50 protein-coding genes (2 of these 50 cut by a window edge) are annotated in these 55902 nt (G+C 68.3%); 21 read left to right on the top strand and 29 right to left on the bottom strand.

Annotated features, from left to right (window positions below):
• The 6 genes in view from ACNA0R_RS19605 to ACNA0R_RS19580 are tightly spaced (each overlapping or abutting the next) and all read right to left on the bottom strand, a layout consistent with a single transcriptional unit that may run on beyond the window.
• On the bottom strand, positions 1–213 hold the start of the coding sequence (locus ACNA0R_RS19605; RefSeq protein WP_415827726.1) for an ABC transporter permease. Its footprint begins 666 nt before the window's first position; the window shows 213 of its 879 coding nt (coding positions 1–213); the start codon lies at positions 211–213; its stop codon lies off the left edge, out of view.
• Positions 210–1151, bottom strand: a complete 942-nt coding sequence (locus tag ACNA0R_RS19600) for an ABC transporter permease (protein ID WP_415827725.1) — start codon at positions 1149–1151, stop codon at positions 210–212. Before ACNA0R_RS19600 ends, ACNA0R_RS19605 begins: the two co-directional genes overlap by 4 nt.
• On the bottom strand, positions 1148–2398 hold the full coding sequence (locus tag ACNA0R_RS19595) for an NAD(P)/FAD-dependent oxidoreductase (RefSeq protein WP_415827724.1): 1251 nt from the start codon (positions 2396–2398) through the stop codon (positions 1148–1150). Before ACNA0R_RS19595 ends, ACNA0R_RS19600 begins: the two co-directional genes overlap by 4 nt.
• Positions 2395–3795, bottom strand: coding sequence for an FAD-dependent oxidoreductase (locus ACNA0R_RS19590; protein ID WP_415827723.1), 1401 nt, complete (start codon positions 3793–3795; stop codon positions 2395–2397). The genes ACNA0R_RS19595 and ACNA0R_RS19590 overlap by 4 nt, the downstream gene beginning before the upstream one ends.
• Complete coding sequence (locus tag ACNA0R_RS19585) at positions 3792–4088, bottom strand: (2Fe-2S)-binding protein (protein ID WP_415827782.1); 297 nt, start codon at positions 4086–4088, stop codon at positions 3792–3794. Before ACNA0R_RS19585 ends, ACNA0R_RS19590 begins: the two co-directional genes overlap by 4 nt.
• Complete coding sequence (locus ACNA0R_RS19580) at positions 4069–5217, bottom strand: NAD(P)/FAD-dependent oxidoreductase (RefSeq protein ID WP_415827722.1); 1149 nt, start codon at positions 5215–5217, stop codon at positions 4069–4071. The genes ACNA0R_RS19585 and ACNA0R_RS19580 overlap by 20 nt, the downstream gene beginning before the upstream one ends.
• A 173-nt stretch (positions 5218–5390) precedes the next feature.
• Here ACNA0R_RS19580 and ACNA0R_RS19575 point away from each other — a divergent pair, with 173 nt between their 5' ends.
• Entirely contained in the window at positions 5391–6344 is a 954-nt protein-coding gene (locus ACNA0R_RS19575) for a LysR substrate-binding domain-containing protein (protein ID WP_415827721.1), read from the top strand.
• Between the two features lie 65 nt (positions 6345–6409).
• On the opposite strand, the gene ACNA0R_RS19570 is transcribed toward ACNA0R_RS19575, so the two are convergent.
• The 3 genes from ACNA0R_RS19570 to ACNA0R_RS19560 form a co-directional block, all read right to left on the bottom strand.
• Entirely contained in the window at positions 6410–7969 is a 1560-nt protein-coding gene (locus ACNA0R_RS19570) for an ABC transporter substrate-binding protein (protein ID WP_415827720.1), read from the bottom strand.
• 242 nt (positions 7970–8211) lie between these two features.
• On the bottom strand, positions 8212–9309 hold the full coding sequence (locus ACNA0R_RS19565) for a mandelate racemase/muconate lactonizing enzyme family protein (RefSeq protein ID WP_415827719.1): 1098 nt from the start codon (positions 9307–9309) through the stop codon (positions 8212–8214).
• Positions 9310–9311: 2 nt separating this feature from the next.
• The gene (locus tag ACNA0R_RS19560) at positions 9312–10283 is read right to left on the bottom strand and encodes a Bug family tripartite tricarboxylate transporter substrate binding protein (RefSeq protein ID WP_415827718.1); all 972 of its coding nucleotides are present in this window, start codon (positions 10281–10283) and stop codon (positions 9312–9314) included.
• A 182-nt stretch (positions 10284–10465) separates the two neighbouring features.
• Here ACNA0R_RS19560 and ACNA0R_RS19555 point away from each other — a divergent pair, with 182 nt between their 5' ends.
• Both ACNA0R_RS19555 and ACNA0R_RS19550 read left to right on the top strand, forming a co-directional pair.
• Positions 10466–11467: a LysR family transcriptional regulator gene (locus tag ACNA0R_RS19555; RefSeq protein ID WP_415827717.1), complete on the top strand. Its 1002-nt coding sequence runs from the start codon at positions 10466–10468 to the stop codon at positions 11465–11467.
• A 101-nt stretch (positions 11468–11568) separates the two neighbouring features.
• Positions 11569–12201, top strand: a complete 633-nt coding sequence (locus tag ACNA0R_RS19550; RefSeq protein WP_415827716.1) for a cysteine dioxygenase family protein — start codon at positions 11569–11571, stop codon at positions 12199–12201.
• A gap of 11 nt (positions 12202–12212) precedes the next feature.
• Here ACNA0R_RS19550 and ACNA0R_RS19545 read toward each other — a convergent pair whose 3' ends face one another.
• Positions 12213–13358: a mandelate racemase/muconate lactonizing enzyme family protein gene (locus ACNA0R_RS19545; protein WP_415827715.1), complete on the bottom strand. Its 1146-nt coding sequence runs from the start codon at positions 13356–13358 to the stop codon at positions 12213–12215.
• A 12-nt stretch (positions 13359–13370) separates the two neighbouring features.
• The gene (locus ACNA0R_RS19540) at positions 13371–14390 is read right to left on the bottom strand and encodes a Bug family tripartite tricarboxylate transporter substrate binding protein (protein ID WP_415827714.1); all 1020 of its coding nucleotides are present in this window, start codon (positions 14388–14390) and stop codon (positions 13371–13373) included.
• A 219-nt stretch (positions 14391–14609) separates the two neighbouring features.
• Between ACNA0R_RS19540 and ACNA0R_RS19535 the strand changes: the two genes are divergently transcribed.
• The gene (locus ACNA0R_RS19535) at positions 14610–15017 is read left to right on the top strand and encodes a GFA family protein (protein WP_415827713.1); all 408 of its coding nucleotides are present in this window, start codon (positions 14610–14612) and stop codon (positions 15015–15017) included.
• Here ACNA0R_RS19535 and ACNA0R_RS19530 read toward each other — a convergent pair.
• On the bottom strand, positions 15014–16822 hold the full coding sequence (locus tag ACNA0R_RS19530) for a uracil-xanthine permease family protein (RefSeq protein WP_415827712.1): 1809 nt from the start codon (positions 16820–16822) through the stop codon (positions 15014–15016). The genes ACNA0R_RS19535 and ACNA0R_RS19530 overlap by 4 nt on opposite strands.
• A gap of 213 nt (positions 16823–17035) precedes the next feature.
• Between ACNA0R_RS19530 and ACNA0R_RS19525 the strand changes: the two genes are divergently transcribed.
• On the top strand, positions 17036–18523 hold the full coding sequence (locus ACNA0R_RS19525; protein ID WP_415827711.1) for a glutamate-cysteine ligase family protein: 1488 nt from the start codon (positions 17036–17038) through the stop codon (positions 18521–18523).
• Between the two features lie 63 nt (positions 18524–18586).
• On the opposite strand, the gene ACNA0R_RS19520 is transcribed toward ACNA0R_RS19525, so the two are convergent.
• Together ACNA0R_RS19520 and ACNA0R_RS19515 are read right to left on the bottom strand one after the other, a co-directional pair.
• Positions 18587–19774: an ABC transporter substrate-binding protein gene (locus ACNA0R_RS19520; RefSeq protein WP_415827781.1), complete on the bottom strand. Its 1188-nt coding sequence runs from the start codon at positions 19772–19774 to the stop codon at positions 18587–18589.
• On the bottom strand, positions 19774–21777 hold the full coding sequence (locus ACNA0R_RS19515; RefSeq protein ID WP_415827710.1) for a SpoIIE family protein phosphatase: 2004 nt from the start codon (positions 21775–21777) through the stop codon (positions 19774–19776). Before ACNA0R_RS19515 ends, ACNA0R_RS19520 begins: the two co-directional genes overlap by 1 nt.
• Positions 21778–21899: 122 nt before the next feature.
• On the opposite strand from ACNA0R_RS19515, the gene ACNA0R_RS19510 reads away from it, so the two are divergent.
• Entirely contained in the window at positions 21900–24416 is a 2517-nt protein-coding gene (locus ACNA0R_RS19510) for an MFS transporter (protein WP_415827709.1), read from the top strand.
• Here ACNA0R_RS19510 and alr read toward each other — a convergent pair.
• Together alr and ACNA0R_RS19500 are read right to left on the bottom strand one after the other, a co-directional pair.
• On the bottom strand, positions 24331–25515 hold the full coding sequence (gene alr / locus ACNA0R_RS19505; RefSeq protein ID WP_415827708.1) for an alanine racemase: 1185 nt from the start codon (positions 25513–25515) through the stop codon (positions 24331–24333). The genes ACNA0R_RS19510 and alr overlap by 86 nt on opposite strands.
• 4 nt (positions 25516–25519) lie before the next feature.
• Positions 25520–25999, bottom strand: a complete 480-nt coding sequence (locus ACNA0R_RS19500; protein ID WP_415827707.1) for an ATP-binding protein — start codon at positions 25997–25999, stop codon at positions 25520–25522.
• 225 nt (positions 26000–26224) lie between these two features.
• Between ACNA0R_RS19500 and ACNA0R_RS19495 the strand changes: the two genes are divergently transcribed.
• The 14 genes from ACNA0R_RS19495 to ACNA0R_RS19430 all read left to right on the top strand — a co-directional run bounded on the left by ACNA0R_RS19495 (position 26225) and on the right by ACNA0R_RS19430 (position 40198).
• On the top strand, positions 26225–26560 hold the full coding sequence (locus tag ACNA0R_RS19495) for an STAS domain-containing protein (RefSeq protein WP_415827706.1): 336 nt from the start codon (positions 26225–26227) through the stop codon (positions 26558–26560).
• An 81-nt stretch (positions 26561–26641) separates the two neighbouring features.
• The gene (locus tag ACNA0R_RS19490) at positions 26642–27838 is read left to right on the top strand and encodes a fumarylacetoacetate hydrolase family protein (protein WP_415827704.1); all 1197 of its coding nucleotides are present in this window, start codon (positions 26642–26644) and stop codon (positions 27836–27838) included.
• A gap of 166 nt (positions 27839–28004) precedes the next feature.
• Positions 28005–28655, top strand: coding sequence for a cytochrome c3 family protein (locus ACNA0R_RS19485; protein ID WP_415827703.1), 651 nt, complete (start codon positions 28005–28007; stop codon positions 28653–28655).
• A 2-nt stretch (positions 28656–28657) separates the two neighbouring features.
• A complete protein-coding gene (locus ACNA0R_RS19480; RefSeq protein ID WP_415827702.1) occupies positions 28658–31642 on the top strand; it encodes a 4Fe-4S dicluster domain-containing protein in 2985 nt (994 codons plus the stop codon).
• Entirely contained in the window at positions 31635–33008 is a 1374-nt protein-coding gene (nrfD, locus tag ACNA0R_RS19475) for an NrfD/PsrC family molybdoenzyme membrane anchor subunit (protein WP_415827701.1), read from the top strand. Before ACNA0R_RS19480 ends, nrfD begins: the two co-directional genes overlap by 8 nt.
• On the top strand, positions 33005–33553 hold the full coding sequence (locus ACNA0R_RS19470; RefSeq protein ID WP_415827700.1) for a DUF3341 domain-containing protein: 549 nt from the start codon (positions 33005–33007) through the stop codon (positions 33551–33553). The genes nrfD and ACNA0R_RS19470 overlap by 4 nt, the downstream gene beginning before the upstream one ends.
• The gene (locus tag ACNA0R_RS19465; RefSeq protein WP_415827699.1) at positions 33550–34305 is read left to right on the top strand and encodes a c-type cytochrome; all 756 of its coding nucleotides are present in this window, start codon (positions 33550–33552) and stop codon (positions 34303–34305) included. The genes ACNA0R_RS19470 and ACNA0R_RS19465 overlap by 4 nt, the downstream gene beginning before the upstream one ends.
• The gene (locus ACNA0R_RS19460) at positions 34302–35462 is read left to right on the top strand and encodes a hypothetical protein (RefSeq protein ID WP_415827698.1); all 1161 of its coding nucleotides are present in this window, start codon (positions 34302–34304) and stop codon (positions 35460–35462) included. Before ACNA0R_RS19465 ends, ACNA0R_RS19460 begins: the two co-directional genes overlap by 4 nt.
• Positions 35455–35772: a hypothetical protein gene (locus tag ACNA0R_RS19455; protein ID WP_415827697.1), complete on the top strand. Its 318-nt coding sequence runs from the start codon at positions 35455–35457 to the stop codon at positions 35770–35772. The genes ACNA0R_RS19460 and ACNA0R_RS19455 overlap by 8 nt, the downstream gene beginning before the upstream one ends.
• Complete coding sequence (locus tag ACNA0R_RS19450; protein ID WP_415827696.1) at positions 35769–36620, top strand: SCO family protein; 852 nt, start codon at positions 35769–35771, stop codon at positions 36618–36620. The genes ACNA0R_RS19455 and ACNA0R_RS19450 overlap by 4 nt, the downstream gene beginning before the upstream one ends.
• The gene (coxB, locus tag ACNA0R_RS19445) at positions 36617–37588 is read left to right on the top strand and encodes a cytochrome c oxidase subunit II (RefSeq protein ID WP_415827695.1); all 972 of its coding nucleotides are present in this window, start codon (positions 36617–36619) and stop codon (positions 37586–37588) included. The genes ACNA0R_RS19450 and coxB overlap by 4 nt, the downstream gene beginning before the upstream one ends.
• Positions 37585–39243 (top strand): cytochrome c oxidase subunit I, encoded by a 1659-nt coding sequence (ctaD, locus tag ACNA0R_RS19440; RefSeq protein WP_415827694.1) that lies wholly within the window; start codon positions 37585–37587, stop codon positions 39241–39243. Before coxB ends, ctaD begins: the two co-directional genes overlap by 4 nt.
• On the top strand, positions 39240–39872 hold the full coding sequence (locus tag ACNA0R_RS19435; protein WP_415827693.1) for a cytochrome c oxidase subunit 3: 633 nt from the start codon (positions 39240–39242) through the stop codon (positions 39870–39872). Before ctaD ends, ACNA0R_RS19435 begins: the two co-directional genes overlap by 4 nt.
• Positions 39869–40198 (top strand): cytochrome C oxidase subunit IV family protein, encoded by a 330-nt coding sequence (locus ACNA0R_RS19430; protein ID WP_415827692.1) that lies wholly within the window; start codon positions 39869–39871, stop codon positions 40196–40198. Before ACNA0R_RS19435 ends, ACNA0R_RS19430 begins: the two co-directional genes overlap by 4 nt.
• Here ACNA0R_RS19430 and ACNA0R_RS19425 read toward each other — a convergent pair.
• The 6 genes from ACNA0R_RS19425 to ACNA0R_RS19400 form a co-directional block, all read right to left on the bottom strand.
• On the bottom strand, positions 40193–42523 hold the full coding sequence (locus ACNA0R_RS19425; RefSeq protein WP_415827691.1) for a molybdopterin guanine dinucleotide-containing S/N-oxide reductase: 2331 nt from the start codon (positions 42521–42523) through the stop codon (positions 40193–40195). The two genes, ACNA0R_RS19430 and ACNA0R_RS19425, sit on opposite strands and share 6 nt — an antisense overlap.
• Positions 42524–42529: 6 nt before the next feature.
• Positions 42530–43396: a sulfurtransferase gene (locus ACNA0R_RS19420; RefSeq protein ID WP_415827690.1), complete on the bottom strand. Its 867-nt coding sequence runs from the start codon at positions 43394–43396 to the stop codon at positions 42530–42532.
• A 7-nt stretch (positions 43397–43403) separates the two neighbouring features.
• Complete coding sequence (locus tag ACNA0R_RS19415; protein WP_415827689.1) at positions 43404–43757, bottom strand: carboxymuconolactone decarboxylase family protein; 354 nt, start codon at positions 43755–43757, stop codon at positions 43404–43406.
• A 26-nt stretch (positions 43758–43783) separates the two neighbouring features.
• The gene (locus ACNA0R_RS19410) at positions 43784–44806 is read right to left on the bottom strand and encodes a Bug family tripartite tricarboxylate transporter substrate binding protein (protein WP_415827688.1); all 1023 of its coding nucleotides are present in this window, start codon (positions 44804–44806) and stop codon (positions 43784–43786) included.
• A gap of 63 nt (positions 44807–44869) precedes the next feature.
• Positions 44870–46237: an adenylosuccinate lyase gene (purB, locus tag ACNA0R_RS19405; RefSeq protein ID WP_415827687.1), complete on the bottom strand. Its 1368-nt coding sequence runs from the start codon at positions 46235–46237 to the stop codon at positions 44870–44872.
• A gap of 95 nt (positions 46238–46332) precedes the next feature.
• Positions 46333–47772, bottom strand: coding sequence for an FAD-binding oxidoreductase (locus tag ACNA0R_RS19400; protein WP_415827686.1), 1440 nt, complete (start codon positions 47770–47772; stop codon positions 46333–46335).
• A 155-nt stretch (positions 47773–47927) separates the two neighbouring features.
• Here ACNA0R_RS19400 and ACNA0R_RS19395 point away from each other — a divergent pair, with 155 nt between their 5' ends.
• Positions 47928–48638 (top strand): IclR family transcriptional regulator, encoded by a 711-nt coding sequence (locus ACNA0R_RS19395; protein WP_415827685.1) that lies wholly within the window; start codon positions 47928–47930, stop codon positions 48636–48638.
• A gap of 42 nt (positions 48639–48680) precedes the next feature.
• Here ACNA0R_RS19395 and ACNA0R_RS19390 read toward each other — a convergent pair whose 3' ends face one another.
• From ACNA0R_RS19390 to ACNA0R_RS19360, 7 genes are all read right to left on the bottom strand, one after another.
• Positions 48681–50051, bottom strand: a complete 1371-nt coding sequence (locus ACNA0R_RS19390) for an MmgE/PrpD family protein (protein WP_415827684.1) — start codon at positions 50049–50051, stop codon at positions 48681–48683.
• Between the two features lie 102 nt (positions 50052–50153).
• Positions 50154–50480, bottom strand: coding sequence for a DUF4387 domain-containing protein (locus ACNA0R_RS19385; RefSeq protein WP_415827683.1), 327 nt, complete (start codon positions 50478–50480; stop codon positions 50154–50156).
• A gap of 4 nt (positions 50481–50484) precedes the next feature.
• Positions 50485–51846: an acyclic terpene utilization AtuA family protein gene (locus ACNA0R_RS19380; protein ID WP_415827682.1), complete on the bottom strand. Its 1362-nt coding sequence runs from the start codon at positions 51844–51846 to the stop codon at positions 50485–50487.
• Positions 51847–51999: 153 nt separating this feature from the next.
• Positions 52000–52977 carry a Bug family tripartite tricarboxylate transporter substrate binding protein gene (locus ACNA0R_RS19375; protein WP_415827681.1) on the bottom strand — a complete coding sequence of 326 codons (978 nt, stop codon included), beginning with the start codon at positions 52975–52977 and terminating at the stop codon, positions 52000–52002.
• A 219-nt stretch (positions 52978–53196) separates the two neighbouring features.
• Positions 53197–54096 carry a LysR substrate-binding domain-containing protein gene (locus tag ACNA0R_RS19370; RefSeq protein ID WP_415827680.1) on the bottom strand — a complete coding sequence of 300 codons (900 nt, stop codon included), beginning with the start codon at positions 54094–54096 and terminating at the stop codon, positions 53197–53199.
• Positions 54097–54180: 84 nt separating this feature from the next.
• The gene (locus ACNA0R_RS19365; RefSeq protein WP_415827679.1) at positions 54181–55323 is read right to left on the bottom strand and encodes a mandelate racemase/muconate lactonizing enzyme family protein; all 1143 of its coding nucleotides are present in this window, start codon (positions 55321–55323) and stop codon (positions 54181–54183) included.
• A 125-nt stretch (positions 55324–55448) separates the two neighbouring features.
• Positions 55449–55902, bottom strand: the final stretch of a protein-coding gene (locus ACNA0R_RS19360) for an NAD(P)-dependent oxidoreductase (protein ID WP_415827678.1). 503 nt of this gene lie beyond the right edge of the window; 454 of the gene's 957 nt are visible here — the last part of the coding sequence; its start codon lies beyond the right edge, outside the window; it ends in the stop codon at positions 55449–55451.

Below are 55902 nucleotides of genomic sequence, written 5' to 3'. Positions count from 1 at the left end.
GCCCAGCCAGAATTCGGCGGACGGCGGTTCCAGGCGATAGGCAATGTTCTGCTGCAAGGGATCGTGCGGCGCGAGCCACGGCGCGAATATCGCCACCAGCGCGATCAATAGCAGCAGGCCTATGCCTATCCACGACAGGCGATTGCGGCGCAGCGCCAGCCACAGCGCGTTGGGCCGGGAGGCTGCGGGGGCGGGGGCGGTGACGGCGCTCATTTGTATTTCACCCGGGGATCGACCATCCCGTACACCAGGTCGGTCAGCAGATTGACGAGAATCACGCAGGCCGCGAATACCACCATCAGGCCTTGCAGCAGCGTGTAGTCGCGCGTGTTCAGCGCGCCCAGTATCAGCTTGCCCAGGCCGGGCCGGTTGAAGACGATTTCCGTCAGCACCGAATTGCCGATCAGGGTGCCGAAGTAAAGGCCCACGACGGTGACGATGGGGATCAGCGCGTTGCGCAGGCCGTGGCGCAGCACCAGGCGCAGGGGACGCACGCCCTTGGCGCGCGCGGTGCGCACATAGTCTTCGCCCATCACGCCCAGCATGGAGGAGCGCGTGACGCGCATGACGTAGGCGGTCATGATCAAGCCCAGGTTGAAGGCCGGCAGCACCAGCGCGCGCAGTTGCGTGGTCCAGTCGCCGGCGACCGTGCTGCCGATCACGGGAAACCATTGCAGCTGGATGGCGAAGGCCAGCAGCATCAGGATCGCCGAGACGAAGGCGGGAAACGACAGTCCCGTCAGCGACAGCACGCGGCCCAGGTAATCGGGCCAGGCATTGCGGCGCAGCGCCGCCCAGATGCCCAGCGGCAGGCCGAAGACGATGCCGATCAGAATGGATGCCGCGGTGAGCTGCAGCGTCCACGGCAGCACCAGCGCCACTTCCTGCAGCACGGTGCGGCCGCTGGCCATCGATACGCCGAAATTGCCGGACAGCATGTCGCGCAGGAAATGGAAGTACTGCACCTGCACCGGCAGGTTCAGCCCCAGCCGTTCGCGCAGCGCAGCCAGCGCGGCGGCGCTGGCCTGGTCGCCCAGCATCACCGCCGCCGGATCGCCCGGCACGAGGCGCACCAGGACGAATACCGCCGTCAGCATGGCCAGCAGGGTGGGGATCGCCAGCAACAGGCGTTTGACGGCGTAGCGCATCATGATGGGGCTCCCTGTACCGTGCTTTGCGCCGCGCCTTGCGTGGCGGGCGGCACCGTTTCCGGCGCGGGTTCCGGTGCGCCGGTGACCCAGGGCGTGCCGCTATCCCTGGGCGCGCCGGGCATCAGGCGGCGCGCGTCCAGGTTCTGGATCGCGCGCGCCGTTTTGCCCGTCAGCACCAGGTCGGCCAGCGCCGCGCCCACCACCGGCACCAGTTCGAAGCCATGGCCGGAATAACCGAAGGCATGGAACACGCCGGGCGCGCCGGGCGAAGGACAGACGACGGGCAGCAGGTCTTCCGTCTTCGCTTCCAGGCCGGCCCATACGCGCACGATGCGTATGTCGCGCACCGCCGGAAACAGGTCGGTGGAGGCTTTCGCGCCCTTGGCCAGCACGCGCATGCGCGCGGTCGAGGTTTCCTTGTCCAGGTCGGGTATGCCCTGCAGGCCGCCGCCGATCACCAGCGTGCCCTGGTCGGATTGCTTGAAGGACAGCGACCGGCCCATGATGGAGACGACCGGCTTGATGAAGGGCCGCAACCGTTCGCTGACCATCATCATGGACGACTTCGTCGCCAGCGGGATGTCGTCGCCGACCAGGGCGGCGATGCGCGCGCCCCAGGCGCCGGCCGCGTTGACGATGGCGGGGGCCGTCCATTGCCGCGCTACGCCATCCGGGCCGGCGTCGCCGGTAACGCGCCAGTCCGCGCCTTGCCGCTCGATCGCGACGACGCCGCAATGTTCCACCAGCTCGGCGCCGGCCTGCAGCGCGCTGCGGCGGAAAGCGCGCAGCGCGCGGTGCGGATCGGCCGCGCCGTCGCGCCGCGCGATGGAGGCGCCCACGCAATGGGGGCTCAGTTCGGGCAGGATGCGGCGCAGCTCCTCGGGACCTATGATCTCTTCATGGGTATAGCCGGCCGCGCGCAGGCCGTCGACGCGGGTCCGCAGGCGCGCCAGGGCCTCGGGGTGCTCGGCCACGCAGACCTGGCCGTTGGCATGGAAGCCGCAGTCGTCGCCGACCAGCGCGGCCATGTCGTGCCACATGTCCATGGCTTCCAGCGACAGATCCAGTTCGCGCAGGTCGCGGTTCAGCGTGCGCACGCCGGCCGCGGTGGCGCCGGAGGCGTGGCGGCCGACCCAGTGCTTTTCCACCACCACCACGCGCGCGCCGCGGCGCGACAGGTGCATGGCGGCCGACAGGCCATGCAGGCCGCCGCCGATGATGATGGCATCGTAGACGCGATTGCTCATTTGGCCTCGTCTCCGGTATCCAGGCTGGCCAGTTCGCCCAGCGTCAGCGGCTTGAGCGGCGGACGGATGCGGTAGAAGCCCACTTCGGCCACCGGGCGCTGCTGTTTCTCCGCCAGGATGTGCGCGATGGTGTAGCCGCACTGGCGTCCCTGGCAAGGGCCCATGCCGGCGCGCGTGAATGACTTGATCTGGTTGGGACCGGGCTGGCCCAGTTCGGCGGCCTTGCGGATATCGCCGGCGGTCAGCTCCTCGCAGCGGCAGACGATGGTGTCGTCCGATGGCGAGAATACGCCGGGCCGTGGCGGGTACATGGCGTCGAGCATGGGGCGCAGCCGCAGCATGTCGGCCAGCGCCCGGCGCAGCGGTGCGGCGGCCGATTCGGCCTGCGGCTGGCTCAGCCTGCCGGCGCCCAGCAGCATGCCCAGGGCGGTCAGCTCGCCCCGTACGGTCGCCGCCGTGGCGCCGCCTATGCCGGCGCCATCGCCGGCCACGTAGACGCCTTGGCGGGTGGTCTGGCCCCAGGCATCCAGGACCGGCGCCAGGCAGGCCTGCTGCTCGTTCCAGGCCAGCTTGCATTCCAGCGCGCGCGCCATGTGGATGGACGGCACGACGCCTTCATGCGCCAGCAGCACCTGTGCGTCCTCGCGCACGGTGCGGCCGTGCTTGGTGATGTATTCGATCTGCTGCAGCCGGCCGTCGCCCAGCGCGCGGAAGCCGCGCACGCCGCGCAGGCGCCGCACGCCGGCCTGGCGCAGTTCGCGCAGCCAGCGCAAGCCCTTGCCGACTTCGCCGGCGCGGCGCAGCGCATCGGCGACATAGGGCAGGGCGCGGCGGAAGCCGTCGGGCGGCGAGGTATCCAGCCAGCCGGCGACGCGGCCGCCGGCGCGCAGCAGCTGCGCCATGTACAGCAGCACCAATGGGCCGCTGCCCGCTATCCAGACGGGCTGGGCCGGCACCTCGCGCGCGGTCTTCAGCAGGATCTGCGCGGCGCCCACCGTCAGCACGCCCGGCAGCGTCCAGCCGGGGAAGGGATTGGGGCGCTCCTGTGCTCCCGTGGCCAGCAGTACCTGGCGGGCGCGCACGACTTCGGCCTGGCCGGCGCGCGTCATGTAGACGTGCCAGTCCGGTTCGATTTGCCAGACCTGGGTGCCCGGTTCGTAGACGGCGCCGCAGCGGCGGAACGATTCGGCGATCGCCGAGCCGGCGCGATATTCGTCGCCCAGCAATTCGCCCATGGGCGTGGCGGCAACGGTTTCGACGGCGCGCCAGATCTGGCCGCCGGGCGCGGGCTGCTCGTCCACCACCAGCACGTTCATGCCGTGCGCGCGCAGGCGGATGGCCGCGCTCATGCCGGCCGGGCCGGCGCCGATGATGACGGCATCGAATTCACGGATCATGGCAGCACGCTCCGCTTGCCGAACTGGCGCTGCACGCGCATGCCTTCCCGCACCGTGACCAGACAGGTCTGCGTGGACGCCACGCCATCGACGATGGCCAGGCAGTCGAAGCACACGCCCATCATGCAATAGGGCGCGCGCGGGCTTTCCTGCACGGGCGTGGTGCGCGTGGCGGCGGTGTCCTGCCGCAGCAGCACCGCCGCCACGGATTCGCCGGGCTCGGCGGATACCGCCACGCCGTCTATATAGACCGTCAGCGCCTGCGCGCCGGGTTCATGCAGCTTGCGAAACATCGAAGCGCTCATGGTGAAAAGCATCCAGAGTGGCCGGCAGCGCGCCGCCATCCAGCGCGCGGGCCAGGGGCCCGGCATGGAAGGACGCCAGCGTGACGCCGGAATGACAAAGCGCGGTCCACGCGCCGGAATACTGGGCCGACCCGGCATATACCGGGCGGCCGTCGGGAGTCATGACGCGCAGGCAGGACCAGTGGCGCACCAGGCGCGCGGCCGCCAGGTCGGGCAGCACGCGCAGCGCCTTGCGGCTCATGCGCGCCGCCGCTTCGGTGGTGGTGTTCAGGTCGTAGCCCACCTCTTCCTGGGTGACGCCTATCATCACCGTGCCTTCGCCGGTCTGGCGCACACCGCTGGCCGGCAGCGGCAGCAGGGGCGCCAGGCGCTCGGTGACCATGACCTGTCCGCGCTGCGGCCGCAAGGGGACGTCCAGGCCCACCATGCCGCCCAGCGCGGCGGACCCGAGGCCGGCGGCGATGACGACGTTGGCGGCGCCATAGCGTTCGGAAGCTGCGCCATTGCGTTCAGCCGCGGTACGCACGACGAAGCCGCCGCCCGCCTGGGGCTCTATCGCCTGCACCGGGCGGCGGTTGTACAGCGTGCCGCCGCGCCGCAGATACGCCGCCTGCAGCGCCGCCAGCAGGCGCAGCGGATTGACGTGGGCGTCGCGGTCGCAGAAGCTGGCGCCGGATACCTCGCGGCCCAGGCGCAAGGCGGGAAAGCGGCGCATCAGCTCGCCCGCGTCGAGCATCTCGATACAGGCCGGCAGTTCGGGGGTATTGGCGTCCCATTGCCGCATGCGGGCGGCGCGGTCCTCGAATTCGTTCTCGCCCAGGCAGAAATGCAGGCCGCCACGGTTCTCGTACTGCAAGGGCATGCCGGTCTCGCGTTCCAGGTCGCGGGCGAAGTCCGGCCACAGGCGGGCGGCCTCGTGGGACAGCCGCTGGTAGGGGATGTTGCCGTAGCCCTTGCCTTGCACCCACACCAGGCCGAAGTTGGCCTTGGCCGCGCGATAGTCGGTGTCCGCGCCGTCCAGCATCAGCACGCGCCGGCCCATGCCGGCCAGGCCCATCGCGATGGCCGAGCCGACCATGCCGGCGCCGGCGACGATGAAGTCGTAGTCGCGATTCATGCGCGATCTCCGTGGGCGTAGCGCGCTTGTGGCGGCGGTGGCGTGTATCGGTGCGGCAGGCCTGGAGACGTCCCAGCCGTCGCCCATGGCTGGAGCGGCGGCACGCCGGTTAAGCTATAACCTGCAACTAGAAATCCCAGCGTGGATTTCTTACAGGTTATGGGAGAGCGGAAATGGCGCAGACGCTGAATTTGCGGCAGATCGAGGCGTTCAAGGCGGTCATCGAGCACGGCACCGTGAGCCAGGCGGCGATCGTACTGGGCGTGTCGCAGCCGGCGGTAAGCAAACTGCTGGCGCATCTGGAAGCCGAGACGGGGCTGCACCTGTTCGACCGCGTGCGCGGCAAGCTGGCGGCGACCCTGCACGGCATGCGGCTGTACGAAGAGATCGACCGCATCTTCACCGGCTTGCGGCAGGTCGAACAGGCGGTGGACTCCATCCGCCGCGATGAGCAGCGCACGCTGTTCGTCGGTGTGCTGCCGGCGCTGTCGGGCTCCTCGATCCGGCGCGTGACCATGAACTTCCTGCGCCGTCATCCGGACGTGCGCGTCAACATCCAGACACGCGGCTCGCAGTTCCTGGCGGATTGGCTGGCGACCCGGCAGATCGATGTGGCCCTGGTCGGCAGCCGCGTCGACAATCCCTATATCGATCGCGAGCCCTTGTTCCAGCATCCGCTGATGTGCGCCTTGCCGGTGAACCATGAACTGACGCGCAAACGCGTGATCCGGCCGCGCGATCTGGACGGCCTGCCTTTTATCGCTTTCGGCGCGGACAGCCAGACCCATCAACTGGTGCGCAGCGCGTTCGATAAGGCGGGCGCGCGCGTGAACGTCGTGCTCGACGCGAATACCGCGCCGACGGCCTGCGAGTTCGTGGCGGCTGGCCTGGGTGTGTCCTTGTTTCATCCGCTGTTTGCCGATGGGTTTCAAAATCGTCTGGTGTTAAGGCGTTTCGAACCGGAAGTGATGTTCCACTACCAGCTCTGTACGATGCAGGCATCACGCAACGCGCGACTGGTCGACGCTTTCGTCGAGGCAGCCCGCGAGGTCGCGGCCGAGATTCCGCGCGATCTGCGCAGAATCTCGGTCGCGCTTAGCCAGGCGCGCCCGACCGGTCGTGCCTGACCGGCCGTGCCTAACCGGCCGTGCCTAACCGGCCGTGCCTGACCGGCCGTGCCTGACCGACCGGCTTAGCGCTTGACCGTCGTGGCCTCGGTGACCGGGGGCTGCAGGTTCAGCGCTCCCTTCAGGGCGTAGCCGTAACCCACGCCATTGCCGTGGGCCCAGACCTGCTTCAGCCCGAACAGCGGAATCGCGCAGACGTCGTCATGGATCTTGACCTGCGCGTCCTTCCACAGCGCCAGCTGCTTCCTGGCGTCGGGCTCCTGGCGCGCGGCGCGAATATCGGCGTCGGCCACGGAACAGTGGGAGAAGTTCGACTGCGCGGCGGGCGCGCCGATGGCGGCCGAAGAATCGTAGAACTCGCTCAGATAGGCGTCCGCGTTGGGAAAGCGCGCCGCGCCGTAGAACACCAGCGCGCTCTGGTCCTTGCGGCTCTTGGCCTGGTAGGTGGCATGGTCCACCACCTCCATGTCCAGCTTGATGCCGGCCTTGGCCAGCTGGGCCTGGACGATCTCCATGATGGGCTGCTGCGCCGAAATGTTCGACACCACGGACTTGATCTCGATGCCGTTGGGAAAGCCGGCCTCGGCCAGCAGCTGCTTGGCCTTGGCGACGTCATAGGTGTAGGCGCCGGCGCTGCAATCCTCGCCCAGATAGCCGTTAGGCACCACCGAACAGCCCTTGTCCGCGACGTCCTTGCCGGCGTAGCGCACGATCTCGTCGACGTTCACCGCGGCGGCGATCGCTTGCCGCACTTTCAGGTTGTCCAGCGGCTTGATGGTGCGGTTGATGTGCAGCGTGCGGAATTCGGCGGGATCGAAGATGTCGACCTTCATGCCGCGCTTTTGCGAACGCTCCACCCAGCGCTGTTCGCGCTTGCCCTGCATGATGTCGATCTCGCCGGACGTGAACGCCAGTTCGCGGGCGCTGTCCGAAGGAATCATGCGGTAGATGATGGCGCCGATCTTGGGTTTGCCGCGGAAATAGGCGTCGTTGGCGACCAGCTTCACGTACTGCTGGGTGACGTGCTCCGCGAAGGCATAGGGCCCGGTGCCGATGGGGCCGGCGCCGAACTTGTCGCCCAGTTTTTCGGCGGCTTTTTTGCTGACGATATTGCCGCCGTGATAGTTCGACACGCGGCCCAGGAAGGCGGCATCCGGGTATTTCAGCGTGATGCGCACGGTGTAGTCGTCCACCGCTTCCACTTTGTCGAGCACGTCGAAGGTGGACGCGAAGCTGGAGCGCTTGGGATCGGCGGCGCGTTGCAGCGAGTACACCACGTCCTCGGCTTTCAGTTCGCCGTAGCCGCCGTGGAACTGCACGCCCTTGCGCAGATGGAACGTCCAGGTCTTGCTGTCGGGCGACGATTCCCAACTGGTGGCCAGGTCGGGCTCCAGCGCCTTGGGATCGGCGCTGCCGGCCGGGAACTGCACCAGCGCGTCGAACATCTCCGACGCCACGCCCTTGTCCACCGTGGAGGTCGCGCGGTGCGGGTCCAGGGTAGCGTTGTCGGCGGCGCCCGAGCTGATGCGCAGTTCGGGCCTATCGTCGGCGCGCGCCGGGCTGTTGGCGGTGGCGCCCAGGGCGAGCAGGGCGATGGCCAGGACGGACAGTGCAGGACGTTTCATGATTCCCCTTGGAAGCCGCTAGCGGTCACTAGACGGTACGCAAGGTAGTCCCGGCAACCCATAGCGTCAAAGTCCTTCAGGGACTGAAGCTATTCCACAGGGTTATAGGCTGCGGCCGGCTGCCGGTCCCCCCACTGGGAAGACCGGGCGGCATTCATCCCGATGTAATGGTTAGTACGGACAGGCCGCGGTTACAAAATAACCGGCGAGCGGCCGTCCATTGTTACGTCGGCTCCGTGAACTCACGCCGGGTTTCCCGCGGCAAACCGCGCCACCGCCCGTGGATCGAAGGCGTACCCCCAGCCTGGCGCGGTGGGCACCTTGACATTGCCGTCCGCATCCAGCTCGATGGCCGCGTCATACAAGGGCGCGAACCATGGCATGTGCTCGACGATCAGCGCATTGGGCAAGGCGGCGGCCAGCGACAGGCTCATTTCGGTGAAGAGGTGGGGGGAAATCGGCGTATTGAAGACTTCCGCCACATGCGCGACCTTCAGGAATTCGGTGGGGCCGCCCATGCGTTGCAGGTCGGGCATCAGGATATCGGCCGATTTGCGTTGCAGCATGTCCAGCATGCCGAAGCGCGCGTATTCGCTTTCGCCGCTGGCGATGGGGGTGTCCAGCGCCGCGGCGACGGCTGCTTCGCCGGCATGGTCGTGATAAGGAACGGGCTCCTCGATCCAGCCCAGTTCGAATTCTTCCAGGCGGCGCCCGAGACGGATCGCGCGGTCGGCCGTGAACTGCTGATTGCAGTCCGCCATCAGGCGTATGTCGGGGCCGATGGCCTGGCGCACCGCGCGTACGCGATCGACGTCCTCCGGCATGCGCGGCTTGCCCAGCGACATCTTCATGGCGCGGTAGCCCGCCTTGACGAAGCCGGCGGCCTCGGCCTGCAGCTGGTCGATGGACGACGACAGGCGCAGGCCGCCGCTGCGATAGATGGGCAAGGTGTCGCGGCAGGCGCCGATCAGGCGGCTGACGTTCAGGCCGGCCTGCTTGCCGCGCAAGTCCCATAGCGCCATGTCGATGCCCGACATGCCGACCACGGTGGCGCCGCGATGGCCCAGGAAGGCGATATCCGCCCACGCGCGCTGCCAGAAGGCGGCGCTCATGGCCGGATCCAGGCCGATGACCAGCGGTTCCAGGCTGCGCAGGGTTTCATGCAGTACGGACAGGCGATGTCCGTTCAGCGTGAACACCATGCCTTCGCCGGTGGCGCCTTCGTCGGTGCGCAGCGTGACCAGCACGCAATCCGCCGTCTTGATGACGATGCGGGCGCTGGGGATAGGCGCGGGCAGCGGGACGCTGACGACTTTCAACTCGAGTGCGGTGATTTTCATGATTACTCCGGAACCACGCCGGCATCGCGCAGTATCGGTCCCCAGTAGGCGATATCCGCTTGTACGACCTTGCCGAATTCTTCGTTGCGGCGTCCGTCGGCGATCACGCCCAGCGCTTCCAGCCGCTTCCGCACGTCGGGCATGCGGACGATGGCCGAGAGCTCGCGGCCGAGCTTGTCGGCGATGGGCGCCGGCGTCCCGGCGGGCGCGAAAATGCCTTTCCAGGCCACCATTTCGAAGCCCGGCAAGCCGAGATCGGCGACCGGCCGCACGCCGGGCAGGGCGGCCATTTCCGTTTTGCTGGTCACGGCCAGCGCCTTCAGCCGGCCGGCCTTGATCAGCGGTTCGGCCACGGGGATGACCTCGAAGGCCATGTCCAGGCGCTTGCCCATCAGGTCCGTCATGACATTCGGGCTGCCTTTGTAGGCAATCTGCCGCATGTGCGTATGCGTCATGCTCATGAACAGCGCGGCCGACATGTGGTGGAAGCTGCCGTTGCCGCTGGTGCCGTAGTTCAGCGTATCGGGCGGCTGCGACTTCAGCTCCTTGATGATGTCCTGCACCGAGTTGAACTTGCTGTCGGGCGGCACCACCAGCACGCAGGGCCCGCGGTCGACCATGACGATGGGCGTGAAGTCCTTGCGCGGGTCGTAGGGCAGTTGCTTGTAGACGAACAGGTTGGACACATTGGTGGTGGTGTTGCCCGCCAGCAGCGTATAGCCGTCGGGCTTGGCGCGGGCCACCATCTGCGAGCCCACCATGCCGGATACCCCGGCGCGGTTCTCGATCAGCACGGGCTGGCCCAGGCGTTGGGACAGCAGCGGCGCCAGTATCCGCGTGACGGTGTCCACGCCGCCGCCCGCCGTATAGGGGACGACGATGGTGATGGGGTGATCGGGGTAGGTATCGGCGCCGGCGGCGGACGCGGCGGAAACCGCGCACAGCGCCGACAGCGCGGCCAATAGCAAACGCATGGGTGGGCTCCTCTCGTTGTGCCCGTACCTGCGGCCGGGCTCTTTTCGCCGGGGATTATGTCGCCGGCTTCACCGGGCCGGGCAGGCCGTCCATCGATATCAGCTATGCTTGATCGCGATAACGGTCCCCATGGCGGATTGCGCCGAAGTCACCGCGCGGACCATCTCCAAGGACGTGCCCCATGGATCTGCGGCAGCTGGGCTATTTCGTCGCCGTGGCCGACGCCAAAAGCTTTACGCGCGCGGCCATTGCCCTGAATCTCGTGCAATCCACGCTGAGCCACCAGATCGCGCTGCTGGAAGCAGACCTGGGACAGCGCTTGCTGGTGCGTACCGGCCGGGGCGCAACCCCGACGGAGGCCGGCGCGGCGCTGCTCACTCATGCACGCGCGATGCTGTCTTCCGCGCGCAAGGCGCGTGACGAATTGCGCGATCTGCATGGCAATCCGTCGGGCCGGCTCGCCGTGGGGCTGCCCTCCCAGGTGGCGCTGTCGATGGCCGCGCCCATGGTGGCGAAGATGCGGCAGCGCCTGCCGCGCGCCATCGTGTCGATTTCGGAGGGGCTGAGCCTGCATTTGCGCGAGCTGTTGATCCAGGGCCGGCTGGATGTCGCGCTGCTGTACGATCCGCCGCCGTCGCCGCAACTGTCCTACCGGACCCTGACGCGCGAGAGCTTCCTGCTGGTCGGGCCGGCCAGCGCGCCGGCGCTGCCCAAACGCGTTTCGCTGGCCGCGTTGGCCTCTTATCCCATGGTGCTGCCGGGCCGGTCCAATGCGATGCGTTCGCAGGTCGATTCCGCGCTGGCCGCGCGGGGTATCGAATTGAATATCGTCGCCGAGGCCGGGGTCGTCCTGACACTGCTGAAACTCGTCAGCGAAGGCCTGGGCTATACGGCGGCACCGGCCAGCATGCTGCTGCATGGCGGTAACCGCCTGCGTCTGCAGACCGCGCAGATCGGGCCGCCCGCCATCCGCAACCGGCTGGTGCTGGCCACGCCCAAGGCACGTCCGGACACGCGGCTCCTGCGCGAATTCCTGGCGATCGTGCAGGAACTGTATCCGGTGGAAAGCGGCCGCGAAGGCGGCGCCGCGGCTGCTACCATGCGTGGCGCGACCCGGTCTGGAGGGACCCGGCCTGGCGCGACCCGGTCTGGCGCGACCCGGTCTGGCGCGACCCGGTCCTGAGGGACCTTTTCGCGCGGCTGAACGCTTTTGGCGGCGCGGCATCGTGGCCGGCGCCGCGCCGCCGTCGGCGGGATCAACATGATGATGACTAGGAGGCAGGCATGACTATGGGTATCGACAGATTGCGGGCGTTCATCGCGACGGCGACGCGACTGGCGGACGCGCGCGGCGCCGACGGCATGCCGGGAGACGAGCTGCTGGCGGCGTTTCGCGATCTGGTCAGCCACGATGACTGGCTGCCCGCCGACTGTGCGGTCCCGCATCCCGAGCATTACCAGCAGTATCTGCTGCATTGCGATCCGCTGGAGCGTTTCTGTATCGTGAGTTTCGTCTGGGGCCCCGGCCAGGCGACACCCGTGCATGACCACACGGTATGGGGCTACGTCGGCATGCTGCGCGGCGAAGAGATCAGCCAGCGCTATGAAAAGGCGCGTGCCGGCGCGGGATACGCGGCGGTCGCGGAGCCGGTGCGTCTCACCCCCGGCACGGTCGAAGCCCTGTCGCCCGTCGAGGGCGATATCCACCAGGTGCGCAATGCGCATGCCGATCGGGTGTCGATCAGCGTCCACATGTATGGCGGCAACATAGGGGCGGTGCGCCGCAGCGTGTTCGACCCGGTATCCGGCGCCGTCAAGCCCTTCGTCTCGGGGTACTCGTCCGCCCATGTGCCGAATATCTGGGATAGGTCGGCGCAAGTGAGGGCGGGCATAGGCGCGGCAATGCAGCCCGTCTGATCGGCTACGCTTCAGTACGCGACGCGATACCGGTCGAGCGCGGCCAGGTCGGGATCGATGCCGATTCCGGGCGCGTCCGGCAAGGTGATCCAGCCGTCCTTGTTCGCGGCTTGCGATAAGGTCCATACGGCTTCGCGCAGCGGGTTGGGATTGGCGTCGACTTCCACCATGCCCTCGGGGCCCAATGCGGCGCGCAAATGCATGGAGGCGGCCAGGCCGATGCCGCCGCCCAGCCAGTGCGGGCAGAAGGTCAAGCCGGCAATCCGCGCATAACGCGCCACCGCCATGCAGCCTGTAATCCCGCCCCACTTACCCACGTCAGGCTGGATGAAGCGCAAGTGGCCGTTATCGATGGCCGCCTCGAAGTCCGCCTGGCCGCGGATGTTTTCGCCCGCGGCCAAGGCCAGCGGGGTGCCGCGCGCCAGGCGGCGCCAGTCGGCCAGGGACTCGTCGGCGGCCATGGGCTCCTCTACCCAGTACGGCCCGAAGGATTCGAGCGCCGCGACGCGATCCGCGGCGACATCGGGAGCCCAGGCCTGATTGGCGTCCACCATGATGCGCGCGGCGGGACCCAGGGCGTCGCGGATCTCGCGGAAGTTCGCCAGGTCGCGGGCCGCTTCGAACCCCACCTTGAACTTGAACGCCGTATAGCCTTCGGCCTGCTTGGCGAGCGCGGTGCCGGCGACTTTGTCCGGCCCGATGCCGCTGGCGTAGGGCAGCACCCGCCCGTCGGCGGCGTCGCCGGCCGCGCCCGCCACGGCAGCCAGCGTGCGCCACAGCGCCTGGCCGGCGCGACGCGCGCGCATGTCCCACAAGGCCTGGTCCACGGCGCCGGCGATCTGCGCGAACGGGCCCGGTTCGCCCGCCTGGATCGCGACGCGGCGCAGCCGGTCGCTCAGGTTCCGCCAGACTCCGGCGGGATCGTCGCTGGGCATTCCGATCAGCATGGGCGCGACCATGTCACGGGTCAGCCGCGCGCGATGCTCCGCGCCGACCGGCGGAAAATTGCAGAAGACCTCGCCCCAGCCCCAGGCGCCGTCGCTGGCGCTGACGCGCAGGAACACCGCCGGCCGGTTGCTGAAGCTGCCCACCGCGGCGCGTACCGGCGCGGCGATGGGCGCGCGAAATACGTGGCAGTCGATGTTTTCTATCGTCATCCCGCGTTCCCTTCAATCCGCCTTGATGCCCAGGTCGCTGGCGACCTTGCCCCATTTCCGCAGTTCGGCGGCGATGTAGCGACGAAACTCCTCGGGTGTGCCGGCGTCGGGCACCAGGCCGGCTTCCAGCAGTCTGGCGCGGACGTCCTTGTCCGCCTGTACCTTGTTGATGGCGCGGTTCAGGCGGTCGATGACGTCGGCCGGCAATTTGGCGGGACCGGCCAGGCCTTGCCACGCGACGACTTCGAAGCCGGGCAGATTGGCGGCTTCGGCGAGGGTGGGGATGTCGGGATACTCGGGCACCCGGCGCAGGCCGCCCACGCCCAGCACCGCCAGTTTGCCGGCCTTTACCTGCTGCATCATCGTGCCCTGGTCGGCGAAGATCATGTCGACGTGGCCGGCCACCAGGTCGCCGAGCAGGGCGCCCGTGCCCTTGTAGGGGACGTGCAGCATCTTGGTCTGCGTGCGCGCCTCGAACAGCGCGGCGGCCATCTGCTGCATGCTGCCGGTGCCCGACGAACCATAACTCAAGCTGCCCGGGTGGGCCTTGGCATAACTGATCAGATCGGCGGCGGTGCGGGCCGGCACCTTGGCGGGATTGACCACCAGCACGTAATTGACGACTACGGTCTTGGTGATGGGGGCGAGCTGCTTCAGCGGATCGAACGGGTTGTTCTTGTAGATCACCGGGTTGATCGCGAAGGTTGCGATATTTCCCACCAGCAGGGTATAGCCATCGGCTGGGGCGCGTGCCACCGCTTCCGTGCCTATGATTCCGCTGGCGCCGGGGCGGTTGTCCACGACGATGCTCTGGCCGAGCTCCTTGCCCAGCGCGGGCGCGATGATGCGTGCGTACACATCGACCGCGCCGCCCGGCGAAAAAGGCACGATCAGGCGTATGGGTTGGCTGGGATAGCTGTCGGCGGCGGAGGCGGGCGGCGGTACCGCGGCGAGCGCGGCCGCGATGGCCAGGACGAACACGCCCGAACCCTGCCGGGAGCGGCGCGCCGCGCGGCGCAATAGCTTGATCATCGGTGTCTCCTGTTCGTTCTTGAATCCGCGGCCATCATGTCCGCCAGTCGGGCGGCCGGGCTGCCTGGCCGATTATCGGTGGCGAACGGGCAAGGATCAAATGGGCCTGCCGGACCCGCCGCGCAGGGGCGCCGGTGTACCCGCCGACGGCGGGCGTCTATGATGTTCCAGGCGCCGATGGACAGGCGCATGGAAACCAGGCGAACAGGAGACCAGTCAATGAAAGTCCAGGGCCAGTGCCATTGCGGCGCCATCAGGTATGAAGCGGAAGTCGATCCGGCCGCCGTCGCGATCTGTCATTGCAACGACTGCCAGCGTTTGAGCGGCGGGATCTTTCGCGTGAATATTCCGGCGCCCGCCGAGCACTTCCGCATCGTCCAGGGCGAGCCGCGCCGCTATATCAAGACGGCGGACAGCGGCGCCCGGCGCGTGCATGCCTTTTGCGAAAACTGCGGATCGCCGGTCTATTCGAGCGCCGTCGAGAACCCCACCAGCTATTCCCTGCGCCTGGGCGCCCTGGACCAGCGCAATGAACTGGGCCGCCCCAGGCGGCAGATCTGGGCCAAGCGCCGCATCGACTGGATGCCGCCGCTGGAGGACATACCCGCGGTGGACGGCCAGCCCTAGTGGTCGAAATGCAGGCGCAGGAACGCCCGGCCATCGCGTTTGCCGGTGGTCAGGCGGTCCGCCAGGCGCCGCAGCAGCACGGTGGATACACCGCGCAGCGTGCGCTCCAGTTCGGCCTGGAATTCTTCGTCGCTGGTCTCCAGCAGGGAAGGCGACACCGGCGCGGCGGCTCCCAACTGCAGGGGGTCACCGGTGTAGATAAGCTCCACATCGAGGTTGTATTCGTCGAAACTGCCGCGGATCGCGGTCACCGTGCGGTTGCCGCCGGCCGCCATGACGGCCTCCGCGGCCTCCAGCGCGGCTTCCGCGGCGCGCTGCACCGCGTCGCGCCGCGCGCCCCAGCGCGCGCCGGATGCCTCGACGAAGTCGACGATGGCCGTGCCCAGGTCCAATGGGGCGCCGCTGGCGTCTTCAGGCAAGGGCGATAGTTTCTTTTCGGCGCGCTGCGACACGCCGAGGCGGAACAGCAGGTTCAGCAGTATGGCGACCACGCCGGCGACCACCACGCCGCTTTCGGCCAGGATGCGCAGCGAAGCCGGCGCCTGTTCCGCCACATCGGGCAGCAGGATGGTGCCCACGCCGGCGACCATGGACAGGCCGACCATGAAGGTGCCGCGCGCATCCATGGCGCGCGAGGCGATCAGCTCGATGCCGGAAACGATCAGGTAGGCGGCCGCATAGGTTTCCACCGCGCCCACCACCGGCGTGGGAATCAGCGTCAAGGCCACGGTCGACTTGGGCAGGAAGGCCACCAGCGCCAGCAGTCCGCCCGCGACCAATCCCGCGTAGCGCGTGGTGGACCGGCTGATATGGCACAGCGCGATATTGGCCGACGAAGTGCCGCTGGGCAGGCCGCCCATGAATCCCGCCAGGATGTTGGAGATCGAGCCCGCGCGTATGCCGCCGCTGACGCGTCGCATATCGGGACGGCGCCAGTCGGCATCGTCCATCTTGCTCATTAGCACCACCGTACCCAGGGTATCGAGCTGCACCATGATGGCCAGCAGGACCACGGCTACCAGCACGGCCGGTTCCAGGTGCAGGTCCGGGGCCGGCACGTTGGGCAGGCCGAAGAAAGGGGCCTCGGCCAGCAGCTCGCCGCCGGTCAGGCGGCCCAGCACGCCGGTCAGCACGATGCCCGCGATCAGCCCCGCCAGCAGGGCGAACAGCTTGGTGCGTCGCGATCCCCATACCGACAAGGCCACGATGACCACCAGCGTGGTGCCGCTGATCAGGATATCCAGGCCGTCTATCATCAGGCGCGAGCCGCTGATCGCATTCGCCGGGGCGAATCCGGTCGCATGCCGGAAGGCCGGCTCGATCAGCGAAATCCCGGTGACGCAGACCACCACCCCGGCGATCGTGGGCGGAAAGAAGGCCCGCAGCCGGGGAATCGCCTGGCCCACCAGCAGACCCGCGACGCCGTTGGCGAGGCCGATCGCCGCCAGCACGCCGCCGCCCTGTACCGCGATCACGGACGCCGCGGCGATCATGACGATGGGGTCGGGCAGGTGGATGATCAGCGCTCCCGCGCCCAGCTTGCCGCCGTAGGCTTGCAGGATGGTGGCGATGGCCATGCCCAGCACGGTGGCGGTGACCAGGCTTTGCGTGGCTTGCTGCGACAGGTTGGCGATGTGCGCGGTGGCCAGTACATAGGCCACGAAGGCCAGGGCGGTGGCGGTATGCTGCGCCGCCAGGCCCAGCAGCGTGCCCACCGGAGGCCGGTCGTTGACGGCATACATCAGGTCGGGCGGCCGGCGGTTGGTATGGACGTGGGGCAGGCGCAGGAGCGATCGCAGGGACATGGCGGATGGCCGACCTTCGGGCTTGTCGCCCGTATTTATTCAGGTTATGGACAGGCTGCTCAGCCCGTATTATCAGTAAAAGGCCGCCTGTTGGCGAGGCGCTCCTTCCGATCGGTGGAACGCCGCCCAATGGCGAGCGGCCTCCGCGTCACCCGGAAGCGGGCCCGCCGGCAAGGGCGGTTCTTCGATCGAATGCGGCGGGGAGTGGAGCATATGCGGGAATCGGAGGGCGCCAGGCTGGGCCTGGAAATGGAAATGGTGGTGGTCCGCCGCGGCAGCGGCGCCAGCCACGCGGCCGAACGCTACCCCGAAACCCTGGCCCGGCTCAAGCGGGCGCGCGGCGAGGACATCCACCTGACCCTGCACGGCGGCCGCGCCATCGGCGTCACCGGCCCGCTGGGGGAAAGCGGCTTCGACAACGGCTACAACCTGCTGGAGACGGCCTTCGCGCCAGTGGCGGGCGGCCCCGGCGGCCTCGACCGGCTGGCCGCGGCGGTGCGCACCGAGCTGGCCGACGTACGCGACGCGCTGGCCGAAGAAGATGCCGCGGTGCTGAATGCCGCCGAACACCCGGCCGCTACGCTGGATATGCACGACTATCTGCGCATCCGCGTGCCGCGCGCCATCTACGCCGAACTGGTCGGGCATAGAGGCTGGCTGCATCGCGCGGGCATCGATGCCAAGGCGCAGAACGGTCCTTGCACCGCGGTCCCGATAGAAGAGGCGGCGCGTGCATTGAACGTGATGCTGGCCCTGGCGCCGGCCTTTATCGCGCTGTTCGCCAACAGCCCGCTGCAGGATGGGCGCGTGACGGGCCTGAAGGAAAACCGGCTGATGCTATGGGACCGGATGTTCCGCCACGCGCGGTTCGCCGGCGATCACCGCCTGCAGCAGCTGCCGGAACGGCCTTTCGCCGATCTGGGGGAGTATTTCCGCTGGATGTTCGCGCCCGATACGGTCAGCCGCGGCCTGCCGCTGGCCGAGGACGGCGAATACAAGTCGGTGGTCAGCGTCTATCTGGACGGCCATCCATCGCTGGGTCGTTTCCTGCAAGCGCCATCGTGGACCGGACGCCGCGCCGACAATGGCCGTCCCGTGACGCTGCGGCCGCATAGCGGCCATTTCGAGTACTCGCAGTTCGCGCATTTCCTGGATGCGCGCTTCCGCTATCGGCTGGCCGGCCGGCCGCCGCTGGAAGAACTGCTGGCGGCCTGGCGCAAGCCTGGCGGTATCGAAGACCTGTACACCCGCGTCGGCGTGGCCGGCTACATCGAAGGACGCGCGCCCGGCGCGGTGTTCCCCGATCGCCAATTGGTGGAAGAAGCCGGCGCGGACGTCGCCGCGCGCGCGCCGATGGCGGCCTCCGCGCTGCAGCTGGGCATATTGCGCAATCTGGAGGCGGCCGAGGTCCTGGTCGGGGACTGGGGCTGGCCGGCCTTGCGCGGCATGCGCGCGATGGCGATACGCGCGGCGCTGGCGGACGACCGCGTGCGCGCGCTGGCCGCCGACGTGCTGGCGGTCGCCGCCCAAGGCCTGCCGGACGCGGACCGGCACTGGACGATGTACGCGGATTACGTGCTGGCCAGCGGACGGACCGGCGCGGACCGTCTGTTGGCGCTGTGGACAGGCACGCCGGGCGGCGTGGCGGAGAAACTGCGCGCGGTCTACGCGCGGCGGGCGCTGTGGCTGGGCGACGAATGACGGGCGCGCCGCGCGGTTCGCCTGGGGTCCCGAACCGGCCCGCCGGCGAGCGATGGCGCCGGGTCAGCGCCGTTCGTAGACCTCATCGGCGGCCAGCAGGATATCCACGGGCGGGTCGAAGCCGATAAGGCGCGCGGTCTCCAGATTCAAGGCGATCTTCGCCGGGTCTATCCATATCTGGTTCAGTTGCCGCGGCTTCGCGCCATTGAAGATGCGCGCGATGGTTTCGGCATAGAACAGGCCGACATACGAATAGTCCGCCTGAGCCAGGCTCATCAGTATGCCTTTCTTGACTTCCTCCGACCCCAGCATCGAAAAGCTGGGCACCTTGGCCTGCCGCAGAATCTGCGCCACGTCCGCCACGCTGTCCGGCGTGATGCCGCGATGCACGGTGACGTAGACCGCGTCGACCTGCGATGCCACTTCCCGGTAGCAGGCCAGGGCATTGCGGGTGGCTTCCTCCTGCGGAATGCCATTGGCGCGGGCGTTGCAGCCGCGCACCGTGAAGTGCAGTTCGCGCGCCACCTGTTCGACGGCGTCGACCGCGGCGTAGGTGCGGCCTTCCGGGCTGTCGTCGTACACCAGCCCCAGTGTTTTGAAGGGCACGATGTCGCGGAACAGGCGTACCTGGCGCTGGTAGCGCTCCGGCTGCACGCGCGCGTGCAGATTGTCCAGGCCGCTGTCCTGCGCGCTTTTGACGATGTGCGCGCCGACGGCATCGCTGGTCGATGCCACCACGGTCGGCACGGGCGCGCCCAGCGCGGCCATGTCCTGGCCCGCCAGCGTGCCCATGGCGATGATCAGGTCGATATCGCCGCGCTGGCGTATGCGATCCTGGATTGCCTGCCGGACGGCCGGGCGCTTGCTGGCGTCGAAATTGCCGGGTTGCCACCAGGCGTCGGCAACGAATTCCAGCACGTCGCTATGCGCGTTATCCGCCAGGAATTGCCATATCTGATGGCCGCTCAGTCCTTCCGGGATGGCCGGCACCGTCATCCAGCCCAATTGCTGGAGCCCCGCGACGATCACGCGCAGGGTGCGCGGATATTCGCTGTAGTCGCCGCTTTCGAAGTAGCCCAGGCGCCATTTGCGGCCGTCCGGACGCGGTTTCAGCGTAGTCGGGAATAGTTGCATCGAAGGCGCGGCCGCTGGCGGCGCGGCGGGCGCGGCAGGGGCCGCGGGCGGGGCGGCCTGGGCGCCGGCGCTCCGGGCCAGTACGCACAGCATCAGCAGGCAGAGCAGGCGTTTCATCATGGACGGCGTATCACGATCAGTGTGATGTCATCGGTCTGCTCGACGTCCTTGGCAAAGGCCTGGATATCATCGAGCAGGCGTTCGGTCAGGCGGGTGGCGTCGGCGCCCGGACGGGCCAGCGTGTTGATCATGCGCTCCACGCCATACCGGCCGCCCAGCGCATTGGTTGCATCGGTGACGCCGTCGGTATAGCCGACCAGGGTCTCACCGTAGTCCAGGCGCGCGGTCAGGGTGCGGTAGGGCAGGTCTTCCTGCACGCCGCAGGCCGGGCCGCTGCGGCCTTCCAGCGTGCGGACGGCGCCATCGCCGCCGACCAGGACGGGCGGCGGATGGCCCGCGTTCGCCCACTGCAGCTCGCCGGTATCCAGGTCGAGCACGCCCAGCAGCAGCGTCACGAACATCAGGTTGGGATTGTTCTCCGCCAGGCGGTTGTTGACGCGTGCCATGATGGCGGCGGGATCGGTTTCATCTTCCGCCGTCGCGCGGATGAGGGTGCGGGTCACGGCCATGAACAGCGCCGCGGGCACGCCTTTATCCGAGACGTCGCCGATGGCCAGGCAAAGCTTGCCGTTGGGCAGCAGGAAATAATCGTAAAGATCGCCGCCGACTTCCTTGGCCGGCCGCATGACGGCATACAGGTCGGCACGCTCCAGTATCTCGGTTTGCAGCGGGACGGGCAGCAGGCCCAGCTGGATTGCCCGCGCGATGTTCAGTTCGCTCTCGAAGCGTTCGCGCGCGGTGATTTCCTGCATCAGGCGCGCGACGTTCTCGCGCAGCCGCTTGTCCATGAACAGGAAGGACGAGGCCAGGCGGCCCACTTCATCGTGGTACAGCCGCGGCAGGTCGGCGATATGCGGCGGCACCGCCGACGGCGCGGTCAGGTCCTGCCTGGGCAGTTCGCGCGCATAGCGCGTCAGTTTCCGCAGCGGCCGCACGATGTGCGCCGCCACCGGCCATGCGCACAGCAGCGCCAGCAGCAGCGTCACCGCGAAAATCATGGCCTGGCGATTCAGCACGGCCGTCGCCGGCGCGGCGAAGTCGCGCTCCGGCACTACGGCCACCACCGTCCAGCCCAGCGGCTTGAAGCGCAAGGCTTCGATGTGCTGCGCGTCGCGGCCGGTATCGAAGGCAATGACCTGGGTTGCCGACGTGGCCGTCACGCCGCGCAGCAGTTCGCGCAGGCTCTTGCCGCTGCGGGCGTCGCGCGAATCCAGCAGGCCGGCGGCGCGCGCGGGCGGCGGCACCACGGTTTCATCGTCGTCCGCGGTAATGAACACGAATCCGGAGCGGGCCAGTGTCAGACGCGACAGGGTGTCGCGCAGGGCGCTCTTCATTTGTTCGCGGCGGGTGTCGACCTGTTCGATGACGTCCTGCACGCTATCGCTGATCGCGATCACCCAGTCCCATTGACGGAAATAGCCGAAGTAGGCGTAGCGCGCCGCGGCTTCCTGCCCGGCGCTCGCGGGCCAGCGGTAGATGGCGAAGCCGTAGCCGGAAGTGTGGCTTTCGTCGTAGAGCGCGCTCGCCAGCGGCCGGCCCTTCAAGTCCGTGATGCCGGACAGGTCGCTGTCGATCATGGCGGGGTTGCCGCTGGCCAGCACCTGGCCCCGCGCATCGTAGATGAAGGCGTAGCCGCGCTGGCCGATGCCGAGGTGGTTGATCCAGGCGCGCGCCATGCCCTTGGCCGCGCCCGGGGTGACGACGCCGCGATCGGCCATGTCGGCATAGCCGGCCAGCACCGACGCCACGATGTTGCCCGTTTCCAGCAACTGGCGCCGCCCGTTGCGCACCATGCTGACTTTGTCGTCGAGCAGGGCGGACCAGCGCGCCTCGATGTCGCGCTGGATCAGATCCATGATGTTGCTGACCGCGTGCTGTTCGCTGGCGGAAACCGTGCGCGTGACGTCGCGCCGGCTGGTCAGCATGATGAAGGCCGCCACCACCAGCAGGATTGCGACTACCAACAGGAAGATCTTGCTGCGCAGGGAACGCGAGAACATGAGCCGCCGGTGGAGGTTGTGATTGCATCGAAAAAACTGATGCAAAACTCGACAAGTGTAAATAATATTCAACGCGTTGTGTGGGCCGCGACCGGCCCTGGAAATCACTGATGCGCGAGCCCATGCAGCGTATGTTGGACGGCCTGCGGCGCCGCCCTGTGCTGGAAGTGACGCTGGCCTGCCTGGCGGTATTGCTGCTGGCGCAGGCCTTGATCGGCGCCTTGAGCCTGTCCGCCTTGAATCGGCTGATCGCCGAGACGACGGCCGATCGCGTGGAGGTCGCCGCGCGCCAGATCGCCGGCAATATCGAGAACGGCCTGCGGCTGGGCAAGCCCCTGGGGCAGTTCTTCGGCTTGCGGCAACTGCTCGGCGATGGCACCCGCGATGCCGACGACATCGTCGGTGTTGGCGTGATGCTGCCGGATGGCAGCGACGTCGCGGTGGTGGGCCAGCAGGCGGGCGCTTCGGTGCTGGCGCGCGCCTTGTTCCAGCCGCCCGGTGAACCCTTGCCCGAAGGCGTGGCGCGGCGCGCCTCCGGCGCATTGATGCGCAGTGCCGATGGCCGGATCATGCTGGCGATTCGTTTGTCGGGCGGTGGCCTGGATGCGCCGGATGCAATGCGCCCGCGCGCCACGACGCCGGGCGCGAATACGCCGGACCCCAACGCGCCCGGCGCCTTGGTGGTGTCGGCCTCGCGTGACAGCGCCGCCGCGCGTGCCGTCCTGTTGCACAACCTGGCGGTACTGCTGGCCGTGACCGCCGGCGTAGGTCTGGCGCTGGCCGCCGTGTTCCGCTACCTCGTCCCGCTGAGTACGCTGGTGGCGGGCGGCCGATCGCGTTTCGTCGTGCCGCTGGTCGCGCTGGTGCTGGCGCAAGGCATCTACGCCGTCTATACCGTCAACGCCTTCCGCGAAGGCTGGCTGAACGTCACCCGTGACAACGTCGCCGTGCTTGCCGAGGGGCTGCAGCGCGATCTGGACCGTATCCTGGGTTATGGCATCGAGCTGGACAAGCTGCGCGGCATCGAAGCGCCGTTCCAGCGGCTCGCCGCCACGTTCCCCGCGATCCGCGAGATCGATCTGGTCGCCGCCGACGGGCGCACGCTCAATCGCGCCAATGGCCGCGGCAGCCTGCCGGCCGGCGACGCGCCGTCGAGCGTGGTCGCCGATGACCTGACGCTGGTGCTGCCGCTGGGGCAGGGCGAGCCGGGTCCGCGGGCACGGGGCAGCCTGGTGGTGCGCTTATCCGAGGACGTGCTGGCGCGCGGCGTACGCAGCCGCATGCTGGACGCGGTCACCGTTGTAGCGGTCGCGCTGGTCGCGGCGATGGAGATGCTGCTATTGCTGTCGCTGCTGCTGAATCGGGGCTTCCACGCGCCGTCGCGGGATGCGGCGGACGGGGCGGGCTTGCGCGATACCTCCGACATCGGCCGCATCGCGCGGCCGGTGATGTTCGGTTTCCTGTTCGCCTGGGCCATGCCCTTGGGTTTCCTGCCGCTGTACGCCCGCAGCCTGCCGGCCGGTGGCCTGGCGCTGCCCGGCAACCTGCTGCTGGCGCTGCCGATTTCCGTCGAGATGGGCTGCGGGCTGTTGACCGCTTTGCTGGCGGGACGCCTCACGGATAGGAAAGGCTGGCAGGTGCCGGTGCTGCTGGGACTGGGTGTTTCCTTCGCCGGCATGCTGGCCTGCGCCTTCGCCGCCAATCTGCCGATGTTCGCCGCCGCGCGCGGCCTGGTGGGACTGGGGTACGGCCTGGCGTGGATGGGCTTGCAGGGCTTCATTGTGACGCGCAGCAGTCCTTTGTACCGGGGCCGCAATATGACCAGCGTGATCGCCGGCCTGTTCGCCGGGCACCTGACCGGCGCCGCGGTGGGCGCCATGCTGATGGAACAGCTGGGCTTCCGGCTGGTGTTCGGCATCAGCGCGGTGATGATGATGGTGCCCGTGCTGGGCGTACTGGTCCTGATGCGGCCGTACATGCGGCAGGGCGCCGTGGCGGTCCCGATCGCGGCCCGGCCCGTCGCGGCGGGTGTCGCGCGCACCGCGCGGCTGGTGTTCACGCGCGATTTCGGCCTGCTGCTGCTGGGCAGCGTCATTCCGTTCTCCATCGCGCAGGTCGGCCTGCTGTCCTTCGCCTTGCCGCTATACCTGGAAGCCGCCGGCGTGGCGGCGTCCAGCATCGGTCGCGTGTTGATGATCTATGGGCTTTGCGTCATCTACATCGGACCGCTGATGGGCCGTCTGGTCGACCGCTCGCCATTCAAGAAAGGCTGGATCGTGCTTGGCGGCCTGATCGGCAGCGCCGGCATGCTGGGCCTGTATTTCGACAGCGGCTTGCCCGCCGCGGCGCTTGCCGTGCTTTTGCTGGCGCTGGCCAGCTGTTTTTCCGGCGCCTCGCAATCCCCGTACATGCTGGCGCTGCCGGACGTACAGGAGTACGGCGCGGCCGGCGCCACCAGCGTCATGCGCGCGGCCGACAAGCTGGGGCAGATGGCGGGTCCGCTGATGGTGGGCGCGCTATTCGGCACCGCGGGCATGGGCGCCAGCCTGGCCATCACCGGCGCGGTGTACCTGGCGGCGACGCTGATCTTCCTGGCCTGGGCCCCGGGCCATCCGTCTCGGCGGCCGGCACCGGTATGACCGGTACGCGCGGCGTCAGCGAGGTCAGCAGTTCCGCCGCAATCGTCCCCATGTGCCGCGCCACTTGCTCCACCGGCAGCCCGGGCGTGCCCCATAGCACCACCGGCGCGCCGATGGGAACCGGCGGCAGGCCGGTCAAGTCCACCGGTATCAAATCCATCGTTACCGCGCCCAGTGTGGCGGCGGCGTGGCCATTCACCAGCATCGGCGTGCCGGCCGGCGCATGGCGGAGATATCCATCGCCATAGCCGCAGGCCACCATGCCCACGCGCATGGGCGCGGCCGCGACGATGGTGCCGTTGTATCCCAGACGTTCTCCCGCGGCGACGTCGCGTATCGCGACGATACGCGAATGCAGCGACATCGCGGGCCGCAGCCCCAGGTCCGGTCCGTCGACAGCGGGCAGGGGGCTAACGCCGTACAGGGCGATGCCCGGGCGCACCCAATCCGCCGTTCGCGCGGCGTCGGGATGACGCAGCAGCGCGGCAGAGTTGCCGCAGCTGCGCGGTCCCGGCAGGCCGCGTATCAAGGCCTGGAAGCGTGCGTCGGCCTGGGCGATGCCATCGGGCTGTTCCGCGCGGCCGTAGTGATTCAAATGGCCGATGCCGGCGATGCGGCCCTGCCGCGCCAGCATCGAGCAACGTTCGTAGGCATCGCGATAGCAGGCGTCGTCGAAGCCCGTATAGCCGATATCGCCCATATACCGTAACCATATCGAGGGCGGCGCGCCGCCGGCGGGCGTGTCGCGCAGCCAGTCGAGCTGCGCCGGGTGGGCCACGGTCAGGTGCAGATCCGGCAGCGCCAGGCCTTGGGCCTCCACCGCGTCCAGCAGTCCGCCCAGCACCAGAATAGGCCCGTTCCAGCCGGCGGCGCGGCTGGCGTACGCGTCCGCCAACTGGCTGACGGCCAGGCCGTCGGCGCCGGCCAGTCCGGGCAGTACGCGGTGCAGCCCATGTCCGTAGGCATCGGCCTTGACGGTGGCCCAGATGCGCGCCGTGGGCGCCGGGCCCAGACGTGCGCGCAGCACGCCCAGATTATGGGCCACCGCGGCCGGATTCACCCTGGCATGTACGCGCAAGCCGATGGCGTCGCCGTCCATGGCGCTAACCGTGGTCCGCGACCAGCGTCAGCCGGTTCCAGCCGTCGTCGCGTCGATAACGCAGGTCTTTCAGGTAATGGCGCATCAACCGCACACCCTGGCCGCCGGGTGTCGCCTCATCCAGCGTACGGGCCAGCGGCGCGGGGGCCCAGGCCGTCGGATCGTAGGCGCGCCCGTTGTCGGCGATTTCCACGCACAGCTCGTCGCCATGCCGGCGATAGGCGAGCACCACGGCGGGGGCGCCGGCAGGCGATGGCGACGGCGGCGAGGATGACGATGGCGCCGGTGATTCCGGCGCCGACGGCGCCGTGCCGAACGCATGCGACAGCACGTTGGTCAGGGCCTCGTCCATGCCCAGCGTCAATGCGAAGCGGCTGCGCGCGGGCCAGGCTTCACGATCGGCGATTCCTTCCAGCCATTGCATGGCTGGGCCGACGGAATCGTGGCCGGGCACAAGCCGCAGCGTATCGGAAGGAGTAGCCATGGCGTTATCGACGTTGGTAGGCAGGCGCAAGTATGCACCATGGCCGCGGTATGCCGCGGTCGCGGCCGGTGATGCGACGCGTTGCCCGGCCCGCGGCGCGCCCGGTAACGCGCCCGCCGCGCGGGCATATCCGCGCGGCCCCTGCTCGCGTATGATTCCGCAAAACCCGCGGCATGCCGGCGTGCGGCGCCGATAACGCGATTATCTACCCGGGAAGCGCAATCCATGACTCTTGCAATCGAAAAAGTCGGCCCCGCCCTGGTGGTGTCGCCGCAAGGACAGATCAATAGCGCCAACGCCGCCGCCATCGAATCGGAATTGCTCGAACAGATCGACAACGGCGAAAACAGGCTGGTGCTGGATTTGTCCGGACTCGACTACATTTCCAGCGCCGGCTTGCGGGTCATGCTGCTGGTCGCCAAGCGGCTGAAGCAGAAGAGCGGCGCGCTGGCCTTGTGCGGCATCCAGCCCCACGTGCGCGAGGTCTTCGACATCAGCGGCTTCCTCTCCATCCTGACCGTGGTGGAGTCGCGCGACGACGCGCTGGATATGCTGGGCTAGGGCGATTTATCGGGCATGGACAGGCCACCGCCGTAGCCGATAAGCTTCCGGCGTCATAGTGCTAGGAGGAGAAAAAACATCATGACGAACGACAAGGGCCTGGACTATCTGCCGCGCGATGCGGCCCAAGCCACCCTGGTGGGCCGCGTATGGCGTCCGGGGCCTATCGATGGTCCCAGCATCGTCACCGTGCGCAACGGGCTGGTCTTCGATATCACGGCCACGGTGCCGACCATGGCCGACCTGCTGGACCACCCGGATCCCGCCGACGTCGCCCGCTCCGCGCCGGGCGAGTCGCTGGGACCGGTGGGCCCGCTGATGCAGGCCAGCGTCCGCCACGGCGGCGGCGACGCCGCGGCGTCCCCCTCGGCCATGACCTTGCTGGCGCCTTGCGACGTGCAGGCGATCAAGGCCTGCGGCGTCACTTTCGCGGTCAGCCTGCTGGAACGGCTGATCGAGGAACGCGCGGGCGGCGACCCCGGCGCGGCGCAAGCCATGCGCGCGACCCTGCAGGAAACCCTGGGCACCGACCTGCGCGCCATCAAGCCCGGCTCGGACGGGGCATTGCGCCTGAAGGAAACCCTGATCGCCAAGGGCGCCTGGTCGCAATACATGGAGGTCGGCATCGGCACCGACGCCGAAGTGTTCTCCAAATCCCAGCCCATGTCGGCGGTCGGCTTCGGCGCCGAAGTCGGATTGCTGCCGGCGTCGGAGTGGAACAATCCCGAGCCCGAAATCGTGCTGGCGGTAAACAGCCGCGGCGAGACCGTCGGCGCGGCGCTGGGCAACGACGTCAACCTGCGCGACATCGAAGGCCGCAGCGCGCTGCTGCTGGGCAAGGCCAAGGACAACAATGGCTCGTGCGCCATCGGTCCGTTCATCCGGCTGTTCGATGCGCACTACGGTATCGACGACGTACGCGACGACAGCGTGTCGCTGCTGATCGAAGGACGGGACGACGGTTTTGTGCTGAATGGCGTGAGCCATATGCGCGAGATCAGCCGCGATCCGCTGGAACTGGTGGCGCAGACCTACGGCCGGCATCACCAGTATCCCGATGGCCTGATGCTGTTCCTCGGCACCATGTTCTCGCCCATCCAGGATCGCGGCACGCCGGGCAGCGGCTTCACCCACAAGTCCGGCGATCGCGTGACCATCGCTTCGCCGGGCCTGGGCAAGCTGGTCAACACGGTGGAGAAGTGCACCGAGATTCCGCCGTGGACCTTCGGCGTGCGCAAGCTTTACGCCAACCTGGCGCGGCGCGGATTGCTGCGTTGAAAGTAGGGGGCGCGGCAGTACGCGCGCCTTCGCCTGCCGGTCCGCCAGCATGCTCTCATGCTGACTGAAAGCTGAAGGAAAACGCCTCATGCACGGCATGAGGCTTGCTGCCCAGCCGCGGATTTTTCCGCGTTTTTTTGGGTGGAGCGGGCCAGCCCGCGGGCCGATGAGTCAGGTATTCGACAAAGCCGCTGTCCTTTGCGTCAAGCTCGTGCTGATAGGCACGGGCGTCCTGCTGGCGGTGACGATCGCCGTCGTGGTGTGGCAGATGAATGCCCCGGTCGCGGCCGGCGTATCGGTGGCGCAGCCCATCCCCTTCAGCCATAAGCACCACGTCGGCGACGACGGCATCGATTGTCGTTATTGCCATGTATCCGTGCAGACGTCGGCATCGGCCGGCATGCCCTCCGCGGAAATCTGCCTGACCTGCCACGCCGTGCTTTTCAAGGATGCGCCGGTGCTGGCGCCTTTGCACGCCAGTGCCGCGACGGGTATTCCCATACGTTGGAACCGCGTCTACGACCTGCCGGACTTCGTGTATTTCGACCATAGCGTGCACGTCGCCAAGGGCGTGGCCTGCGTCAGTTGCCATGGTCGCGTCGATGAAATGCCGCAGCTGGTGCGCAACCAGCCGCTGGAAATGCAGTGGTGCCTGGACTGCCACCGCGCGCCCGACAAAAGGGTGGGGCCGCTCGACCAGGTGTTCGTCATGCGCGATCCACCCGCGCTTTCGGAGAACGATGTCGCTTCGCTGCGGCGCATCTTTCATTTCGAAAGCGAGGAACGCCTGACCAGCTGCACCACCTGCCATCGCTGATCATGGACATCGACCGTATCATTCATATCGCTCGCATCGACGCCGAGGCATCCGGGGGAACGACGCTCCATGCCGCCGCCGGCGCGAGGGACACGCACGCCGACGGTCCGGAAGATCCGGCGCGCCGTGCGCTGCTCAAGTGGATGGCCGCCGCCGGCGCCCTGGCGACAGCGGGATGCAGCGGGCCGCCGTCGGAAGCCATCGTGCCTTATGCGCACATGCCGGAGGGCGGACCGGGAGACGAGCCCGTGTTCTATGCCAGCGCGGTCACGCGTGGCGGCTATGCCGTCCCTGTGCTGGTGGAGACGCACATGGGCCGGCCCACCAAGATCGAAGGGAATCCCGGCCATCCGATGAGCGACGGCGCGACGGACGCCTGTGCGCAGGCGGCCATCCTGCAATTGTGGGATCCGGACCGTTCGCGCGCGGTAATGCGTGGCGACGGTATCGCGGACTGGCCGTCGGCCAGGAACGCATTGGCCGAACGCATCGCCACGCTGGCGACGGACGGTGGCGCCGGCCTGCGGGTACTGACCGGTGCCTCGACCTCGCCGACGATGGAGCGGCAGCTGGATGCCGCCGCGGCGCGCTTTCCGGGCATGCGCCGGCATCGGCATGACCCGCTGCATGATGCCGCCGCGCAAGCAGGCGCGCGCCGTGTACTGGGCTATCCCGCCCATGCCTGGTACCGCCTGGACAGGGCCCGTGTGGTCCTTGCGGTAGGCGCGGATCTGTTTATCGATACGCCCGCCGGCGTAAGGTACGCCAGGGATTTCGCGCGCGGCCGTGGCGACGCGGATAAAGCCGCCGGGGCATCGGCGGCATCTCGGGTTCCAGCCGCGCCGGCGACGCCTGTCGCGGGTCCGGCGGCGGCATCGCTGCCGCGTCTCAGGCTCTACGCAATAGAGGCCATGCCCGGCCTGACCGGCGCCATGGCCGATCAGCGCTGGGTCATGACGCCGGGCGACATGGGCGCCATGCTGCGCCGCCTGGCTCACGCCCTGGGTGTGCCCGGCGTAGCGCCGGCGAGCGGGAAAGGCGGCGCTTGGGAAACCGCGTTGGCCGAGGCGCTGAAGACCCATGCGGGCGCGGCGCTGGTTGCGCCGGGACCGGCGTTGTCGGCGGACGACCATGCCCTGGCCTGGGCCATCAATACGCATCTGGGGGCCGTCGGGCAATGTGTCATGCCGGTCGCCACGCGCGAGGTGCCCGGCCTGGCGCCGTTGATCGCCGATATGCGCGATGGAAACGTCGATACGCTGCTGATCATCGACGCCAATCCCGTGTATGACAGCCCCGACAGGCAGGCGTTCGCGGACGCGTTGCGCCGCGTGCCGCTATCCGTGCACCAGGGGCTTTATCGTGACGAGACGGCGCTCGCGTGCGCCTGGCACGTGCCGCGCGCGCATGAGCTGGAATGCTGGAGCGATGCGCTGGCGTGGGATGGCACGCCGACGATCATGCAGCCGATGATCGCGCCATTGCATAACGGCGTGTCGCCGCACGCGCTGTTGCAGGTGCTGGCGGACGGGAACGACGTCACCGACCATGACGCCGTGCGGGCGACGTGGCGGGCGGCGTGGCCGGCGGGCGAGTTCGACGCACGCTGGCGCGCGGCGCTGCGCACGGGCCATATCCAAGATGCCGGCCTGCTTGCGCCGCTGCCTTCCGGCAGGCGCGCGGGAGACGCGGCCGGCTGGGCCGCTGTGCAGGCGACGTCCGCCCGCCCCGGCACGCTGGTCGCGCAGATCCTGCCCGATCCCTATCTTGGCGGTGGCGCGGCGTCCAACAATGCCTGGCTGCAGGAGCTGCCGCGTCCGTTGACGCGGATGACCTGGGACAACGCCGTCTACATGGACCCGGAAACCGCGCGCGCGTACGGCCTGGCGGCCGGCGATGTCGTCAGCTTGACGGCCGCGCACGGTGCTTCAGTCGAAGGCCCCGTCCACATCCTGCCTGGGCATGCGCCCGGGATGGTGACGCTGCATCTGGGCTATGGGCGCCGCCACGCGGGACGGGTCGGCGATGGCGTGGGTTTCGACGCATACACGCTGCAGGCCCGCGCCGACGACGGCACGCCGTTGCCGACGGTCCCCGTCACGCTGGCGGGCACCGGGCGCACCCATCGCTTCGCCTATGTGCAGACCGAACTCTCCATGCATGGCCGCGACATCGTGCGCGTGGAGGACTTGCAGTCCGGCCCGCGCGAGGCCGGCAGGGCCACGCCTGCCCGCGAGGCGCGGGCCGCGCCTTCCCTGTATCCCAAGGTGGAATATCCGGACTACGCCTGGGCCATGACCATCGACCTGGACAAGTGCATAGGCTGCAATGCCTGTACGGTGGCCTGCCAGGCGGAGAACAATATTCCTGTCGTCGGCGCCGGGGAAGTCCGCCGCGGGCGCGAGATGCATTGGATACGCGTCGACGTCTACCGCGAGCGGCGCGAGACCCTGTTCCAGCCCGTGCCCTGCATGCATTGCGAGGATGCGCCGTGCGAGCCGGTGTGCCCGGTCGGCGCCACGGTCCACGATTCCGAAGGATTGAATGCCCAGGTCTACAACCGCTGCGTGGGGACGCGCTTCTGCTCCAACAACTGTCCCTACAAGGTCCGCCGCTTCAATTTCTTCGAATACTCCGATCGATCGGAAGCATCGGCCGCCCACCAGAATCCCGATGTGACGGTGCGGCAGCGCGGCGTGATGGAGAAGTGCACCTATTGCGTGCAGCGTATCAGCCGCGCCCGCATCCAGGCGCAGAAGGAGGACCGCACCCTGCGCGACGGCGAAGTCGTGACCGCCTGCGAGGCCGTCTGTCCCAGCCAGGCCATCGTCTTCGGCAACTTGAACGACCCGGCCAGCCGCGTCAACGCCACGCGCGGATCGCCGCGCGCCTATGCGCTGCTGGAGGAATTGAATACGCATCCGCGCACGCGCTACCTGGCGCGGCAGCGCGACTCCGGGGCGAAGCTGGAGCCGGACGATGGCTGACACCTACGGCAGCATCACCGACCGCATCTCCGATATCGTGCTGGCGCGCCGCCGCGCCGGTCCGATGGGAACGCGCGGCGGCTGGCGACAGCACTGGCGCTGGCGCGTCATGTTCCTGGCCACTTTCGCCGCCACCATGGTTTTCCTGGGCGCCAGCGCCTGGCTGTTCACCGTCGGGGTGGGGCTGTGGGGCGTGAACATCCCGGTGGCATGGGGCTACGCCCTGGCCAATTTCGTCTGGTGGATCGGGATCGGCCATGCCGGCACTTTCATCTCGGCGGTGCTGCTGCTGTTGCGGCAGCAGTGGCGCACATCCATCAACCGCTTCGCCGAGGCCATGACGCTTTTCGCGGCCAGCATCGCCGGTCTGTTTCCCATCCTGCACCTGGGCCGGCCCTGGTTCGCCTATTGGCTGTTGCCTTATCCCAACCGCATGGACTTGTGGCCGCAATGGCGCAGCCCGCTCGTGTGGGACATCTTCGCCATCAGCACGTACCTGCTGGTGTCCCTGATGTTCTGGTACGTCGGCCTGCTGCCCGACCTGGCGACGCTGCGCGACCGCGCCCGCACGCGCGGCAAGCAGATCGCCTACGGCCTGTTCGCGCTGGGCTGGCGCGGCGATGCGCGGCATTGGGCGCGCTACGAGAACGCCTATCTGATGCTGGCCGGCCTGGCCACGCCGCTGGTGGTATCGGTGCATACGGTGGTGTCGCTGGATTTCGCCATCGGCAACACGCCCGGCTATCACTCCACGATCTTCCCGCCGTATTTCGTGGCGGGCGCGCTGTACTCGGGCTTCGCGATGGTGCTGACGCTGGCCATCCCGCTGCGGCATTTCTTCCGCCTGCACGATCTGATCACGGACCGTCACCTGGCGCTGGCGGCGCGCGTGCTGCTGGCCACCGGCGCCATGGTGGCCTACGGGTATATCTCGGAAGCCTTCATGGCGTTTTATGGCGGAGACGAATTCGAGATCGCGATGACGGTGGATCGCTGGACCGGCGCCTACGCGCCCGTCTACTGGGCCATCATCGCCTGCAACGTCCTGATCCCGCAGCTGATGTGGCAGCGGCGCGTGCGCCACAGCGCGGCATGGCTGTTCGTCCTCAGCATCGTCATCAACCTGGGAATGTGGATGGAGCGCTTCCTGATCGTCGTGCAAAGCACGCATCGCGATTTCCTGCCTTCTTCCTGGGGTTTGTTCGTGCCGACCGCCTGGGACTGGATCTTTCTGTTCAGCTCCATGGGGATGTTCGCCTGGCTGTTCCTGTTGTTCCTGCGTTGCCTGCCGATGATTTCGATGGCGGAGGTCAGGGAGATGGAATACGAAGCGCAGGGGGCCGCCGCCTCCGGGAAGCCCACATGAAGCCGCGCCTGTACGGCCTGATGGCCGAATTCCGCCAACCCGAGGCCCTGGTGCGCGCCGCGCGCACGGCGCGCGAACGCGGCCTTGCGGGCGTGGACGCCTATGCGCCGTTCCCGGTGCCGGACCTGGCGGAGGCCGTCGGCTATCCCGGCAGCCGCGCCGTACCGTGCGCCACGCTGATCGGCGGCATCGCCGGCGGCGCGGGCGGCTATTTCATGCAGTGGTACGCGGCCACGCAGTCCTATCCGGTGAACGTGGGCGGGCGGCCGCTGCACAGCTGGCCGCTGTTCATCCCCGTGACCTTCGAATTGACGATCCTGTGCGCGGCGATCTGCGCGGTCGTCGCCATGCTCGGGGCCAATGGCCTGCCGCGCCTGCATCACCCCGTCTTCGCGACGCCGGGCTTCGATCTGGCGAGCAGGGACCGGTTCTTCCTGTGCGTGCGGCTGCCCGAGGCATGCACGGAAGACGACCCATCCTACGACCGCGCCATGGCTGTCCTGCGGGAAACGGATCCGATCGACATCCAGGAGGTACCGGCATGAGCCGGGCGAAGCCGGCGCTCGCGCATGCGGCATCGCGAGTCATCCCGCGGGCCGGCATGGCGGCGGCTCTGTTGATCCTGGTACTGGGCGGCTGTGAACGCTCCGTCCAGAACATGTACGACCAGCCGCGCGGCAAGCCATACCGCGCCAGCCCGCAGTTTCCGGACGGCGCATCGGCGCGCACGCCGTTCGCCGGCACGGAAGCGTATGCACGGGGCACACCGGCCGACGCGACCAGCGGCAGGGAAGGCGGGCAGCAAGTGGCGCGCGACGCGCAGGCGCGGGCGGCGGCATCCTTGCCGGCGCCCGTCACGCCGGCCATGCTCAAGCAGGGTCAGACCTTGTACGGCGTCTTTTGCATGCCCTGCCACAGTCCCGCCGGCGACGGCGACGGCCGCATTGTCGAGCGCGGTTTTCCCGCGCCGCCCACCTATCACAGCGACCGCTTGCGCCAGGCGCCGGACCGGCATATTTACGACGTCATCAGCAATGGCTACGGCGTCATGGCGTCCTACGGCAATCGCATACGTCCGGAGGACCGCTGGGCCATCGTCGCTTACGTGCGGGCCCTGCAACTCAGCCAGCACGCCGCGGTGGAAGACCTGCCGCCCGATGTGCGGCAGCGCACGCGGTCCGCCCTGGCGTCCGGCGGGCCGGAACGGCCCGGCAACCCGACGGGGGATCTCGACACGCGGTCCGGAAAAAGCGACGGCGATGTGGACGACCGGATGAAGGAGGGCGGCCCGCCATGAGTGAACGAGACAGGGGCATCGACGGAGGCCGGCGCGTTACGGACGAACGAGACACGGGCCGGCGCCCGGCGTTGGCGGTGCTGGCCGGGGGCGCCATGCTGCTGGCGCTGGCGGCGCTGGGCGTCGTGCCGGACGCGCGCGGCTTCCTGGCGGCCTGGCTGGCCGCCTGGTGGTTCTGGGCCGGCCTGGCGCTGGGCGCGCAGGCCACCTTGTGGCTGCATCGCCTGACCGGCGGCAACTGGATCGCGCCGATCGCTGCCTGCCTGAACGCATTGCGCGCCGCCGTTCCCGCGGTCGGCATACTCGTCCTGCCGGTGCTGGTCTGGCAGCGGCCGCTGTATCCCTGGGCGCGCCCGGACTGGGTGGATACGGCCAGGGAGCCCGCTTTCCGGCAACTGTGGTTCAGTTCGCCCGGAATGGCGCTGCGCGTGGTCGCCTGCGTCGTTCTTTGGAGCGTGCTGGCGCGCGTCGACGGCGCGGGGCGCGTGGCCGTCCAACGCCAAGGGTATGCCGCGGCCGGATTATTGACGTACGCCTTCACCATCAGCCTGGTGGCGGTCGATCTGCTGATGTCATTGACGCCGGAGTGGTACTCGACCGCGTTCGGCTTCGTGGTCCTGATCGCGCAACTGAAGGCCGCGATGGCGGCCGGCGCGTACGCGGGGGCGCGGCGCGCGCCGCCGCCGCTGCGCGGCGACCTGGGCAATCTGCTGATGATGTATGTGCTGACGTGGGCATATCTGGCCTTTACCCAGTTCCAGATCATCTGGGCGGAAAACCTGCCAGCGGAAATCTCGTGGTATGTGGCGCGCCAGGGCGGCTGGGAGGCCGTGGCAATCCTGTTGGCCGTCTTCGGCTTCGCGGTTCCCTTGGTCGCGTTGCTCTTCCGCGCCTTCAAACGATCCGCCGCCTGCTTGCGCGCGCTGGCGGCCTTGCTGCTCGTCGTCTCCGCCTGCGAGACCGCGTGGTGGGTGTTCCCCTCGGCGGGCGTGGCATCGGCGGGGCATACGTCCGGCGGGCCGGTCGGCTGGCACGTGGCGTGGATGCTGCCGCTCCTGCTGGCGGGCATGGGCCTGATCGTGCGCGCCGCGGCGATGCTGTTTCCCACCGCGCCGGGCCGCGCGGTAGCAGCCGTCATGGAGGAAGCCAATGCGTGATGGAATCGACGTGCGGCGCGTCTGGCGCATCGGCCTGGCCGGGTTTGCGGTGCTGGTATTGGCCGTGACGGCCGCCGTGCTATTGACCTCGCGCTGGGATGAGAACCGCCACCCCGGCGGGGCGGAATCGCCGCGCGCCTGGATCGCGGGGCCGATGCTGGAGACGCGGCCGCAAGCCAATATGGCGCAATATCTGGCGGGCAAGCAGGCGCTGACGGCAAGCTATGCCTGGGTGGACCGCCGCGCCGGTATCGCCCGCATCCCCGTGGAGGAAGCCATGCGGGCAGTGGCGGAAGGAGCCCGCCCATGAGGCCGGCGGCGCGTCCCGCCATCGGTGCGGGTCCGTTTCTGGCGGTATTCCTGGCCCGATTCATGGCCGGGTTCGTGGCCGGGTTCCTGGCGCTGTGCCTGGCGCGGCCCGCCGCTGCCGAGCCGCCGCCCGACGCGGCGGCGCTGGCCTTTCGCCAGCATCCGGGCCGCGCCATTCCGCCGGTCCGCGGCCTGCGCGATCAGGACGGCCGCGAGGTGACCCTGGCGGACTACCTGGGCAACAGGCCGGTCATCTTCGTGCTCGGCTACTACCATTGCGCGGTGTTGTGCTCGACCCTGATGGACGCCGTGCTGGAGCGTGTGCGCGGCGTGGGCGTGCCCTTCGAAGTCGTGTCGGTCAGCATCGATCCCGCCGAAACGCCCGCGGACGCGGCGCGCAAGTATGCGTATTACCGCGGACTGATGGATGCCGGCGCGGCTTCGGAAAGCACCCCCGGGCTGCATCTCCTGACCGCCGCGCCCCAGGCCATCGCGGCGCTGACCGATGCCGTCGGTTTTCCCTATCGCCGCGATGCGGACACCGGCCAGTTCTACCACCCGGCCGGGTTCGTCATCCTGACGCCCGCGGGGCGGATCGCGCGCTACTTCCTGGGACTGGGATTCACCGCGCGCGACGTGCGGCTGGCGCTGGTGGAGGCGGCCGGCGGCAAGGTCGGGGGGCTGGCCGATCAACTGGTGCTGCTGTGCTCGCATTACGATCCCGCGACCGGCCGCTATAGCGTCGCGGCGATGGCCCTGGCGCGCGCCGCGGGCCTGGGCGCGCTGGCCGCGCTGCTCGCCGCCTTCGTCTGCATGCGCCGCCGCAATCCCGGGAGGCCTCGCGCATGAACAGCACGCCGCCGCTCTACCACGCCGGAGCCGTCGGGCTGATGCCCGCGGAAGCATCGTCCATCGCCGGCCGCACCGATGCATTGTTCCTGAGCCTGCTGGGCCTGTCCGCCTTGATGGCCTTGCTGATCACCATCGTGGCCGTCGTCTTCTGCATCCGTTACCGCAAGGGATCCAGCGCACCGAGAGGCCAGGCGCGCGAACATGCCAATGGCCTGGAGTGGACCTGGACCATCGCGCCGCTGCTGGCTTTCATCGGCCTGTTCGTCTGGGGCGCCTACGACTACAGCGCGCTGACGCGGCCTCCGGCCGACGCCATGCCGGTTTACGTGGTCGCCAAGCAATGGGTGTGGACCATGCAGCACGCCAACGGCGTCCGCGAGATCGACGAGCTGCACGTGCCGGTAGGCCAGCCGGTGCGCCTGCTGATGAGTTCACAGGACGTCATCCACAGCTTCTACGTGCCGGAATTCCGCATCAAGCAGGACGTCCTGCCGGGGCGCTATACCAGCCTCTGGTTCACCGCGACGCGTCCGGGGACCTACCATCTGCTGTGCGCGGAGTTCTGCGGCACCGATCACGCCACCATGGGCGGTGGCATCGTCGCCTTGCCGCCAGAACAGTTCTCGCGCTGGCTGGAGCGGGGCAAGGACGGCCCGGACCTGGTCCAGCGCGGCTACCAGCTGTTCCGCGAGCACGGTTGCGCCGGCTGCCACGATGCGCGCTCCACCGTCCACGCGCCGGAGCTGGACCATCTGTTCAGCCGCCGCGTCTTTCTGCAGGATGGCCGCATGGTCGTGGCCGACGAGAACTATATCCGCGATTCCATCATCGAGCCGCGCAAGGACGTGGTGGCGGGCTACGCGCCCATCATGCCTTCCTTCGCCGGCCAGTTCAGCGAACCGGATCTCATGGCGCTGATCGCCTACCTGAAGTCCGATCGTCCCAAGGAGGTGCAGACGCGATGAACCCATCCACGACGCCCCTGGTGCCGGGAGCCGAGGCCGCGGCCGCGCGGCGCGGCTCCGCGCCCGGCCCGCGCAACTACCTGACGGAAGGCTACAGCCTGCGCTCCTGGCTGCTGACCGACGACCACAAGCGCGTGGCGATCCTGTACGCGATCAGCATTACCGCCTTCTTCGTCCTGGGCGGCGTCGCGGCGGCCATGATGCGCCTGGAACTGGTGACGCCGCAGGCCGATCTGGTCAGCGCGGACACCTACAACAAGCTGTTTACCGCCCATGGCGTCATCATGGTGTGGATGTTCCTGATTCCTTCCATTCCATCCGTGCTGGGGAACTTCCTGATTCCCATCATGGTGGGCGCGGAAGACATCGCCTTCCCGCGCTTGAACCTGATCAGCTGGTATCTGTACGCGATAGGCGGCACGTTCACGCTGGGCGCGCTGGTGCTGGGCGGCGTGGATACCGGGTGGACCTTCTACACCCCGTTCTCGACGATGTTCTCGCACAGCAATGTGGTGATCACGCTGTTCGGCGTATTCATCGTGGGGTTTTCCTCCATCCTGACGGGTTTGAACATCATCGTCACCGTCCACACGATGCGCGCCCCCGGCATGGGCTGGTTCCGCATGCCGCTGTTCGTGTGGGCGAATTACGCCACCAGCATCATCCTGGTGCTGGCGACGCCGGTGCTTGCCATTACCCTGCTGCTGCTGGCCGCGGAGCGCCTGTTCGGCATCGGCTTCTTCGATCCGCGCCTGGGCGGCGACCCTTTGCTGTTTCAGCACCTGTTCTGGTTCTACTCGCATCCCGCGGTGTACATCATGGTGCTGCCGGCCATGGGCGTGGTCAGCGAGATCATCCCGTGCTTTACGCGCCGGCGCATCTTCGCCTACCGCAGCATGGCCTACGCCATCCTGGGCATCGCCGTGATCGGCTTCCTGGTGTGGGGACACCATATGTTCGTCAGCGGGCAATCGGTGTACGCCAACATGACGTTCTCCCTGCTGAGCTTCCTGGTCGCCGTGCCTTCCGCAATCAAGGTGTTCAATTGGACGGCAACCCTGTACAAGGGCACGATCACCTTCGGCGCGCCCATGCTGTACGCGCTGGGCTTCGTCGGCCTGTTCATGCTGGGCGGCCTGACCGGCCTGTTCCTGGCCACGCTGGCCGTCGACGTACACGTCACCGATACGTATTTCGTGGTGGCGCATTTCCACTACATCATGGTGGGCGGCGCGGTCATGGCCTATCTGGGCGCCTTGCATTTCTGGTGGCCGAAGATCAGCGGACGCCTGTATCCGGAGACCCTGGGACGCATCGCCGCCATCACCATTTTTCTCGGCTTCAACCTGACGTTCTTCCCGCAGTACATCCTGGGCTACGACGGTATGCCGCGCCGCTACCATACCTATCCGCCGGAATTCCAGGTCCTGAATATCCTGTCATCCACCGGCGCCGCGGTGCTGGCGGTGGGTTATCTGCTGCCGCTTTGCTACCTGTTGTGGTCATGGTTCCATGGACGTCCGGCCGGCGCGAATCCCTGGAACGCCAGCGGCCTCGAATGGCAGACGCGGTCGCCCCCGCCCAAGAAGAATTTCGACGCGCCGCCCAACGGCGACCACGACGTCTACGATTACGCCGGGCGGGATGCACAATGAACGAAGTCACGCTCGATGGACCCGATACGCTGCGCGCCTACCAGGCACGGCTCGGGATGTGGATATTCCTGGCGACCGAACTGATGTTCTTCGGGCCGGTGTTCCTGGGCTATGCCGTGGGCCGGCTGCACATGCCCGGGGCTTTCACCTCGGCAGCCCGCCACACGGACGTGCTGCTGGGCGCGCTCAACACCGTGGTGCTGTTGAGCAGCAGCGCGGCCATCGCGCTGGCGACGGAATGCCAGCGCGCTGGCGTTACGCGGCTGGCGCGCCGTTTCCTGTGGATTACCGCGGCGCTCGGCGCCGTCTTTCTTGCCGTCAAGGGATACGAATACGCCAAGGACCTGCGCGAAGGCCTCTGGCCGGGGGCGTCCTTCCATGCCGCGGACATGCCGGATCCGGCCGGCGGGCGTCTGTTCTTTTTCCTCTACTTTTTCGCCACGGGACTGCACGCCGTGCATCTGACCATCGGCATCTTCCTGGTGCTGATCGTCTCGCGCCAGTCCGGCCGCGTCGCCGCCGCGACGGTATTGCGCCGGCAGGAAACCGTCGGCTTGTACTGGCATTTCGTCGACGTCGTGTGGGTCTTCCTGTTTCCCATTCTTTACCTGGCGGGGAGGGCGCCATGACCGGACGCGCGATCGACGCCGGGTTGCGGCGGCGGTTATGGCGGGTCGCCGCGGTGTGGCTGGCGCTGGTACTGTGCGCCGCGCTGACGGTGGGCACCGCCTATATTCCACTCGGCCCCGCCAATATGGCGGTCAATATCCTGATCGCCGGCATCAAGGCCATCCTGATCGCGGTGTTCTTCATGCATCTGGCCAGTCCTTACGCCGTGCCTCGCATGGTGTGCATCGTCACCGTGGTGATGCTGGTGGTGATGTTCGCTCTGAGCGGGGTGGATTTCTATACGCGGGACGGTAAGGCCGGCCGCCCGCCGGCCGTTGCGTCATAAGTCCGCCCCGCCGGCGGGCGGCGGGTCGAAGGCGCGCACCGGCGGCGCCGGCCCATCGTAGCGCCGCACCTGGACGGCGGTAAGCTGCCCGGTGCAGCCCTGCGCCAGCGCCGAGGTTCCCGCGTCCCGCGTCAGTACGTTGGGGTTGCCGTGCATGCAAAATGGCCGCTCTTCATGACCCGGGGCCGGGTCATACCAGGCGCCGGTCGGCAGCCGCACCACGCCGGGACGCACGCCATCGCTGAGCGTGACGCAGGCCAGGCAGCTGCCGCGCGCGTTATAGAGCTCGACGATGTCGTCCTCGCCTATGCCTCTTGCCTGCGCGTCCCGGGGATGCATGGTGCAGACCTCGCGTTCGCGGCGCTTGTTGGCGATGCTGTGCGCGCCGAAATCGAGCTGGCTGTGCAGGCGGGTCGCGGGCTGGTTGGCCACCAGGTAAAGCGGGTGCTCCGCGGTGGGCGCGTCGGCGGGCGGCAGCCAGGCGGGATGCCCGGGGCAGTCGGCATAGCCGAAGTCCGCCACCACCGGCGAAGCGATCTGTACGCGGCCGCTGGGCGTGGGCAGGGGTTTTCCGGCGGGATCCTCGCGGAAGGCGCGCAGGATGCCGCCGTCGTCGGCCTGCTGGGGCAGCAGCAGCTCGCCGCGTTGCCAGAACGTGTCGAAGTCGGGCGCCTCAAGTCCGCGTTCCTGCAGCGCGGCGCGCGTGCGTTCGTACAGATGGCGCAGCCACTGCGCGCTGGTGCGGCCTTCGGTGTAGGCCTGGCGCGTGCCCAGGCGTTCGGACAGGTCGCTGAAGATGTCGTAGTCGTCGCGCGCCTGGCCGTGCGGCGGCGCGATCCTGTGCATGGCCACCATCAGCGGATCGGTCGGCGCGGCGCCGATGTCTTCGCGTTCCACGGTCATCGTGCAGGGCAGCACGATATCGGCGTGGCGCGCCGTGGCCGTCCAGCCCAGTTCGTGGACGACGAAGGTGTCCAGCGTGCGGAAGGCCCGCGCCAGGCGGCCCAGGTCCTGATGATGATGGAAAGGGTTGCCGCCGGCCCAGTAGGCCAGCCGGATATGCGGATAGGTGTGGCGCTTGCCGTTGTAGTCGAACGCTTCACCGGGATGCAGCAGCATGTCGGCGATGCGCGCCACCGGAATGAAAGCCTTGACCCCGTTCGTGCCTTGCGGCAAGGCGGCGACAGGGACCGCATTGGTGCGTTTGCCGTAGTGCGCCAGGGTGCCCAGCGCATAGGCATAGCCGCCGCCCGGCAGGCCGATCTGGCCCAGCATGGCGGCCAGCACCGCGCCCATCCATACCGGCTGTTCGCCGTGCTCGGCACGCTGCAGCGCATGGGCCACGGTAATCAGGACACGCTTGCCGGCCAGCGATCGCGCCAGCTCACGGAGGCCGTCGGCGGGCAGGCCGCACAACGGCGCCGCCCAGGCCGGCGTCTTGGGTATGCCGTCGCTGCGTCCCAGCACATAGGCTTCGAACGTTTCCCAGCCGTCGCAATAATCCGCCAGGAAACCGCGGTCATGCAAGCCATCGGTAACCAGCACATAGGCCAGCGCCAGCATCATGGCGGTGTCGGTGCCCGGTACGATGGGCAGCCATTCGGCGCGCGACTCCAGGGGCATATCGCCGCGCAGCGGGCTGATCGAGACGAAGCGGCAGCCCCGCGCCGCGGCACGGGCCATCGAGTCGCGCTCGATATGGCGGCTGATGCCGCCGCTGGCCACGCGCGAGTTCTTCAGCGCCATGCCGCCGAACGACAGCACCACATCGGTGTGCTCGACGATCTGCTCCCACGTGACGTTGCGGCGCGCGACGTCGTCCATGCTGCCCAGGATATGCGGCAGGATGACCGCCGATGCACCCGCGCTATAGCTGTTGACCGAACGCACATATCCACCCAGGGCGGTGTTCAGGAAGCGATGGACCTGGCTTTGCGCATGGTGGAAGCGGCCCGCGCTGGACCACCCGTAAGAGCCGCCGAATACGGCTTCGGGTCCATGACTGTCGCGTACGCGCGCCAGCTCGGCGGCCAGGCGGTCGAGTACTTCGTCCCAGGGCATGGCGACGAACTCATCGCGGCCCCGGCGGTCGTCGGGACCCGGGCCGCGTTCCAGCCAGCCGCGCCGCACCATCGGCGTGACCACGCGGGCGCGATGTCCCACGGCATTGGTGAGGTTGTCGATCAGCGGATTGGGGTCGGGATCCCCGGGATGCGGCTGCACGGCCAGGGCGCCGTCCCGCCATGCGGCGCGGAACACGCCCCAGTGCGCGCTGTGCGGCCGCATCGCGTCCGCGGAAGAGGGGGATAGGGAGTCGGATTTCATTGGCGTTCAGTCAGCTGGACCGGTGGCGACCGGCGCGCCGTCCTGCGCGCACCATTCGCTCCATGAACCAGGATACAGCGCCGCGCCCGTCAGCCCGGCGATTTCCATGGCCAGCAGATTATGGCAGGCCGTGACGCCGGAACCGCATTGGTTGATGACCTGCTCCGCCCGCCGTCCGTCCAGCAGGGCCGCGAAGGCGCCGCGCAGATCGTCGGGCGCGCGGAAGCGCCCCGTCGAGTCCAGGTTTTCGCGGAACAGGCGGTTGCGCGCGCCAGGGATATGGCCGCCGACCGGATCGATGGTTTCGTTTTCGCCGCGGAAGCGATCCGGGGCGCGGGCGTCGACGACCAGACGGTCGCCGGTGATCAGGTTGTCGCGCACATCCTGGTGCGATACGGTGCGCACCAGGGATGCGCCGGCGCGCAGGTTGCCGCGCCGGGCGGGCGGGGTGGTCGGTTCGTCGGTCATGGGCAGGCCGGCGGCCGTCCAGGCGCCCACGCCGCCATCCAGCACGGCAACGGCGCGGTGTCCCAGCCAGCGCGCCAGCCACCACAGCCGCGCCGCATACATGCCGCCGGCGTCGTCATAGGCCACGAGCTGGGTATCGTCGTTCATGCCCAAGGCGGCCAGCCGGGCGGCCAGCGCATCGCGATCCGGCAAGGGGTGCCGGCCGTTGCGTCCGGTGACGGCGCCGCTCAGGTCCTCTTCCAGATGCAGGTAGTGGGCGCCGGGCAAATGGCCGCGCCGGTAGGCCTGGCTGCCCGCACCGGTGTCCATCAGGTCGAAGCGGCAGTCGGCGATGAGCAGGGGCGTGTCGCCGCGCGCCCGCAGGCTGGCCAGATCCTGCGCCGAAATCAAGGTATCGAACGGCATAATTCCCTCAACCCTTGGAGGCCGCGCCGGCGTCGCTCAACGCATCCATGGCACGCAGCGAGTACACGTATGCGGCGCCGGCATTCAGCGCGATGGCGGTGGCCAGCGCTTCGCTCAGCTCGGTTTCGGTCACGCCCGCCTGGCGCGCGGCGGCGGCGTGGGCCGCGATGCAGCCGTCGCAACGGGTGGTCACGGCGACGGCCAGCGCGATCAGCTCGCGCGTCCTGGCGTCCAGCGTGCCCGTCGCGCCCTGGGCCTCGTTCAGGCCGCGGAAGGCCGTCAACAGTTGCGGATGGTTTTTGGCCAGGCTGCCGGCGGCCTGGCGGTTGTTCGCCAGTACCTGGGTCCAATCGTTCAGCATGCGGTGCTCCTTGCAGATACGCGGCGCTATGCGCCGATTTGCTTCAACAGGTCGGGGGTGGCGACCGTACGGTATTGCGCGATGTCGCGGTCGATGTATGCGGTGAATCGCTCCAGCGGCAGATCGCGCTCCACCGCGGCATCGCGGCGGATGACCTCGCGGACCTGCGGGTCGTTCAAGGCCTTGCTCAGATGCGTGGACAGGATGCGCAGGATGTCCGGCGGCGTGCCGGCCGGCGCGGCCAGGCCATACCACTGCGTCAGCGTCATATCGATGCCCAGCTCCTTGAAGGTGGGCACGTCCGGCAGGCTGGGATTGCGGCTTTCGCCGGAAACGGCCAGCAGGCGCAAGGCGTCCTGGCGCACCTGCGGCATCAGCGGCGATGCGGTGGCGAAGAACATGTCGACCTGGCCGCCCAGCAGGTCGGTGATGGCCGGGCCGGAACCGCGATAGGGAATGTGCAGCAGCTTCAGCTTGCCCAGCTCCTTGATGCGTTCCATGCCGATGTGCGCCGCGCCGCCCGCGCCGGTGGAGGCGAAGGTCATTTCCTTGGTTTTTGCCGCGGCCAGCAGCTCCTTGGCCGTCTTGAACTTCGAGTTCGGCGCGACGAACAGGCCGTGCGGGGCTTCCAGGATCAGGCCGATGGGCGCGAAATCGTCGGGTACCTTGTAGGGCAGGCTGGCGGGTTTCAGCGCCGGCGACACCGCCAGGTTGCCGCTCATGGCCAGCAGCAGGGTGTAGCCGTCCGGCGGCGACTTGGCGACCAGCCCGGCGGCGATGTTGCCGCCGGCGCCGGCCTTGTTTTCCACCACCACCGTTTGCTTCAAGGTGCGCCCCATCGCGGTGGCGATCAGCCGGCCGTACAGATCGCCGCCGCCGCCCGGCGGGAATCCGACCATCAGCGTGACGGGCCGTTCAGGAAAGGCCGTCGTCGCCGCGCTGGCGCGCGATACCGATATTCCCGCTCCCAGCATACCTGCCGCGCCGAGCGCGCCCGTCAGCAAAAGCCGCCGTCTGGCCGGCGATAAGTTGCGCTGATCCTGTCCCATGGCGTTGTCTCCGTTTTATATGTTCTGGTATGGATGGCATGGCGCCGTCGCCATGCCGCCTGATCAGGCCTGCAGCCAGCCGGCTTCCTCTTGCCGGGCCAGCACGCGGTCCACCGAGCTGCCGCATTGGCCCAGATAGCCGGCCGGGTCGGTCAGGCGGCGGATCTCGTCCTCGCCCAGCAGGCCGGCAAGTCCCTTGTGCTGGCGCATGGCATCGGCGAAATCCAGCTTGTGCGTGATGCCATGCATGGACGCTTCGTATATCCATTCATGGGCGGTCTGCTTGCCCACGCGGCCGCTCAGTTCCAGCATGACGCGTTCGGACAGCAGATAGCCGCGCATCAGTTCGAGATTCCTGGCCATGCCGCCGTCGTCCACGCGCAGTCCGGCCAGAAGATTCTTGGCCTGGAACAGCATGGCGCCCGCGATGATGCAGCATTCCGGCAGGGCCTTCCACTCTATCTTCCAGGCGATGCCGTCGCGTTCGCCTTCCTGCACCATGCCTTCCAGCATCAGCGCCGCGTTGTAGCGCAGCGGGCGCGACAGGCCGGCCAGGTTTTCCGCCGAGGTCGGATTGCGCTTGTGCGGCATGGTCGACGAGCCCAGCTTGCCGTCCGAGAAGGCCTCCTCGACCTCGCCGACTTCGTTGCGCTGCATGTTGAACAGCTCGTTGCCGATCTTCGACAGCGTGGCGCCTATCATGGCCAGCAACATGGCGTATTCCGTGAAGCGATCGCGCGCCGGCGCCCAGCTGACGGCCGGCGTCGCCAGGCCCAGCTTGGCCAGCGTGCGCGACTCGACCTCCGCCGCCTGGTCGCCCAGCGAGGCCTGGCTGCCGACGGCGCCCGCCAGCATGCCCACCAGGACCCGGGGTTCGCATTCCTTCAGGCGCTGGTAATGCCGGCCCATTTCATCCAGCCAGATCGCGCATTTATGGCCGAAGGTAATCGGCAGCGCCTGCACGCCATGCGTGCGGCCGACCATGGGCGTGTCGCGATGCGCGCGCGACAGCCGCGCCAGTTCGCGCCCCACGGCCTGGACGTCCCGCAGCACCACGGCATGGACTTCCTTCAACTGCAGGGCCACGCCCGTATCGACCACATCCTGGGTGGTCGCGCCGTAATGCACCCATTCGCCGTTCTCGGCGCCGCAGCTCGCCTGCAACTGTTTGAGCGCGGGCACCAGCGCATGCTTGATGCGGCGGATTTCCGCCGACATCTTGCCGATGTCGATGTTCTCGACCTTGGCTTTTTCGGCGATCTCGCGCGCGGCGGCGGCGGGAATGATGCCCAATTCGGCTTGCGACGCGGCCAGCGCCGCTTCGAAATCCAGCCATTTCTGCACGCGGTTTTCTTCGGAGAAAATCGCCCGCAGTTCGTCAGTGCTCCACAGATGCTGAAGCGCTTGCATGTCGAATACGGAAACTGGCATTGCGGTCCTCGCTAGGAAGGGAAAGCGGAAATGAAAAGTGGAAAGCGGCGCGCGGATGGACCGGGCCCATCGGCCTATCGGCCCGTCGGCCGTCGTCAGGTCGGGCCCGCCAGCGGCAATACCCGGCCCGGATTGAAGACGCCATGCGGATCGAAAGCCGTCTTCACCCGGGTCATCAAGTCCAGCGCGACGGGTGACTTGTGCCGCAGGAAGGCCTGTTGCTTCAGCCGGCCTATGCCGTGCTCGGCGGATATCGAACCGTCCAGCGACGCGGCGATGCCGTGCACGATGTCGTGAATCTCCGATGCACGGGCGCGAAACTCCGCGTCGGCCATGCCGGCCGGCTTGCTCTGGTTGTAGTGGAGATTGCCGTCGCCCACGTGGCCGAAACAAACAATGCGTATGCCGGGAACGGCCCGGCGCAAGGCCGCGTCCGCGGTGGCGATGAACGCCGGTATGGCGGTGATGGGTACGGAGATGTCGTGCTTGATGGACGGGCCTTCCAGCCGCTGCGCCTCCGGCACATGTTCGCGCAGGGCCCAGAACTCTTCCGCCTGCCTGCCGGAGGCCGCCAGCGCGGCATCGCCGGCCAGGCCGCGTTCCAGCGCGCCGGCCAGGACTTCTTCCACCGCCTGCGATGGATCCAGGCTGGCCGATGCTTCCGAGACGTCGAACAGCACCGCCCATGGATAATCGCCGCCCAGCGGATCGCGCATGCCGTCGAGGCCGTGCGCCAACACCTGGTCCAGCGCCTCGCGGCCCAGCAGTTCGAAGGCCGTGACACGCTCGCCGACCGCGTCGCCCAGCATCGCCAGCAGTTCGACGGCCGCCTGCGGGTCGGCCAGCGCGACCCATCCCGTCACCGTGCGCCGGGGCAGGGCAAACAGCTTGAACGCCGCGGCCGTAACGATGCCCAGCGTGCCTTCCGCGCCGATGAAAAGCTGTTTGAGGTCGTAGCCGGTGTTGTCCTTGCGCAAGGTCGTCAGCGCGTCCAGGACACGGCCGTCGGCCAGCACGACTTCCAGTCCGAGCGTCAGGTCGCGCGTGTTGCCATAGCGCAGCACCTGCTCGCCGCCGGCATTGGTGGACAGCGCGCCGCCTATGGTGGCGCTGCCTTCGGATGCCAGGGACAGCGGAAACAGCCGCTGGCAGGCGGCGGCCGCCTGTTGCGCGGCAAGGATGGTGCAGCCCGCTTCCAGGATGATGCTGTTGCCCAGTGGATCGACGCGGCGCTGGGCCGTCATGCGGCCCAGGCTGATCAGGATTTCGCGGCCCGAGTCGTCGGGCGTCGAGCCACCGACCAGGCCGGTATTGCCGCCTTGCGGAACGAGCGGCACGCCGGCGTGGGCGCACAGGCGGACCACCTCCGCGACCTGCGCGGTGCTGGCCGGCCGCACGACGGCGCGCGCGATGCCCGGATACTGGCCGCGCCAGTCGGCCACGTAGGAGGCCGTGTCGCGTTGATCGGTCAGCACATGAGCGTCGCCGACGACGGCGGCCAGCGCGGCGAGCAGGGAAGAAGCTTGATCGGCCATGATGGAAAATCTCGCCTGCCGGCAAGCGGCGTGGCCGCCCGCAAGCGATACTTTGTCTCCTGAGGCCGACGGCACGGTTGCATTGCGCACCATGCCGTCGTTTCATTGGATAAAATAGGTTTTATTGAGCGAAAATATAGGAGCTCGGATTCAACGTGTCAAGCAAAAACATCCCCACGCCGCCGGCCGGCGTGCTCGAACGCGGCATCAGCATCCTGGAAAGCTTCGGCACGGACGCGCTGCAGCTGTCGCTGGGCGAGCTTGCCGAGCGGACCGGATTGGACAAGGCCACGCTGCTCAGGCTGCTGGGCGTGCTGGTGCGCGCGCGGCTCATCCATCGCTTCGACAGCGGCAATTACGCGCTGGGACCGGCGACGCTGCATCTGGGGATGCTGTATCGGCAGACGTTCGATGTCGGGGCGCGCATCCAGCCCGTGCTGCGCAATGTGATGCGGCAGACCGGCGAAACCGTGGCGCTGTATGTCCGCAGCGGCGATGAGCGCATCTGCCTTTATCGCGAGAACACCTTGCAGGAGGTGCGGCACCATGTGGAGGTCGGCACCAGGATTCCGCTGAAGGACGGCGGATCTTCAGCCCATATCCTGCTGGCCTTCACGGGCGGCGATACGCCTCATGCGAAGACCATACGCGACAAGGGCTATGTCATGACGCGCGCCGAACGCGTCGCCGAAATGGCTTCCGTGGCCGTGCCGGTGTTCGAGGCCGATGGCGCGTTCATCGGATCGATGGTCGTGCTGGGGCTGGCGTCGCGCCACAATCAGCAGGCGCAGCTGAAGGCGGTCGACATCGTGCGCGCCGAACTGGCCGCGCAGGGGTTTTCGGCGACGGCCCCGCGCGACCGATGAGGGTCCGGGGGCGGCCCCCGCCACGTGAAACGCCGTGCGTCTCTAGACGGTGAAAAGCGCCGGATCGGGGTCGCAGCGTTCGGCATCCCGCGCCGGGTCGGCATAACGCGCGCACCATCCGGCGATACGCGCCGCCGCGCGATCGTCCATCGCGGGCGCGAATGACCGCATGCGCGCCAGCATCCCTGCCCAGTCATAGGGCAGCTCCGGATCGCCGCGCCGCAGCTCGCGCAGCTCGGTCAAGGTGCGGCCGTCCCGCATGGACAGCGTGACGCGTCCGGGCCGCTTGCGCGGAAAAACCTGCTGGAACTGTTCGTCGGTCTTGATCGTAATCCGGTCGGCGAGCGCGAGCAGGGGAGCCGACGACAGGTCCGGCGCTTCCATGTCTTCGATGGTCAGCGTTCCGGTCATCAGCACGCGCGCCATGACGTAGCGCAGGCAGAAGGCGGTCTCGGCCGGTTTCGTGGGCCAGTGCACGCCGGCGATCTTCAACGCGTGCGGAAAAATCACCACTTCGACGGCGGCGATGTCCTCGGCGCGCAGCCCATGCTCCTGTCGCAGTTGCTGCGCCGCGTCCAGGGGCGTGAACAGCTGCGCGCAGCAGGGCCAGGCCTTGATGGTGGCGGTGTTGATGCGTTCCGGCGCATCGAGTCCGCCGTCCAGGGTGGAGATGTCTCCGTCGCCGGCCAGCAAGGCGTACATGCCGCGCTTGCCGGTAAAGAAGGCGCGCGCCCCGGGGAAGCCCGCCGCCGCGGCGTGGGCGGCGGTCAGGCCGTTGCGCACGGCCATGGCCGGGTGCAGCGATTTGGATTCGTGCGCGTTGTCGTCGACCAGTTGCCACAAGCCGGCGGCCTGGGTCGCGGCGATGCCGAGCGCGTGGTGCAGCTCGGCGGCCGACAGGCCCAAGGCCACGGCGGCCGCCGCGGCCGCGCCCAGGGCGCCCGCGGTGGCGGTGGCGTGGAAGTTGGCGGCGTGCCGCGTGCCGAGCGCCTCGCCCACCCGCAACGACACTTCATATCCCGCGATGATGGCGTCGGCCGCGCGCCGCTGCGTGATGGGGCGTTCGGCCGCCAGCGCAAGCACCGGCGATATCGCGACGATGCCGGGATGCAGCATGGCCGCCCGATGGGCGTCGTCGATCTCGCGCAGGTGCGCGATCCCCGCATTGGCGAAAGCGGCCGCCATGGCGCCCGAATGCCCGCCGCCGAAGGCGCTTGCGTCGCCCGCGCCCGGATGGCACAGCACGGCCAGGTGCCTGAGCCGGGCCGCCGCGTCCAGCGGCATGCCCGACCATCCCGCCGTGAACCAGTCCAGCAGCGCCTGCGCCAGACGCTGTCGCGTGGCCGGCGGAACAGGGCGCGCCTGCAGCGTAACGACGTGCTCGACCAGCTTGTCTTCCGGAATGGGATGCATGGCGCCTCTATTTCCTTCAATGAAATGAATTTCATTGTACGAAATGGAAGGCGCGGGCGTCCATACCGCTGAAGCGCCATGTCCCACGGCGCGGAGAAGGTATCAGTCCGGGACCTGGATCCGTGTCAGCGGAACATGCTGCTGGCAGCCGTACACGTCGCGGTCGAGCACATCGCCGGAACTCACCGGGCGTTTGATGGTGATCTTGAATGCGCGCGCCGCGTCGAAGGCCGTGCACACCAGCACCCGCGCCGCCGGAATGGAGAACGCCCGCGCCACGCTGTCGATGCTGATTACGCCGCTGCGCTTGACGTGCAGATAAGGCGCATCCTCGTCGAACATGATGTCGAAGGTCAGTTCGAACGGGCCGGAATTCTTGCTGCGTATGACCTTGGCGTAGGCCGTCATGGGTCGGGTCGAGGTCGCCATGGGCTCAGTTCCTGATGGTCTCGTAGTGGATGGGGAAGCATTCGCAGGCATCGGCCACCGGCATCAAGTGGTAGACCGAGAAGCGGTAGGCCGGTCCCACCGGAATGCCGAAGGGCGAAAACGGATATGCCATATTGCCCGCCGTGGTCAGGATGCCGGGATAGTGGGCGTGTTGCAGCACGCCGCGCGTGAACATCGCGACCGCCGTCGCCGTATCCTGGTCGGGCGCCACGGCGTCGATGACGAGGCCGACTTCCTTGGCCGGCAGGTCCCGGTCCGGTTCCAGGGCGCCCATCACGCCGTCCTTGCCGTAGGCGCGAAAGAACAGGTTGATGTTGTTCTCCCGCAGGCCGAAGCGTTCTTCGGCCCGTTCGCGGGCATGCTCCAGGACGCCGTCCAGTTCGCGGATCATCACCGCGTCGCGGATGCCCACCACGACGATGCTGCGGTAGCCCAGCTGTTCGGCGGCTTCCAGCTTGACGCGATATTGGGCGTCCCTGATGTAGGCGCTGCCGCGCACGCGCACCGTGCGCTCGTCCGACTGTTCGAAGCTGGCATGGGTCAGGTCGTTGACGCCGCCCGGGCCGGCCTGCAGGAAGGGATCGCTGCGCTCGTACAGCGAATGGCCCGCCACCGATACGGTCGTGCAGCGGCTGGTGGGATTGCCGGGCTCCACCTCGAAATGGTCCTGGCGCACGCGGCCGATCATGGGTTCACCCAGATCGTAGGGCACCGCCGACAGCCCGGCGCATTCCAGGATCTTGCCGCAATGCAGGGACAAGCCCGGATCGAACCCCCGCAGCACCGGCAGCGCGGCGAACACCGCGTCGTCGCAGGCGCGGCCGGCGATGATGACCTCGGCGCCGGCCTCCAGGGCGCGCATGAAGGGTTCCATGCCCATCTGCGCCACGATGGGGCCGGCGGCGTCCACCGTGGCGGCCGTCAGGTTGCCTTCCGGGCCCAGGGGCACGACGGGGCCAGTATCGATCTTGCGCTTCAGGTATTGTTTGTCGATCTCCGCGCCGATCACGGCCAGCTTGAACGACAGTTTGTGTTCGGCGGCCACTTCGTGCACCAGCCGTATCATCAGTCCCAGTGTGCGGTTCGATCCGTTGGTGATGGCCGAACCGATCAGCAGCGGTATTTTCGCTGACCGTGCCGCCGTCAGCATCACGGCCAGATCGCGGCGATAGGCCGACAGGGGCAGGAAGGGCTGGTCCGCGCCGTGGTAGAAAGGGCCCATGTCGGTGGAGCCCGCGTCCTGGCCGATGAAGTCCGGATGGGCCTGCATGGCGCGCTGGAAAGACGCAAGGTTGTAGCCGCTGCCCATGGAGCCGGAAGGCGCGATGCCGGTGATCTGTTTCATCAAAAATTCCTGGAGTGGCGCCGCACCTCCGGCGCGGCGTGAACGGTGGGTCGGCCGCGGTCCGCCCGGGCGGCGATGACGCGCAAGGCGTGCCCGGGCGAAGGCCGTGGAATCGATGTGCCGCGCGGTATCGGCCGGCGACGGCGGACCGCGCTATTTGGAAACCAGGTCGACCGATTTGGCCAGCCCGTCCCAACGCGCCGCATCGGCGCGCATCATGTCCCGGAAGGCCTGGATGGAGCCGCCCTTGACTTCCATATTGTTGTCGGCCATCAGCTTCTGGAAATCCTGCCGCTTCAGCAGCTCGCCGACCTCCTGCGCCAGACGGCCGATGCGATCGGCGGGCGTACCCTTGGGCGCCATCAGGCCGATCCAGACCGAGGCCTCGACGCCGGGGTAGCCCAGCTCGGCGAAGGTGGGCACGTCAGGCAGGGCCGGCAGGCGCCGTGCGGACGCGACGGCCAGCGGCCGCACCATGCCGGCGGCTGTCAGGGCCTTGGCCGAGCCGACGAAGGTAAACAGCAGCGGCACCTGTCCGCCGGCCAGGTCCTGCAGCGCCGGCGCGGCCCCCCGATAGGGAACGTGATTGAATTTGGCGCCCATTTTTTGCGCCAGCAGTTCCAATGCCAGGTGCGAGATGCTGCCGCTGCCGCTCGATCCGAACTGGATGCTTTCCTGTCCGGGCCTGGCGGCCGCGACCACGTCGGCGAAGGTCTTGTAGGGCGATTTGGCGCCGGCATACAGGACGGCCGTCTGGTCCACGAGGTGCACGACAGGCAGCAGGTCGCGCACGGGATCGTAGGGCATATCCTTGTACACCAGTGGCGCGATTGTGACCTGGCCGTTGCTGGCCAATAACAGCGTGTAGCCGTCCGGCGTGGATTTCACCACCTTGCCCGCGCCGATCAGGCCGCCGGCTCCGCCTGCGTTTTCCAGGATCATGGGTTGGCCGGTGGCTTTCTCGAACATCTGCGCGATGGGCCGTCCCACCGTATCCAGCGACCCGCCGGCCGGGTAGGGCACGACCACGGTGACGGGCCGGTCCGGATAGGACCCGGCGGCGGCCAGCAGCGGCAGCGGCAACAAGGCGGCCGCCAGCCAGCGGCCCAGACAAGGCAATGCGAGCTTCATTTTCTACCCCTTGTGTATCGGAGCCGCCGGATGGCTGCTCGCCGCCTATGCCGGCGGCTTCGGGCAAATTCTAGGCAGGGGGCGCGCGCGGTGTCGCATTCCGATATGGAAAATTTCCATAACGTCGAGTTAATCGCCGCGCGGGTATTGGCTTTGCGGGCGGTCGCGGCATCGCCGCGCGAGACGCGCGCAGGGGCTTTTTGGCCCGCGCGGCCCGCGCTACGAGGCCGGTACCAGCAGGGGATGGCGCAGCGATTGCAACTGGTCCACGAAAGCCTGCGTCACCGCCGACAGCGGTTCCTGGCGTGCGTAGCCCAGGCGTATCTGCAAGTCGATGGACGGTGTGATTTCGCGCATAAGCAGGTCGGGCCAGGCGCCACCCAACTGGGCCTGTTCGTCCACCAGCGCGATTCCCAATCCCTGCCGCACCATGGCGCATGCCACATGGGTCTGCTTGACTTCGGCGACCCAGCGCGGCGGCAGGCGGGCGCCGTCGTACAGCCGCGCTATGGCATGCGCCAGCGGCGTTTCGGGGCTGTAGCCGATGACGCGCTCATGGCGCAGGTCGGCCAGGCGCAGGCGCTTGCGTTCCGCCAGCCGGTGTCCATCCGGCAGCACGGCCACCACGCGGTTGCGGAACAGCTTGTGCGTCTGGATGCGCGGATGCTGCAGGGGGACGATGGCCACCGCGATATCGACGGCCTGCGTCAGCACCGCATCGGCGAGCGGCTTGGCCAGCATGCCTTCCACCGTGACCTTGGTGTCGGGATGGCGCTCGGCGTAGCGCGCGATCGCCATGGGGAGCAGGCCATAGGCCAGGCTGGGGCTGCAGGCGATGCGCAGCACGCCGCCGGCCTGGTTGGCCATGTCGCCGGCCAGGCCGTTGATGCGCTGCACACCCTGGTACAGCGTTTCCACTTCGCTGAACAGCTTGTGTGCCTCGGCCGTGGGATGCAGGCGTCCGCGCAGGCGGCGGAACAAGGGGAAACCCAGGCGCTGCTCGGTATACGCGATGAGCCGGCTGACCGCCGGCTGCGAGACGTGCAGCAGCTGGGCAGCTCCGCTGACCGAGCCGGCCATCATGACCGCACGGAAGACTTCGATCTGGCGCAGGTTCATGCGCGCAGTTCAGCATGGCCGCGTCCGCGTGGCAATCGTGTGTATCCCTGCGTCGCCGCCCGCGCGGCCCTGGGCCGCGTGGCGCTACACGTAGCAGGGCCCTTCGATCAGCGGATGCGCCGCCAGGAAGGCCGCATCGATACGCAGCCCTATGCCCGCGCCCTCATGCGGCTGCACGCAGCCATCCTTGTCCAGCGTGTAGGGCGCCCGGTCCATCATCTCGTCGCGGAAGGGGTTCAGCGCGGTGACGTCCGCTTCGAAATACCCGGGATTGTCCACCGCGCACAGATAATGGATGGACGTCGCCATGTTGATGGCCGTCGCCGACGTATGCGGGTTCACCGACAGCTTCAACGCGGCCGCCATCGCGGCCACCCGCATGGCTTCCGTGACGCCACCCACTTTGGAAAGGTCGGGCTGGACATAGCCCACGCTGCCCGATTGCAGCAAGGGGCCGAATTCGTAGCGGGTGTAGTGGTTCTCGCCCGCCGCCAGCGGCACGCGTCCCAGCCTCGCGGCGGTGGCGTAGGCCTGATGGTCATGAGCGGGGAAGGGCTCTTCCAGCCAGATCACCTGGCATTCCTCGTAGGCCGGCATGACGCGGCGCACGTCTTCGATGCGATAGTTGGTATTGGCGTCGACCAGGATATCGATGTCGTCGCCCACCGCCGCGCGCACGGCGCGCACCCGCGCGATGTCGCGCGCCGCCGTATCTCCCACGCGCAGCTTCAGCGCCCGGTAACCTTGCTCGACCAGGCCCAGCGCTTCCTGCGCCAGGCTCTCCGGCGCCTGCCAGCCGAGCGCGATGCCGCCGGCATAGGCCTTGATGGGTTTGGCGGCGCCGCCCAGCAGGCGGTACAGCGGCCAGCCGGTCAGCTGGCAGCGGATATCCCACAGTGCCAGGTCCAGGCCGCTCAGGGCCAGCGCCGATGCCGCGCCCATGCCGTGGCTGGCGAACTGCATCTTCAGTACCCGCGCGGTGACGCCGCTGACGTCGCGCGGGTCCATGCCCAGGACCAGTTCACGGATGGTGGTATCGATCAGCCTGGCGATGGCGCCGGGACAGCGGCCGTGATGCGCCTCGCCCCAGCCGGTCACGCCTTCGTCCGTGTCCACGCGCACCAGCACCGCGTCGCGCTTGACGCTGCGGCCTATGCCCAGCCGCACCGATTTGTTTTCCGGTACGGGGAAGGAGATTGGTACGGCTTTGATGTCGGTGATGCGCATGTTGTCGTCCTCTCGTCGTAGATATTGCGTATGGCATTGCGGCGGGCGCCGCCGCCTTGGCGCGGCCGGCCAGGCGCGGCCGGCCAGGCGCGGCCGGCCAGGCGCGGCCGGCTAGGCGCGGCCGGCTAGGCGACTTCGGCCTTGTTCACCCAGTTCACCGGCGCTTCCCCGCGCAGGATGCGCAGCATCTCGTCCACGGAGCCGCGGCTCATGCGGCGCATGCTGGCGACGGTGGAGCCCGCCATGTGCGGCGTGAGCAACACCCCCGATTGCCGCAGTATTTCCGCGTCCGCGGGCAGTGGCTGTACATCGTGCACATCCAGCGCCGCGCCGCCGAGCCGCCCGTCGCGCAGCGCCGCCGTCAATGCGGCCGCATCGACCACCGGGCCGCGCGATACGTTGATCAGCAGCGCATCCGGCCTGGCCAGCGCCAGCGCCGGCGCATCGATGAGCCCGCGCGTCTGTTCGTTCAGCGGGCAGGCCAGCACGATGACATCCGCCTCGCGCATCAGCGTGTCCTTGTCGACCGCGCGGACGCCGGCGGGCAGGGTCTCCGGACGACGTGTCAGCCCGAGCACC

Source organism: Bordetella sputigena, assembly GCF_965137885.1.
Classification (GTDB): domain Bacteria; phylum Pseudomonadota; class Gammaproteobacteria; order Burkholderiales; family Burkholderiaceae_B; genus Bordetella_C; species Bordetella_C sputigena.
The sequence above is the reverse complement of the archived record's forward strand: the minus strand, read 5'-3'. Positions and strand labels throughout refer to the sequence as shown.

Excerpts from the sequence above, each read along its gene's own strand:
- ACNA0R_RS19600 (WP_415827725.1), bottom strand. The coding sequence starts at position 1,151 with ATGATGCGCTACGCCGTCAAACGCCTGTTGCTGGCGATCCCCACCCTG.
- ACNA0R_RS19595 (WP_415827724.1), bottom strand. The coding sequence starts at position 2,398 with ATGAGCAATCGCGTCTACGATGCCATCATCATCGGCGGCGGCCTGCAT.
- ACNA0R_RS19590 (WP_415827723.1), bottom strand. The coding sequence starts at position 3,795 with ATGATCCGTGAATTCGATGCCGTCATCATCGGCGCCGGCCCGGCCGGC.
- ACNA0R_RS19585 (WP_415827782.1), bottom strand. The coding sequence starts at position 4,088 with ATGTTTCGCAAGCTGCATGAACCCGGCGCGCAGGCGCTGACGGTCTAT.
- ACNA0R_RS19580 (WP_415827722.1), bottom strand. The coding sequence starts at position 5,217 with ATGAATCGCGACTACGACTTCATCGTCGCCGGCGCCGGCATGGTCGGC.
- ACNA0R_RS19575 (WP_415827721.1), top strand. The coding sequence starts at position 5,391 with ATGGCGCAGACGCTGAATTTGCGGCAGATCGAGGCGTTCAAGGCGGTC.
- ACNA0R_RS19570 (WP_415827720.1), bottom strand. The coding sequence starts at position 7,969 with ATGAAACGTCCTGCACTGTCCGTCCTGGCCATCGCCCTGCTCGCCCTG.
- ACNA0R_RS19565 (WP_415827719.1), bottom strand. The coding sequence starts at position 9,309 with ATGAAAATCACCGCACTCGAGTTGAAAGTCGTCAGCGTCCCGCTGCCC.
- ACNA0R_RS19560 (WP_415827718.1), bottom strand. The coding sequence starts at position 10,283 with ATGCGTTTGCTATTGGCCGCGCTGTCGGCGCTGTGCGCGGTTTCCGCC.
- ACNA0R_RS19555 (WP_415827717.1), top strand. The coding sequence starts at position 10,466 with ATGGATCTGCGGCAGCTGGGCTATTTCGTCGCCGTGGCCGACGCCAAA.
- ACNA0R_RS19550 (WP_415827716.1), top strand. The coding sequence starts at position 11,569 with ATGACTATGGGTATCGACAGATTGCGGGCGTTCATCGCGACGGCGACG.
- ACNA0R_RS19545 (WP_415827715.1), bottom strand. The coding sequence starts at position 13,358 with ATGACGATAGAAAACATCGACTGCCACGTATTTCGCGCGCCCATCGCC.
- ACNA0R_RS19540 (WP_415827714.1), bottom strand. The coding sequence starts at position 14,390 with ATGATCAAGCTATTGCGCCGCGCGGCGCGCCGCTCCCGGCAGGGTTCG.
- ACNA0R_RS19535 (WP_415827713.1), top strand. The coding sequence starts at position 14,610 with ATGAAAGTCCAGGGCCAGTGCCATTGCGGCGCCATCAGGTATGAAGCG.
- ACNA0R_RS19530 (WP_415827712.1), bottom strand. The coding sequence starts at position 16,822 with ATGTCCCTGCGATCGCTCCTGCGCCTGCCCCACGTCCATACCAACCGC.
- ACNA0R_RS19525 (WP_415827711.1), top strand. The coding sequence starts at position 17,036 with ATGCGGGAATCGGAGGGCGCCAGGCTGGGCCTGGAAATGGAAATGGTG.
- ACNA0R_RS19520 (WP_415827781.1), bottom strand. The coding sequence starts at position 19,774 with ATGAAACGCCTGCTCTGCCTGCTGATGCTGTGCGTACTGGCCCGGAGC.
- ACNA0R_RS19515 (WP_415827710.1), bottom strand. The coding sequence starts at position 21,777 with ATGTTCTCGCGTTCCCTGCGCAGCAAGATCTTCCTGTTGGTAGTCGCA.
- ACNA0R_RS19510 (WP_415827709.1), top strand. The coding sequence starts at position 21,900 with ATGCAGCGTATGTTGGACGGCCTGCGGCGCCGCCCTGTGCTGGAAGTG.
- alr (WP_415827708.1), bottom strand. The coding sequence starts at position 25,515 with ATGGACGGCGACGCCATCGGCTTGCGCGTACATGCCAGGGTGAATCCG.
- ACNA0R_RS19500 (WP_415827707.1), bottom strand. The coding sequence starts at position 25,999 with ATGGCTACTCCTTCCGATACGCTGCGGCTTGTGCCCGGCCACGATTCC.
- ACNA0R_RS19495 (WP_415827706.1), top strand. The coding sequence starts at position 26,225 with ATGACTCTTGCAATCGAAAAAGTCGGCCCCGCCCTGGTGGTGTCGCCG.
- ACNA0R_RS19490 (WP_415827704.1), top strand. The coding sequence starts at position 26,642 with ATGACGAACGACAAGGGCCTGGACTATCTGCCGCGCGATGCGGCCCAA.
- ACNA0R_RS19485 (WP_415827703.1), top strand. The coding sequence starts at position 28,005 with ATGAGTCAGGTATTCGACAAAGCCGCTGTCCTTTGCGTCAAGCTCGTG.
- ACNA0R_RS19480 (WP_415827702.1), top strand. The coding sequence starts at position 28,658 with ATGGACATCGACCGTATCATTCATATCGCTCGCATCGACGCCGAGGCA.
- nrfD (WP_415827701.1), top strand. The coding sequence starts at position 31,635 with ATGGCTGACACCTACGGCAGCATCACCGACCGCATCTCCGATATCGTG.
- ACNA0R_RS19470 (WP_415827700.1), top strand. The coding sequence starts at position 33,005 with ATGAAGCCGCGCCTGTACGGCCTGATGGCCGAATTCCGCCAACCCGAG.
- ACNA0R_RS19465 (WP_415827699.1), top strand. The coding sequence starts at position 33,550 with ATGAGCCGGGCGAAGCCGGCGCTCGCGCATGCGGCATCGCGAGTCATC.
- ACNA0R_RS19460 (WP_415827698.1), top strand. The coding sequence starts at position 34,302 with ATGAGTGAACGAGACAGGGGCATCGACGGAGGCCGGCGCGTTACGGAC.
- ACNA0R_RS19455 (WP_415827697.1), top strand. The coding sequence starts at position 35,455 with ATGCGTGATGGAATCGACGTGCGGCGCGTCTGGCGCATCGGCCTGGCC.
- ACNA0R_RS19450 (WP_415827696.1), top strand. The coding sequence starts at position 35,769 with ATGAGGCCGGCGGCGCGTCCCGCCATCGGTGCGGGTCCGTTTCTGGCG.
- coxB (WP_415827695.1), top strand. The coding sequence starts at position 36,617 with ATGAACAGCACGCCGCCGCTCTACCACGCCGGAGCCGTCGGGCTGATG.
- ctaD (WP_415827694.1), top strand. The coding sequence starts at position 37,585 with ATGAACCCATCCACGACGCCCCTGGTGCCGGGAGCCGAGGCCGCGGCC.
- ACNA0R_RS19435 (WP_415827693.1), top strand. The coding sequence starts at position 39,240 with ATGAACGAAGTCACGCTCGATGGACCCGATACGCTGCGCGCCTACCAG.
- ACNA0R_RS19430 (WP_415827692.1), top strand. The coding sequence starts at position 39,869 with ATGACCGGACGCGCGATCGACGCCGGGTTGCGGCGGCGGTTATGGCGG.
- ACNA0R_RS19425 (WP_415827691.1), bottom strand. The coding sequence starts at position 42,523 with ATGAAATCCGACTCCCTATCCCCCTCTTCCGCGGACGCGATGCGGCCG.
- ACNA0R_RS19420 (WP_415827690.1), bottom strand. The coding sequence starts at position 43,396 with ATGCCGTTCGATACCTTGATTTCGGCGCAGGATCTGGCCAGCCTGCGG.
- ACNA0R_RS19415 (WP_415827689.1), bottom strand. The coding sequence starts at position 43,757 with ATGCTGAACGATTGGACCCAGGTACTGGCGAACAACCGCCAGGCCGCC.
- ACNA0R_RS19410 (WP_415827688.1), bottom strand. The coding sequence starts at position 44,806 with ATGGGACAGGATCAGCGCAACTTATCGCCGGCCAGACGGCGGCTTTTG.
- purB (WP_415827687.1), bottom strand. The coding sequence starts at position 46,237 with ATGCCAGTTTCCGTATTCGACATGCAAGCGCTTCAGCATCTGTGGAGC.
- ACNA0R_RS19400 (WP_415827686.1), bottom strand. The coding sequence starts at position 47,772 with ATGGCCGATCAAGCTTCTTCCCTGCTCGCCGCGCTGGCCGCCGTCGTC.
- ACNA0R_RS19390 (WP_415827684.1), bottom strand. The coding sequence starts at position 50,051 with ATGCATCCCATTCCGGAAGACAAGCTGGTCGAGCACGTCGTTACGCTG.
- ACNA0R_RS19385 (WP_415827683.1), bottom strand. The coding sequence starts at position 50,480 with ATGGCGACCTCGACCCGACCCATGACGGCCTACGCCAAGGTCATACGC.
- ACNA0R_RS19380 (WP_415827682.1), bottom strand. The coding sequence starts at position 51,846 with ATGAAACAGATCACCGGCATCGCGCCTTCCGGCTCCATGGGCAGCGGC.
- ACNA0R_RS19375 (WP_415827681.1), bottom strand. The coding sequence starts at position 52,977 with ATGAAGCTCGCATTGCCTTGTCTGGGCCGCTGGCTGGCGGCCGCCTTG.
- ACNA0R_RS19370 (WP_415827680.1), bottom strand. The coding sequence starts at position 54,096 with ATGAACCTGCGCCAGATCGAAGTCTTCCGTGCGGTCATGATGGCCGGC.
- ACNA0R_RS19365 (WP_415827679.1), bottom strand. The coding sequence starts at position 55,323 with ATGCGCATCACCGACATCAAAGCCGTACCAATCTCCTTCCCCGTACCG.